Annotated in this window: 52 protein-coding genes, 2 tRNA genes and 1 other RNA gene (1 of these 55 only partly in view); 35 read left to right on the top strand and 20 right to left on the bottom strand. The window is 52.4% G+C overall.

The genetic code is table 11. The features are described from left to right. Positions 1-90 precede the first annotated feature (90 nt). The 4 genes from rlmE to glmM all read left to right on the top strand — a co-directional run bounded on the left by rlmE (position 91) and on the right by glmM (position 5,214). The gene (gene rlmE / locus IB214_RS02565) at positions 91-720 is read left to right on the top strand and encodes a 23S rRNA (uridine(2552)-2'-O)-methyltransferase RlmE (RefSeq protein WP_004106110.1); all 630 of its coding nucleotides are present in this window, start codon (positions 91-93) and stop codon (positions 718-720) included. A gap of 99 nt (positions 721-819) precedes the next feature. After that, a complete protein-coding gene (ftsH, locus tag IB214_RS02570; protein WP_115257388.1) occupies positions 820-2,751 on the top strand; it encodes an ATP-dependent zinc metalloprotease FtsH in 1,932 nt (643 codons plus the stop codon). 284 nt (positions 2,752-3,035) lie between these two features. Beyond that, positions 3,036-3,884 (top strand): dihydropteroate synthase, encoded by an 849-nt coding sequence (gene folP, locus IB214_RS02575; RefSeq protein WP_096755524.1) that lies wholly within the window; start codon positions 3,036-3,038, stop codon positions 3,882-3,884. Continuing rightward, positions 3,877-5,214, top strand: a complete 1,338-nt coding sequence (gene glmM, locus IB214_RS02580) for a phosphoglucosamine mutase (RefSeq protein ID WP_115257390.1) — start codon at positions 3,877-3,879, stop codon at positions 5,212-5,214. Before folP ends, glmM begins: the two co-directional genes overlap by 8 nt. A gap of 43 nt (positions 5,215-5,257) precedes the next feature. Here the strand turns inward: glmM and dcuC are convergent, their stop codons facing one another. Both dcuC and iadA read right to left on the bottom strand, forming a co-directional pair. Next, positions 5,258-6,724: a C4-dicarboxylate transporter DcuC gene (gene dcuC, locus IB214_RS02585; RefSeq protein ID WP_115257391.1), complete on the bottom strand. Its 1,467-nt coding sequence runs from the start codon at positions 6,722-6,724 to the stop codon at positions 5,258-5,260. Positions 6,725-6,734: 10 nt separating this feature from the next. Beyond that, the gene (gene iadA, locus IB214_RS02590; RefSeq protein ID WP_117342733.1) at positions 6,735-7,868 is read right to left on the bottom strand and encodes a beta-aspartyl-peptidase; all 1,134 of its coding nucleotides are present in this window, start codon (positions 7,866-7,868) and stop codon (positions 6,735-6,737) included. 151 nt (positions 7,869-8,019) lie between these two features. Between iadA and IB214_RS02595 the strand changes: the two genes are divergently transcribed. The 3 genes from IB214_RS02595 (at position 8,020) to IB214_RS02605 (ending at position 9,515) form a co-directional block, all read left to right on the top strand. Further along, positions 8,020-8,913 carry a LysR family transcriptional regulator gene (locus IB214_RS02595; protein ID WP_117342732.1) on the top strand — a complete coding sequence of 298 codons (894 nt, stop codon included), beginning with the start codon at positions 8,020-8,022 and terminating at the stop codon, positions 8,911-8,913. A gap of 169 nt (positions 8,914-9,082) precedes the next feature. Further along, positions 9,083-9,415, top strand: a complete 333-nt coding sequence (secG, locus tag IB214_RS02600) for a preprotein translocase subunit SecG (protein ID WP_003025000.1) — start codon at positions 9,083-9,085, stop codon at positions 9,413-9,415. Between the two features lie 13 nt (positions 9,416-9,428). Continuing rightward, a tRNA-Leu gene (locus IB214_RS02605) sits at positions 9,429-9,515 on the top strand. Positions 9,516-9,715: 200 nt separating this feature from the next. Here IB214_RS02605 and argG read toward each other — a convergent pair. Beyond that, positions 9,716-11,059, bottom strand: a complete 1,344-nt coding sequence (gene argG / locus IB214_RS02610) for an argininosuccinate synthase (protein ID WP_115257395.1) — start codon at positions 11,057-11,059, stop codon at positions 9,716-9,718. Positions 11,060-11,404: 345 nt separating this feature from the next. Here argG and IB214_RS02615 point away from each other — a divergent pair. The 12 genes from IB214_RS02615 (at position 11,405) to mtr (ending at position 25,439) form a co-directional block, all read left to right on the top strand. Next, positions 11,405-11,481, top strand: a tRNA-Met gene (locus IB214_RS02615). Between the two features lie 208 nt (positions 11,482-11,689). After that, complete coding sequence (rimP, locus tag IB214_RS02620) at positions 11,690-12,142, top strand: ribosome maturation factor RimP (RefSeq protein ID WP_135911333.1); 453 nt, start codon at positions 11,690-11,692, stop codon at positions 12,140-12,142. A 28-nt stretch (positions 12,143-12,170) separates the two neighbouring features. Further along, on the top strand, positions 12,171-13,658 hold the full coding sequence (gene nusA / locus IB214_RS02625; protein ID WP_096755531.1) for a transcription termination factor NusA: 1,488 nt from the start codon (positions 12,171-12,173) through the stop codon (positions 13,656-13,658). 24 nt (positions 13,659-13,682) lie between these two features. Beyond that, complete coding sequence (gene infB, locus IB214_RS02630; protein WP_096755532.1) at positions 13,683-16,379, top strand: translation initiation factor IF-2; 2,697 nt, start codon at positions 13,683-13,685, stop codon at positions 16,377-16,379. Positions 16,380-16,529: 150 nt separating this feature from the next. Next, on the top strand, positions 16,530-16,934 hold the full coding sequence (gene rbfA, locus IB214_RS02635; RefSeq protein ID WP_115257397.1) for a 30S ribosome-binding factor RbfA: 405 nt from the start codon (positions 16,530-16,532) through the stop codon (positions 16,932-16,934). Further along, positions 16,934-17,878 carry a tRNA pseudouridine(55) synthase TruB gene (truB, locus tag IB214_RS02640; protein ID WP_096755534.1) on the top strand — a complete coding sequence of 315 codons (945 nt, stop codon included), beginning with the start codon at positions 16,934-16,936 and terminating at the stop codon, positions 17,876-17,878. Before rbfA ends, truB begins: the two co-directional genes overlap by 1 nt. Before the next feature lie 273 nt (positions 17,879-18,151). After that, the gene (rpsO, locus tag IB214_RS02645) at positions 18,152-18,421 is read left to right on the top strand and encodes a 30S ribosomal protein S15 (RefSeq protein ID WP_096755535.1); all 270 of its coding nucleotides are present in this window, start codon (positions 18,152-18,154) and stop codon (positions 18,419-18,421) included. Positions 18,422-18,669: 248 nt separating this feature from the next. Beyond that, positions 18,670-20,802, top strand: coding sequence for a polyribonucleotide nucleotidyltransferase (gene pnp, locus IB214_RS02650; protein ID WP_117342731.1), 2,133 nt, complete (start codon positions 18,670-18,672; stop codon positions 20,800-20,802). A 108-nt stretch (positions 20,803-20,910) separates the two neighbouring features. Further along, positions 20,911-21,795 (top strand): lipoprotein NlpI, encoded by an 885-nt coding sequence (gene nlpI / locus IB214_RS02655; RefSeq protein WP_096755537.1) that lies wholly within the window; start codon positions 20,911-20,913, stop codon positions 21,793-21,795. Between the two features lie 106 nt (positions 21,796-21,901). Continuing rightward, positions 21,902-21,982: a protein YrbN gene (yrbN, locus tag IB214_RS02660; protein ID WP_010723222.1), complete on the top strand. Its 81-nt coding sequence runs from the start codon at positions 21,902-21,904 to the stop codon at positions 21,980-21,982. Beyond that, a complete protein-coding gene (locus IB214_RS02665; RefSeq protein ID WP_135953048.1) occupies positions 21,975-23,924 on the top strand; it encodes a DEAD/DEAH family ATP-dependent RNA helicase in 1,950 nt (649 codons plus the stop codon). Before yrbN ends, IB214_RS02665 begins: the two co-directional genes overlap by 8 nt. A gap of 270 nt (positions 23,925-24,194) precedes the next feature. After that, positions 24,195-25,439: a tryptophan permease gene (mtr, locus tag IB214_RS02670; RefSeq protein WP_096755539.1), complete on the top strand. Its 1,245-nt coding sequence runs from the start codon at positions 24,195-24,197 to the stop codon at positions 25,437-25,439. A gap of 86 nt (positions 25,440-25,525) precedes the next feature. Here mtr and IB214_RS02675 read toward each other — a convergent pair whose 3' ends face one another. The 3 genes from IB214_RS02675 to IB214_RS02685 all read right to left on the bottom strand — a co-directional run bounded on the left by IB214_RS02675 (position 25,526) and on the right by IB214_RS02685 (position 28,496). Continuing rightward, positions 25,526-26,533 carry a luciferase-like monooxygenase gene (locus IB214_RS02675; RefSeq protein WP_117342729.1) on the bottom strand — a complete coding sequence of 336 codons (1,008 nt, stop codon included), beginning with the start codon at positions 26,531-26,533 and terminating at the stop codon, positions 25,526-25,528. Between the two features lie 80 nt (positions 26,534-26,613). Then, positions 26,614-27,492 carry a U32 family peptidase gene (locus tag IB214_RS02680; RefSeq protein WP_117342728.1) on the bottom strand — a complete coding sequence of 293 codons (879 nt, stop codon included), beginning with the start codon at positions 27,490-27,492 and terminating at the stop codon, positions 26,614-26,616. Positions 27,493-27,500: 8 nt separating this feature from the next. After that, a complete protein-coding gene (locus tag IB214_RS02685; RefSeq protein ID WP_096755542.1) occupies positions 27,501-28,496 on the bottom strand; it encodes a peptidase U32 family protein in 996 nt (331 codons plus the stop codon). A gap of 219 nt (positions 28,497-28,715) precedes the next feature. Here IB214_RS02685 and IB214_RS02690 point away from each other — a divergent pair, with 219 nt between their 5' ends. Both IB214_RS02690 and IB214_RS02695 read left to right on the top strand, forming a co-directional pair. Next, positions 28,716-29,240, top strand: a complete 525-nt coding sequence (locus IB214_RS02690) for an SCP2 domain-containing protein (RefSeq protein WP_115257401.1) — start codon at positions 28,716-28,718, stop codon at positions 29,238-29,240. Continuing rightward, a complete protein-coding gene (locus tag IB214_RS02695) occupies positions 29,234-29,737 on the top strand; it encodes an N-acetyltransferase (RefSeq protein ID WP_115257402.1) in 504 nt (167 codons plus the stop codon). The genes IB214_RS02690 and IB214_RS02695 overlap by 7 nt, the downstream gene beginning before the upstream one ends. On the opposite strand, the gene IB214_RS02700 is transcribed toward IB214_RS02695, so the two are convergent. Beyond that, positions 29,724-30,023 carry a GIY-YIG nuclease family protein gene (locus IB214_RS02700; RefSeq protein ID WP_115257403.1) on the bottom strand — a complete coding sequence of 100 codons (300 nt, stop codon included), beginning with the start codon at positions 30,021-30,023 and terminating at the stop codon, positions 29,724-29,726. The two genes, IB214_RS02695 and IB214_RS02700, sit on opposite strands and share 14 nt — an antisense overlap. A gap of 52 nt (positions 30,024-30,075) precedes the next feature. On the opposite strand from IB214_RS02700, the gene IB214_RS02705 reads away from it, so the two are divergent. Together IB214_RS02705 and IB214_RS02710 are read left to right on the top strand one after the other, a co-directional pair. Then, positions 30,076-30,504: a YhbP family protein gene (locus IB214_RS02705; RefSeq protein ID WP_115257404.1), complete on the top strand. Its 429-nt coding sequence runs from the start codon at positions 30,076-30,078 to the stop codon at positions 30,502-30,504. Positions 30,505-30,536: 32 nt separating this feature from the next. After that, positions 30,537-31,172 carry an NAD(P)H-binding protein gene (locus IB214_RS02710; RefSeq protein WP_117342727.1) on the top strand — a complete coding sequence of 212 codons (636 nt, stop codon included), beginning with the start codon at positions 30,537-30,539 and terminating at the stop codon, positions 31,170-31,172. A 99-nt stretch (positions 31,173-31,271) separates the two neighbouring features. On the opposite strand, the gene dolP is transcribed toward IB214_RS02710, so the two are convergent. The 4 genes from dolP to IB214_RS02730 are packed head-to-tail and all read right to left on the bottom strand — an operon-like array spanning position 31,272 to position 34,875. After that, complete coding sequence (gene dolP, locus IB214_RS02715) at positions 31,272-31,847, bottom strand: division/outer membrane stress-associated lipid-binding lipoprotein (RefSeq protein ID WP_115257406.1); 576 nt, start codon at positions 31,845-31,847, stop codon at positions 31,272-31,274. Between the two features lie 9 nt (positions 31,848-31,856). Beyond that, positions 31,857-32,447, bottom strand: coding sequence for a DnaA initiator-associating protein DiaA (diaA, locus tag IB214_RS02720; protein ID WP_048213380.1), 591 nt, complete (start codon positions 32,445-32,447; stop codon positions 31,857-31,859). A gap of 20 nt (positions 32,448-32,467) precedes the next feature. Continuing rightward, positions 32,468-32,863, bottom strand: a complete 396-nt coding sequence (locus IB214_RS02725; protein WP_096755549.1) for a YraN family protein — start codon at positions 32,861-32,863, stop codon at positions 32,468-32,470. After that, positions 32,821-34,875, bottom strand: a complete 2,055-nt coding sequence (locus IB214_RS02730; protein WP_117342726.1) for a penicillin-binding protein activator — start codon at positions 34,873-34,875, stop codon at positions 32,821-32,823. Before IB214_RS02730 ends, IB214_RS02725 begins: the two co-directional genes overlap by 43 nt. A gap of 62 nt (positions 34,876-34,937) precedes the next feature. Between IB214_RS02730 and rsmI the strand changes: the two genes are divergently transcribed. Both rsmI and IB214_RS02740 read left to right on the top strand, forming a co-directional pair. After that, positions 34,938-35,801, top strand: a complete 864-nt coding sequence (gene rsmI, locus IB214_RS02735; protein WP_115257408.1) for a 16S rRNA (cytidine(1402)-2'-O)-methyltransferase — start codon at positions 34,938-34,940, stop codon at positions 35,799-35,801. A 2-nt stretch (positions 35,802-35,803) separates the two neighbouring features. After that, positions 35,804-36,811, top strand: coding sequence for a Fic family protein (locus IB214_RS02740; RefSeq protein ID WP_117342725.1), 1,008 nt, complete (start codon positions 35,804-35,806; stop codon positions 36,809-36,811). Positions 36,812-36,884: 73 nt separating this feature from the next. Here IB214_RS02740 and kbaY read toward each other — a convergent pair whose 3' ends face one another. From kbaY to kbaZ, 8 genes are all read right to left on the bottom strand, one after another. After that, on the bottom strand, positions 36,885-37,760 hold the full coding sequence (gene kbaY, locus IB214_RS02745; RefSeq protein WP_117342724.1) for a tagatose-bisphosphate aldolase subunit KbaY: 876 nt from the start codon (positions 37,758-37,760) through the stop codon (positions 36,885-36,887). Positions 37,761-37,772: 12 nt separating this feature from the next. Next, positions 37,773-38,927, bottom strand: a complete 1,155-nt coding sequence (locus IB214_RS02750; RefSeq protein WP_117342723.1) for an AgaS family sugar isomerase — start codon at positions 38,925-38,927, stop codon at positions 37,773-37,775. A gap of 301 nt (positions 38,928-39,228) precedes the next feature. Beyond that, positions 39,229-40,362, bottom strand: coding sequence for an N-acetylglucosamine-6-phosphate deacetylase (nagA, locus tag IB214_RS02755; RefSeq protein WP_115257412.1), 1,134 nt, complete (start codon positions 40,360-40,362; stop codon positions 39,229-39,231). Further along, positions 40,359-40,793 carry a PTS galactosamine/N-acetylgalactosamine transporter subunit IIA gene (gene agaF, locus IB214_RS02760; protein ID WP_117342722.1) on the bottom strand — a complete coding sequence of 145 codons (435 nt, stop codon included), beginning with the start codon at positions 40,791-40,793 and terminating at the stop codon, positions 40,359-40,361. Before agaF ends, nagA begins: the two co-directional genes overlap by 4 nt. 16 nt (positions 40,794-40,809) lie before the next feature. Next, positions 40,810-41,688: a PTS N-acetylgalactosamine transporter subunit IID gene (gene agaE, locus IB214_RS02765; protein ID WP_115257414.1), complete on the bottom strand. Its 879-nt coding sequence runs from the start codon at positions 41,686-41,688 to the stop codon at positions 40,810-40,812. Continuing rightward, complete coding sequence (gene agaW / locus IB214_RS02770) at positions 41,678-42,457, bottom strand: PTS N-acetylgalactosamine transporter subunit IIC (protein WP_115257415.1); 780 nt, start codon at positions 42,455-42,457, stop codon at positions 41,678-41,680. The genes agaE and agaW overlap by 11 nt, the downstream gene beginning before the upstream one ends. Positions 42,458-42,467: 10 nt before the next feature. Continuing rightward, a complete protein-coding gene (gene agaV, locus IB214_RS02775) occupies positions 42,468-42,941 on the bottom strand; it encodes a PTS N-acetylgalactosamine transporter subunit IIB (protein ID WP_117342721.1) in 474 nt (157 codons plus the stop codon). Between the two features lie 19 nt (positions 42,942-42,960). After that, positions 42,961-44,238 carry a tagatose-bisphosphate aldolase subunit KbaZ gene (gene kbaZ, locus IB214_RS02780; RefSeq protein WP_244207861.1) on the bottom strand — a complete coding sequence of 426 codons (1,278 nt, stop codon included), beginning with the start codon at positions 44,236-44,238 and terminating at the stop codon, positions 42,961-42,963. A gap of 268 nt (positions 44,239-44,506) precedes the next feature. Between kbaZ and IB214_RS02785 the strand changes: the two genes are divergently transcribed. Next, positions 44,507-45,310, top strand: a complete 804-nt coding sequence (locus IB214_RS02785; protein ID WP_115257418.1) for a DeoR family transcriptional regulator — start codon at positions 44,507-44,509, stop codon at positions 45,308-45,310. Positions 45,311-45,461: 151 nt separating this feature from the next. Here the strand turns inward: IB214_RS02785 and garD are convergent, their stop codons facing one another. Continuing rightward, positions 45,462-47,033, bottom strand: a complete 1,572-nt coding sequence (garD, locus tag IB214_RS02790) for a galactarate dehydratase (RefSeq protein WP_096755557.1) — start codon at positions 47,031-47,033, stop codon at positions 45,462-45,464. A 396-nt stretch (positions 47,034-47,429) separates the two neighbouring features. Here garD and garP point away from each other — a divergent pair, with 396 nt between their 5' ends. The 9 genes from garP to tdcD all read left to right on the top strand — a co-directional run. Further along, on the top strand, positions 47,430-48,764 hold the full coding sequence (gene garP, locus IB214_RS02795) for a galactarate/glucarate/glycerate transporter GarP (protein ID WP_096755558.1): 1,335 nt from the start codon (positions 47,430-47,432) through the stop codon (positions 48,762-48,764). Between the two features lie 15 nt (positions 48,765-48,779). Further along, positions 48,780-49,550 carry a 2-dehydro-3-deoxyglucarate aldolase gene (gene garL / locus IB214_RS02800; protein WP_117342718.1) on the top strand — a complete coding sequence of 257 codons (771 nt, stop codon included), beginning with the start codon at positions 48,780-48,782 and terminating at the stop codon, positions 49,548-49,550. Between the two features lie 30 nt (positions 49,551-49,580). Continuing rightward, positions 49,581-50,471 (top strand): 2-hydroxy-3-oxopropionate reductase, encoded by an 891-nt coding sequence (gene garR, locus IB214_RS02805; protein WP_096755560.1) that lies wholly within the window; start codon positions 49,581-49,583, stop codon positions 50,469-50,471. A gap of 65 nt (positions 50,472-50,536) precedes the next feature. Next, positions 50,537-51,682, top strand: coding sequence for a glycerate 2-kinase (gene garK / locus IB214_RS02810; protein ID WP_117342717.1), 1,146 nt, complete (start codon positions 50,537-50,539; stop codon positions 51,680-51,682). A gap of 32 nt (positions 51,683-51,714) precedes the next feature. Continuing rightward, positions 51,715-52,091: RNase P RNA component class A (gene rnpB / locus IB214_RS02815), an RNA gene on the top strand. A 1,009-nt stretch (positions 52,092-53,100) separates the two neighbouring features. Next, a complete protein-coding gene (gene tdcA / locus IB214_RS02820; protein WP_096755562.1) occupies positions 53,101-54,039 on the top strand; it encodes a transcriptional regulator TdcA in 939 nt (312 codons plus the stop codon). Positions 54,040-54,137: 98 nt separating this feature from the next. Beyond that, a complete protein-coding gene (tdcB, locus tag IB214_RS02825) occupies positions 54,138-55,127 on the top strand; it encodes a bifunctional threonine ammonia-lyase/L-serine ammonia-lyase TdcB (RefSeq protein WP_096755563.1) in 990 nt (329 codons plus the stop codon). Between the two features lie 22 nt (positions 55,128-55,149). Beyond that, on the top strand, positions 55,150-56,481 hold the full coding sequence (gene tdcC, locus IB214_RS02830; protein WP_117342716.1) for a threonine/serine transporter TdcC: 1,332 nt from the start codon (positions 55,150-55,152) through the stop codon (positions 56,479-56,481). A gap of 31 nt (positions 56,482-56,512) precedes the next feature. Next, a protein-coding gene (gene tdcD / locus IB214_RS02835; protein WP_096755565.1) for a propionate kinase crosses the window boundary here: on the top strand, positions 56,513-57,671 show its 5' portion. The gene runs 50 nt beyond the window's last position; only the first 1,159 of its 1,209 coding nucleotides appear in the window; its start codon is at positions 56,513-56,515; the stop codon falls past the right edge of the window.

Genomic DNA, 57,671 nt, shown 5'->3' on the forward strand with positions numbered 1-57,671 from the left:
TCATTCTACCGCCATCTCCCATATATCACCAAATAGCAGTGTAGAAATTTACACCATTGGTTACGATGAACTGCCCGATGGGAAAGTAAAATGACAGGTAAAAAGCGTTCTGCCAGCTCAAGCCGCTGGCTTCAGGAACACTTTAGCGATAAATATGTTCAGCAGGCACAGAAAAAGGGGTTACGTTCCCGTGCCTGGTTTAAACTTGATGAAATACAGCAAAGTGACAAAATTTTTAAACCGGGGATGACGATAGTTGACCTCGGCGCTGCACCCGGTGGCTGGTCGCAATACGCGGTTACGCAGATCGGAAACAGCGGCCGCATTATCGCTTGCGATCTTTTACCTATGGATCCAATCGTTGGTGTGGACTTCCTTCAGGGCGACTTTCGTGATGAATTAGTCCTGAAAGCGTTACTTGAGCGCGTAGGTGACAGTAAAGTACAAGTTGTCATGTCCGATATGGCACCAAATATGTGTGGAACACCGGCGGTGGACATTCCCCGGGCCATGTATTTGGTAGAGCTGGCGCTTGGAATGGCTCGTGATGTATTAGCGCCAGGTGGTAGTTTTGTAGTTAAGGTGTTCCAGGGCGAAGGCTTCGATGAGTATCTAAGAGAGATTCGCTCCCTGTTTACGAAGGTCAAAGTTCGTAAGCCGGACTCTTCCCGCGCTCGTTCGCGTGAAGTGTACATTGTAGCGACCGGGCGTAAACCATAACCGGCAGATTTTAAACGAAAGTTTGAAAGACGCTGGATATAGAGTATCCTGACGCTGTTTTTAACACAGTTGTAATAAGAGGTTAATCCCTTGAGTGACATGGCGAAAAACCTAATACTCTGGCTGGTCATTGCCGTTGTGCTGATGTCAGTATTCCAGAGCTTTGGGCCCAGCGAGTCTAATGGCCGTAAGGTGGATTACTCTACCTTCCTGCAAGAGGTCAATCAGGACCAGGTTCGTGAAGCGCGTATCAACGGACGTGAGATTAACGTTACCAAGAAAGACAGTAACCGTTACACGACCTACATCCCGGTTAACGATCCGAAGCTGCTTGATAACCTGCTGACCAAAAACGTCAAGGTTGTTGGCGAGCCGCCTGAAGAGCCGAGCCTGCTGGCTTCTATCTTCATTTCCTGGTTCCCAATGCTGCTGCTGATTGGTGTCTGGATCTTCTTCATGCGTCAAATGCAGGGCGGGGGTGGCAAAGGCGCCATGTCGTTCGGTAAGAGTAAAGCGCGCATGCTGACGGAAGATCAGATCAAAACCACTTTTGCCGACGTTGCAGGTTGTGACGAAGCGAAAGAAGAGGTGGCTGAGCTGGTTGAGTACCTGCGCGAACCGAGCCGTTTCCAGAAGCTGGGCGGTAAGATCCCGAAAGGCGTCCTGATGGTCGGCCCTCCGGGTACCGGTAAAACCCTGTTGGCAAAAGCCATCGCGGGTGAAGCGAAGGTTCCATTCTTCACAATTTCTGGTTCTGACTTCGTGGAAATGTTTGTGGGTGTCGGCGCATCTCGTGTGCGTGACATGTTCGAACAGGCCAAGAAAGCAGCACCGTGCATCATCTTTATCGATGAAATCGACGCCGTCGGCCGCCAACGTGGCGCGGGTCTGGGCGGTGGTCACGATGAACGTGAGCAGACGCTGAACCAGATGCTGGTTGAGATGGATGGCTTCGAAGGTAACGAAGGTATCATCGTTATCGCGGCAACTAACCGTCCGGACGTTCTTGACCCTGCGCTGTTGCGTCCAGGTCGCTTTGACCGTCAGGTGGTTGTAGGTCTGCCGGATGTTCGTGGTCGTGAGCAGATTCTGAAAGTGCATATGCGTCGCGTACCGCTGTCTCCGGACATCGATGCGGCAATTATTGCCCGCGGTACGCCTGGTTTCTCCGGTGCAGACCTGGCGAACCTGGTGAACGAAGCAGCGTTGTTCGCTGCCCGTGGTAACAAGCGCGTTGTATCGATGGTTGAGTTCGAGAAAGCGAAAGACAAAATCATGATGGGTGCGGAACGTCGCTCCATGGTGATGACGGAAGCGCAGAAAGAATCTACCGCGTACCACGAAGCAGGCCACGCGATTATCGGTCGCCTGGTACCGGAACACGATCCGGTGCACAAAGTAACGATTATTCCACGCGGTCGTGCGTTGGGTGTGACCTTCTTCCTGCCGGAAGGCGATGCAATCAGCGCTAGCCGTCAGAAACTGGAAAGTCAGATCTCTACGCTGTACGGCGGTCGTTTGGCTGAAGAGATTATCTACGGTGCTGAACATGTTTCTACCGGCGCGTCGAACGACATTAAAGTCGCGACTAACCTGGCACGTAATATGGTGACGCAGTGGGGCTTCTCTGAAAAGCTGGGTCCGTTGCTGTACGCGGAAGAAGAAGGCGAAGTGTTCCTCGGTCGTTCTGTTGCTAAAGCAAAACATATGTCCGATGAAACCGCGCGCATTATCGATCAGGAAGTTAAATTGCTGATTGAACGTAACTACGAGCGTGCTCGTCGTCTTCTGAACGATAACCTGGACATTCTGCACTCGATGAAAGATGCGCTCATGAAATATGAGACCATCGATGCACCGCAGATTGACGATCTGATGGCTCGCCGCGATGTGCGTCCGCCAGCAGGTTGGGAAGAGTCAGGTACGTCTAACAACTCTGGCAATAATGGCACCCCAAGTGCGCCGCGTCCGGTTGATGAACCGACCTCGCCGAATCCGGGTAACATGTCAGAGCAGTTAGGTGACAAATAAGTTATCGTTGCTGATGACCGTGCTTTAATTGAAAACCCTGGGGCTTGCTCCGGGGTTTTTTTATTTATCAACTTATACCCAATGAATTTCGAGTTGCATCAAGGCGGCGACGCAGGGAATCCCCAGGAGCGTACATCAGTACGTGACTGGGGTGAGCGAGGACAAACCGGCTATGCCGGTTTGAACAGCGCTTGCGCTGGCCCCGAAGGGGTGAGGCCGAAGGCCGAATAAAGCTAACGCAGATGCAGCTTGAAAGACGATGGGTATATACCAGGGATAACACTATGAAACTCTTTGCTCAGGGTTCTTCGCTGGATCTCAGCCATCCCCACGTCATGGGGATTTTAAACGTCACGCCGGACTCTTTTTCCGATGGCGGCGCGCACAACACCTTGGTTGAGGCGGTGAAACACGCCAATCTGATGATTAACGCCGGGGCGACTATCATTGATGTGGGTGGCGAATCCACGCGGCCGGGGGCGGCAGACGTCAGCGTAGAAGAAGAACTGGAACGGGTGATCCCGGTCGTTGAGGCCATTGCCCAACGCTTTGAGGTGTGGATCTCGGTGGATACCTCAAAACCGGAGGTGATTCGTGAATGTGCCCGAGTCGGTGCGCATATCATTAATGATATTCGCTCCCTGACAGAACCAGGTGCACTGGAAGCTGCGGCGGAAACTGGATTACCCGTGTGTCTGATGCATATGCAGGGGCAGCCGAAGACCATGCAGGAAGCGCCAAAGTACGAAGATGTTTTTGCTGAGGTAAATCGCTACTTTGTTGAGCAAATAGCACGTTGTGAAAGGGCTGGGATCGCAAAAGATAAATTGTTGCTCGACCCGGGATTCGGTTTCGGTAAAAATCTTACCCACAACTACACATTACTGGCACGCCTGGCAGAGTTTCATCATTTTAATCTGCCGCTGCTGGTCGGGATGTCACGAAAATCAATGATTGGTCAGTTACTGAACGTGGGGCCATCTGAACGTTTGAGCGGAAGCCTGGCATGTGCGGTGATTGCTGCCATGCAGGGCGCGCAGATTATTCGTGTCCATGACGTCAAAGAAACCGTAGAAGCGATGCGTGTGGTGGAAGCCACATTGTCTGCAAAGGAAAAAAAACGCTATGAGTAATCGTAAATATTTTGGCACTGACGGTATCCGCGGTCGCGTTGGCGATACCCCAATTACGCCTGATTTTGTGCTTAAACTGGGCTGGGCGGCAGGAAAAGTGCTGGCACGTCATGGTTCACGTAAAATTATTATCGGTAAAGATACGCGTATTTCTGGCTATATGCTGGAGTCAGCGCTGGAGGCTGGTTTGGCCGCAGCGGGCCTGTCTGCTTCATTCACCGGGCCAATGCCAACCCCCGCGGTTGCGTATCTGACGCGCGCTTTCCGCGCCGAAGCAGGGATTGTCATCTCTGCCTCGCACAACCCGTTTTATGATAACGGAATTAAGTTCTTCTCCATCGACGGGACCAAATTGCCTGACTCCGTTGAAGAAGCTATCGAAGCCGAGATGGAAAAGCCGCTCACCTGTGTGGACTCTGCTGAACTGGGGAAAGCCAGCCGTATTGTCGATGCTGCGGGCCGCTATATCGAATTTTGCAAAGGTACGTTCCCGAACGAGCTGAGCCTGAACGAGCTAAAAATCGTGGTGGATTGTGCGAACGGCGCGACGTATCACATTGCGCCAAATGTACTCCGTGAACTGGGCGCAAATGTCATTGCGATTGGCTGTGAGCCGGATGGCGTCAACATCAATGAAGAAGTGGGTGCGACCGACGTTCGTGCGCTGCAGGCGCGCGTGATTGCAGAAAAAGCCGATCTGGGTATTGCGCTGGATGGTGATGGCGACCGCGTGATCATGGTGGACCACGAAGGTAATAAGGTCGATGGCGATCAGATCATGTATATCATTGCCCGTGAAGCGTTACGTCAGGGGCAACTGCGTGGTGGTGCTGTCGGTACGCTGATGAGCAACATGGGTCTCGAGCTGGCGCTGAAGCAGCTGGGTATTCCCTTTGCTCGGGCGAAAGTGGGTGACCGCTACGTGCTGGAAAAAATGCAGGAAAAAGGCTGGCGCATCGGGGCTGAAAACTCAGGGCATGTGATCCTGCTGGATAAAACCACCACCGGTGACGGTATTGTGGCGGGTCTGCAGGTGCTGGCAGCAATGGTACGTAACCATATGAGTTTGCACGACCTGTGCAGCGGTATGAAAATGTTCCCACAACTGCTGGTTAACGTTCGCTTTACCGCCGGTAGCGGCGATCCGCTGGAACATGAAACCGTGAAAGCGGTGATGGCGGACGTTGAAGCGGCGTTGGGTAACCGAGGTCGTGTTCTGCTGCGTAAATCAGGCACTGAGCCGTTAATCCGTGTGATGGTTGAAGGCGAAGATGAAGCGCAGGTTACTGAGTTCGCGCACCGTATTGCAGATGCGGTGAAAGCCGTATAAGTCCTGAAGTTTGAGAGCCGGAGTCCGAGACTCCGGCTTTTTTTTATCCTACTGAAAGTGCTTGTTTGCGTCGATGCTGCCAGAAGTAGCCCCCGGCCATCATCAGCACAAGAGCAGCCAGCCACGGCAGGACCGCCAGCAAATGCCCTGAACGGGCAAATGTCAGGGCAATCATCAACAACCACCCTCCCAGCATTGGAATTGCGGTACGTTTAACAATATCCACTGGCGATACGCCTGCGATCCCGGCAATGGCAATGATCACGCCAGCGATCGGCGATAACGTCCGGCCAATACCCGCCGAAATCTGAATAGGTAGCATCATCACGGCGATGTCGCTGCCGATATGGCGGCTGATATCCGGCACCATGGGGGCGAAGGAGAAGAACGCGGCATTCCCCGACCCCATCAACGCAGAAATCGCAAAGGTGATCAGCGTCATCAGCAGGATTATCGAGGCGGCACTGAGACCAAATTCGCCGGAGAGTGAAAGCAGCGCGTCGACTGCACCAATGGCTTTTAGCCCGGCTGAAAAAACTTCACCCGCGATAATCAACGTTACGACGGTGGCAAACACGCTGCCCATGCTGTCGAAAACTTTTTGCACGCCAGCCATCACTTCACGTGCCTTGCGATGACGCCAATACTCGCAAATCAGCGTAATGGCCAGGCTAATCAGAACGGCGGTATCCAGCGTGATTTTGAGCGAGCTAAACAGTAAATCACTGCACAGCAGCATCAATACCAACGGTAGCATCGGCAGAAACAGCCAGGCGATCGGGGCGTGGGTTTCTTCTGTGGCGGTCAACGTTTGCATCTGCTGGGTTACATCGCCGCCGCTTTCTCGGCGATCGAAAAAGCGTTGGACGACAATATGGAGCAGGGCGATGAAAAGAATGACCGGCACGACGATGGGAAGCTGATCGTGAACAAAATAGTTCACCACCTCGATACCCGCTGTTTTGGCGGCAAGAACCGAGTTACCGGAACCGGGGCCGAATTCAACCGCACAGGTACTGGCGATAACGGCGGCGACGGCGGCACGGCTGCAGCCAAGGCGGGTGAGCAGCGGATAAAGCGTTGCCATCAACAACAAACCCAACCCCGTAGCGCTACTGATAAACAGCGACAAAAATTGCCCCAGCAGCAACGCCAGCCCCAGTAGGAGATATGGCGAGTTCAGACGCTGTAATGGACGCGAAGTCACCCGAACTAGCACCTGACTGGCACCAATGGCTGACATATAGGTGGCAAAGCCGCCAATCAGCATAATTTGCAGACCAAGGCCACCCAGGCGCACGCTCAGGGTATCGCGGATAAACTCAAACGCATCAAAGGGGCCAAACCCGGTGCTTTTCTTCACCAGGCTACTGAGCGTGGTCATTCCGCTAAAATGGGCGATGAGTAGTAATACAATCCCGGTGAGCAGCAGCACGGACTGGGGATGGTACTTTTTCAGGATCAGCCGTCCGGCAAAGACAATGGCGACTAGCGCCAGCAATAAAGACATTCTTTCATCCTCACTCAAAGTTGCCGTTGACCAAACACTCTCCATCGCGCAGTAACAGCCTACCCGCGGCGAACAGATGCGCCAGCGACAGGTCATCATTGAGGACGCAAATATCGGCGCGTTCTCCGGCACAAAGCTTGCCGCCGGAAATTCCCAGCGAGCATGCAACGTTTGCCGTCATCATGGCCACGGCCTGTGCGATCGGAATGCCCGCATCAATCAGGCGAGGGAGCAGTGCAAGGTTACCGCCTACCGGCGCGGCCGTGAGTCCTTCAACCATACCCTGAGCATTAAAGCGCGGCACGCTGCCATTGCCATCTGAGCTGATGGTGATGCGATCGGCTGGAACCTGAGCCTCCAGCGCGTGGAGAATGGCCTGTTCCTGGGGCATAAAACGGCTACCGCCAGACGTCACGTCAATATGGCCGCCGCGATGGGCGAAAGCGATCGCCTGGTTGAACAGGGCTTCGGTTCTGGCCACGTGAGTCGGTGAAATATGGTGGATCGGAATACCAGCATCGCAAAGCGCGATAAGTTGCGACATGCCTTCCGGCAGGTTGCCCAGGTGCACATGCAGCAGCCCTTTTTTCCCCGCCAGCAGTGAGGCCACGCGGATATCGCTGACGATTCTCAACAGCTCCTGGAAAGAGGGATATGAACCCCGATGATCGGCGAGGGCGATTTTAACGCCGAGAATGGCCGGGATAAAGGTTATGTCATCGCGAATGGATTGCGTAATTGTCGGGCTGGGTACCGCGTAAGCCCCAGTGTGCATAAACGCGCGCACGCCCTCCAGATTCAGTGACTGCATTTTGGCGTACAGATCTTTGGGCGAGCGAGAAATGGCATCGGTGCCCAGCACGCCGACGACCGTCGTAATGCCAGCTTGAAGCAGATCGCGCAGTTTTACGGCAGGCGTTCGGCTGGCAAATCCTGCTTCACCACCGCCGCCGGTCAGATGGACATGCTGGTCGATAATCCCCGGAATTACCCATTTACCCCGGCAATCGATGACCTCGTTGACGCCATCGAAACGTGAAATATCGTTGCCTACCGCCACAATACGATCGGCATATATGAGCAGAGAGCAGAGGCCTAAATCCTCCGGGGAAAAGACACGGGCATTAGTCAGTAAAGTAAACATATTAGTCCTGTCAAACGTCAAGGGGAGGGAGACTCGGCAGGTGAAACAGAATATTGTTGTTATGCGGTCCACACTAAAGCCATTACTATAACTGTGACTATTTCCGATTTGTTATCGGAGGATACGGATATGGAATGGTGGAGAATGCGACGTGGATAGTAAGTGGTTAGATGATTTCCTGGCTTTAAGTCAGCATGGGAATTACTCCCAGGCCGCCATACAGCGGCATATTACTCAGCCTGCACTAAGTCGGCGTATTAAAGCGCTGGAAGAGACGTTAGGCGTCCCGCTATTTGATCGTACCACGACACCCGTTACGTTAACCCGTTATGGTGAACGGTTTGAACCCTATGCCCGGCATGTCCTCAGTACGCTGACGGAGGCGCGTCATGAACTGGCCGCCATGATGCCGGCAACGGAAAATACGCTGGTGATGGTCAGTCTTCACACGCTGTCGGTGAATATCCTGCCTGACATGATCAATTACCTGCGCCAAAGTGAACCGCAATTAAGTTTTACGGTAAACGCCAGCATCCAGGGAATTGATAATCACTTTAACGCGCTGATAAACCGGAAAATTGATTTTCTGGTAACCTACGATTTGCCGTCTTCGCAGCCGGGGCTGGAGATTGTCGGGGGGCTAAAACGCTCATTGTGGCGATATGAGCGGTTCATCCCGGTGATTTCAGCCCAACTGGCGGACAAGCTTGATTCTCCAGATGCTCCGATTCCCTGGCTTTGCTACAGCGACTATACCTTTGTCAGACGCATTATCGATCCGCTAGAGCAACAGGTTCACCCACGACTGAAAAAGGTCTTTGAGAGTGGGTTAAGCGAAACAATCCGGGAAATGGTGCTTCGCCATATGGGAATGGCATGGTTGCCCGAGTCGATGGTGGCTGAAGAATTAGTGAATAATGAAATTATCCACTGTTGGCCAGATAATTCAGATCTGATAGGTGAAATCCCGGTCGTTGTTTGGGCAAACCTTGACGATCAGAGACCCGTGATGCAGCGATGCTGGGATAAATTGCTGCGTTTTTGATTGATGTGGCGATTTTTTCTTCAGTTGATACAATACACTTAAATTGCCCTTGCGAAGGTTATTCGCATTGGTTAGTATTCACACCCGCTTCAGTGGGAAACAGTTAAACATTCCCGCTTTAATGGTCGAAGCATTGGTACGCGGCAACTCCGCAAGGAACAGGTTGATTATGCACGAAGCTCTTTTAGTAGTTTTCCTTATTGTAGCAATTGGCCTGGTAGGCTTGATCATGCTGCAGCAAGGCAAAGGCGCTGATATGGGAGCCTCTTTTGGCGCAGGCGCTTCTGGTACACTGTTTGGTTCAAGTGGTTCTGGTAACTTCATGACCCGAATGACAGCTGTATTGGGAACCTTGTTCTTCATTATCAGTCTGGTGCTGGGTAACATGAACAGCAATAAGACCAATAAAGGAAGTGAGTGGGAAAATCTGAGTGCACCGGCGAAAACCGAGCAAACTCAGCCAGCTGCTCCGGCTCAGCCGACCAGCGATATCCCGCGCTAATAGTAGTATCTGTGCTGAGGTGGTGGAATTGGTAGACACGCTACCTTGAGGTGGTAGTGCCCTAACGGGCTTGTGGGTTCGAGTCCCATCCTCAGTACCAATATTCCGAAAGAAAGACGCTGAAAAGCGTCTTTTTTTTCGTCTGTATGTTGTGATCCGTAGGTGTGCGTAGTAGCACGTAGGCCTGATAAGCGATAGCGCCATCAGGCATGTCCTGCAAATTGTCGGATGGCGGCTACACGCCTTAAATTCCGCGCATAAAAAAGCCGCTTGCGCGGCTTTTGTCATTTCTGTTGGCGATTACTTCGCTTTGTTTTCCAGATTCTCTACCTGCGGCAGACCGGTGGCGGAAGAGGCGGTCAGCAGGCCTGACTGGGCGTAGCCGAACAGCTTCTCACGGGTATCGGTAATATCCAGGTTACGCATAGTCAACTGACCGATACGATCGTCCGGTGAGAAGACGGAATCCCCTTTCTCCATGGTCAGACGTTCTGGCTTGTAGGTCAGGTTGTCGGAGACGGTATTCATAATGGAATAGTCGTTACCGCGACGCAGCTCCAGCGTAACTTCGCCGGTGATTTGGCTCGCAACCCAACGTTGCAGACCGTCACGCAGCATTAGCGCCTGGGAGTCAAACCAGCGACCCTGGTACAGCAGACGACCCAGTTGGCGGCCGTGAGCGTGATACTGCTCAATGGTATCTTCATTGTGAATACCGGTCAGCAGACGCTCGTAAGCGATATGCAGCAGCGCCATCCCCGGGGCTTCGTAAATACCACGGCTTTTGGCCTCGATAATACGGTTTTCAATTTGATCGCTCATGCCCAGACCATGACGGCCGCCAATGCGGTTGGCTTCCATCATCATCTCAACATCGTCGCTAAAGGTTTTGCCGTTCAGCGCAACTGGATGTCCCTGCTCAAAACGTACGGTTACTTCTTCCGCCGGGATCTTCACGCTTTCATCCCAGAACTTGACGCCCATAATCGGGTTAACGATCTTCAGGCTGGAGTTAAGGAATTCCAGATCTTTCGCTTCGTGCGTAGCGCCGAGCATGTTGGAGTCAGTGGAATACGCTTTTTCGACAGACATTTTGTAGTCGAAACCGCAGGCGATCATAAATTCAGACATCTCATGGCGACCGCCGAGTTCGTCAATGAAGTCAGTGTCCAGCCATGGTTTGTAAATCTGCAGTTCGGCATTGGTCAGCAGACCGTAACGATAGAAACGCTCAATATCGTTGCCTTTATAGGTACTGCCGTCACCCCAGATATTCACACCGTCATCTTTCATGGCGGCCACCAACATGGTGCCGGTCACCGCGCGGCCTAGTGGCGTGGTGTTGAAATAGGTCAGTCCGCCGGTGGTATTATGGAATGCACCACATTGAATCGCTGCGATCCCTTCGGCAACCAGTTGCTTGCGGCAATCAACCAGGCGAGCGTTCTCAGCACCATATTCCATTGCACGGCGAGGGATGGCGTCATAGTCATCCTCATCCGGTTGTCCCAAATTCGCAGTATATGCATATGGGACAGCCCCTTTTTGTCGCATCCACAGCAGTGCAGCACTGGTGTCCAGGCCGCCAGAAAAAGCGATACCAATACGTTGACCTACCGGGAGATGCTTGAGAATCGTCGTCATAAAATAAAACCCTGCTTGATAGACTGGTGAAGAGGTCGGTTTTTTATGTTAAGTGCATTTTTATGCAAAATAAATGAGTTTTCATTTAATCACCTTTTAACGGTTACAGGAAGAGTTTAGTGATAATTTCGTTAAATAACGGCGTTGAAGGCAGATTTATCTTTGTTGCACTTTGCTAAATTTGCGCAGGCTGGCATTCATTCATTTGCATAGTAGTAACAAGGTTGACATAAGGGATAGAAAATCAATATACTGTGCGCAGATTTTACGTCCCGTCCTCGGTACCAAATCCCAGCAGTATTTGCATTTTTTACCCAAAGCGAGTAAAATTTGCCACGTTTCAGGCGCGGGGTGGAGCAGCCTGGTAGCTCGTCGGGCTCATAACCCGAAGGTCGTCGGTTCAAATCCGGCCCCCGCAACCACTTTCCCTTAGAGTTCTTTTTCAAATATACTGTGAAGACTTAGGCCTTCGTAGCTGGATTTGAAAAAAAATTCTTTCGGAAGGTTCTCCGAACCGCAGGTGCGGTTATAGGGTTCAGTTATCTAAAGCCCCGATTTATCGGGGTTTTTTGTTATCTGATTACAGAATAACTGGGCTTTAGGCCCTTTTTTTATGTCTTGGGGGTGGGCTTGTCCACATTAGAGCAAAAATTAACAGAGATGATTAAAGCACCAGTTGAAGCCTTGGGCTACGAGCTGGTCGGCATCGAATTTATTCGTGGTCGCACATCCACACTGCGCATCTATATTGATAGTGAAGATGGCATCAATGTTGATGATTGTGCTGATGTGAGCCACCAGGTTAGCGCCGTGATGGACGTTGAAGATCCGATCACCGTTGCTTATAACCTGGAAGTCTCCTCACCGGGTCTCGACCGTCCTATGTTCACGGCTGAACACTACGTGCGTTTCCTGGGTGAAGAAGTCACGCTGGTTCTTCGTATGGCGGTACAAAATCGCCGTAAATGGCAGGGCGTTATCAAAGCGGTGGATGGTGAGATGATCACTGTCACAGTCGACGGTAAAGATGAAGTGTTCGCGCTGAGTAATATCCAGAAGGCGAACCTGGTTCCCCACTTTTAACAGTCTGGATTGAGGTGAAAAGCCCGCGATGAACAAAGAAATTTTGGCTGTTGTTGAAGCCGTATCCAATGAAAAATCGCTGCCACGCGAGAAAATTTTTGAAGCGCTAGAAAGTGCGCTGGCTACAGCAACAAAGAAAAAATACGAACAAGAGATCGACGTTCGCGTAGAAATCGATCGTAAAAGCGGTGATTTCGATACCTTCCGCCGTTGGGTAATTGTGGAAGAAGTCACTCAGCCAACCAAAGAAATTACTCTGGAAGCCGCACGTTACGAAGACGAGAGTCTGAACGTGGGTGAATACGTTGAAGACCAGATTGAATCAGTCACCTTTGACCGTATCACCACCCAGACGGCGAAACAGGTTATCGTACAGAAAGTACGTGAAGCTGAACGTGCGATGGTTGTTGATCAATTCCGCGAGCACGAAGGTGAGATCGTCACCGGTGTGGTGAAGAAAGTTAACCGTGACAACATTGCGCTGGACCTCGGCAGCAATGCTGAAGCCGTGATCCTGCGTGAAGACATGCTGCCGCGTGAAAACTTCCGCCCGGGTGACCGTATCCGTGGTGTTCTGTACTCCGTTCGCCCGGAAGCACGCGGCGCGCAACTGTTTGTGACGCGTTCCAAACCGGAAATGCTGATTGAACTGTTCCGCATTGAAGTGCCAGAAATTGGCGAAGAAGTGATTGAAATTAAAGCGGCGGCTCGCGATCCGGGTTCTCGTGCGAAAATCGCGGTGAAAACCAACGATAAGCGTATCGATCCGGTGGGTGCTTGCGTAGGTATGCGCGGTGCACGCGTTCAGGCGGTTTCTACCGAACTGGGCGGCGAACGTATCGATATCGTCCTGTGGGATGATAACCCGGCACAGTTCGTGATCAACGCAATGGCGCCTGCAGACGTCGCGTCTATCGTGGTGGATGAAGATAAACACACCATGGATATCGCGGTTGAAGCCGGTAACCTGGCTCAGGCGATTGGACGTAATGGTCAGAACGTCCGCCTGGCTTCACAATTGAGCGGTTGGGAACTCAACGTAATGACCGTTGATGACCTGCAGGCTAAGCATCAGGCTGAAGCGCATGCTGCTATTGATACCTTCACCAAATATCTCGATATCGATGAAGATTTCGCGACGGTTCTGGTAGAAGAAGGTTTTGCTACGCTGGAAGAGTTGGCCTACGTGCCAATGAAAGAGCTTCTGGCAATCGACGGCCTGGATGAAGCAACCGTTGAAGCGCTGCGCGAGCGTGCTAAAAACGCACTGACCACTCTGGCACTGGCCCAGGAAGAAAGCCTCGGTGATAACAAACCGGCTGACGATCTGCTGAATCTGGAAGGATTAGATCGTGATATGGCCTTCAAACTGGCTGCCCGTGGTGTTTGTACGCTGGAAGATCTCGCTGAACAGGGCATTGATGATCTGGCTGATATCGAAGGGTTGACCGACGAAAAAGCCGGTGAGCTGATTATGGCTGCCCGTAATATTTGCTGGTTCGGCGACGAAGCGTAATAAACTGTAGCAGGAAGGAACAGTATGACAGATGTAACCGTAAAAACGCTGGCTGCAGAGATACAGACCTCCGTGGATCGCCTGGTACAGCAATTTGCTGATGCAGGTATCCCGAAGTCTGCTGACGACTCTGTGTCCGCACAAGAGAAACAAACCTTACTGGCGCACCTGAACCGTGAGAACGGCTCTGCACCAGATAAGTTGACATTGCAGCGTAAAACGCGCAGTACTCTCAATATTCCTGGTACCGGTGGAAAAAGTAAATCGGTACAAATCGAAGTCCGCAAGACACGCACCTTTGTGAAACGCGATCCGCAAGAGGCAGAACGCCTTGCCGCGGAAGAGCAGGCGCAGCGTGAAGCGGAAGAGCAAGCCCGTCGTGAGGCAGAAGAAACTGCTAAACGCGAGGCGCAACAAAAAGCCGAACGTGAGGCCGCAGAACAAGCTAAACGTGAAGCCGCTGATAAAGCGAAACGTGAAGCTGCGGAAAAAGACAAAGTGAGCAATCAACAGACCGACGATATGACTAAAACCGCCCAGGCCGAAAAAGCCCGCCGTGAAAATGAAGCCGCAGAACTGAAGCGTAAAGCGGAAGAAGAAGCGCGTCGCAAGCTTGAAGAAGAAGCTCGCCGTGTGGCTGAAGAAGCCCGTCGTATGGCGGAAGAAAATGCCGGTGTTTGGGCAGAGCAAGAGAAAGCAAAAGGTGAAGAGGATAAGACCGATTATCACGTCACCACTTCTCAGCATGCTCGCCAGGCAGAAGACGAAAACGATCGCGAAGTAGAAGGCGGCCGTGGCCGTACGCGTACTGCGACGAAAGCTGCTCGTCCTCAGAAGAAAGGCAATAAGCACGCTGAATCTAAAGCCGATCGCGAAGAAGCACGTGCTGCTGGTCGCGGTGGTAAAGGTGGCAAGCGTAAAGGTTCTTCCCTGCAGCAAGGCTTCCAGAAGCCAGCTCAGGCCGTTAACCGTGACGTTGTGATTGGCGAAACCATCACCGTTGGCGACTTAGCGAACAAGATGGCGGTTAAAGGTTCTCAGGTCATCAAAGCGATGATGAAGCTGGGTGCGATGGCCACCATCAACCAGGTCATCGATCAGGAAACCGCACAGTTGGTTGCTGAAGAGATGGGCCACAAAGTTATCCTGCGTCGTGAAAACGAGCTGGAAGAAGCGGTAATGAGCGACCGTGACACTGGCGCAGCGGCTGAACCGCGTGCACCGGTTGTGACTATCATGGGTCACGTTGACCACGGTAAAACCTCTCTGCTGGACTACATTCGTTCAACGAAAGTCGCCTCTGGCGAAGCGGGCGGCATTACCCAGCACATTGGTGCATACCACGTTGAAACTGACAACGGTATGATCACCTTCCTGGATACCCCGGGGCACGCCGCGTTTACCTCTATGCGTGCTCGTGGTGCACAGGCAACAGATATCGTTGTTCTGGTTGTTGCAGCAGATGATGGCGTGATGCCTCAGACCATTGAAGCTATCCAGCATGCGAAAGCAGCGCAGGTGCCGATGGTTGTTGCAGTCAACAAAATCGATAAGCCAGAAGCCGATATGGATCGCGTTAAGAACGAACTGTCTCAGTACGGCGTTATGCCGGAAGAGTGGGGCGGCGAATCTCAGTTCATCCCTGTTTCTGCGAAAGCAGGCACCGGTATTGACGACCTGTTGAACGCTATCCTGCTGCAGGCTGAAGTTCTGGAGCTGAAAGCGATTCGTAAAGGTATGGCAAGCGGTGCGGTAATCGAATCCTTCCTGGACAAAGGTCGTGGCCCAGTTGCTACCGTCCTGGTTCGTGAAGGTACCCTGAATAAGGGCGATATCGTACTGTGTGGCTTCGAATATGGCCGCGTTCGTGCAATGCGTAACGAACTGGGTCAGGAAGTCCTGGAAGCAGGTCCGTCTATTCCAGTTGAAATCCTGGGTCTGTCCGGCGTTCCGGCTGCGGGTGACGAAGTTACCGTCGTACGTGACGAGAAAAAAGCGCGTGAAGTTGCACTGTATCGTCAGGGCAAATTCCGTGAAGTTAAACTGGCTCGCCAGCAGAAATCTAAACTCGAGAACATGTTCGCCAACATGACCGAAGGCGAAGTTCACGAAGTGAACGTTGTCCTGAAAGCTGACGTTCAGGGTTCTGTCGAAGCGATCTCCGACTCCTTGCTGAAACTGTCTACCGACGAAGTGAAAGTGAAGATCATCGGTTCCGGCGTAGGTGGTATCACCGAAACCGACGCCACGCTGGCTGCGGCATCCAACGCGATTCTGGTTGGCTTCAACGTTCGTGCTGATGCCTCTGCACGTAAAGTGATTGAATCTGAAAGCCTGGATCTGCGTTACTACTCCGTCATCTATCACCTGATCGACGAAGTGAAAGCTGCGATGAGCGGCATGCTGTCTCCGGAACTGAAACAGCAGATCATCGGTCTGGCTGAAGTACGTGACGTGTTCAAATCACCGAAATTTGGCGCCATCGCAGGTTGTATGGTTACCGAAGGTACGATTAAACGTCACAACCCAATCCGCGTTCTGCGTGACAACGTGGTTATCTATGAAGGCGAGCTGGAATCCCTGCGCCGCTTCAAAGATGACGTTAACGAAGTCCGTAACGGCATGGAATGTGGTATCGGCGTTAAGAACTACAACGACGTTCGCGTTGGCGATATGATCGAAGTGTTCGAAATCATCGAGATCAAACGTACCATCGCATAATTTTCGTCGTCTTTTGGGCTGCCGCTGTGTTGGCAGCTCAAGGCATAGAAGCTTATTTGAGGTAGGCCGGGTAAGCGAAGCGCCACCCGGCAATGAAATTTAAAAAGGGGCTTATGGCCCCTTTTTTGTCTTTATTCTGGAGAATTTATTATGGCGAAAGAATTTGGTCGCCCGCAGCGCGTGGCCCAGGAGATGCAAAAAGAGATCGCACTCATCCTGCAACGCGAAATCAAAGATCCGCGCGTCGGCGTGATGACTACCGTGTCCGGCGTTGAGATGTCTCGTGACTTGGCGTATGCCAAAGTGTTCGTGACGTTCCTGAATGACAAGGACGAAGCTGCCGTGAAGAACGGTATTAAAGCCTTGCAGGAAGCCTCAGGTTTCATCCGCTCTCTGCTGGGTAAAGCCATGCGCCTGCGTATCGTGCCGGAACTGACTTTCTTCTACGACAACTCGTTGGTCGAAGGGATGCGCATGTCTAACCTGGTGACCAGCGTGGTGAAGCATGACGATGAACGTCGTGTGAATCCTGCGGACGACAGCAAGGAGGACTAATGAGTCGTCCTCGTCGTCGTGGTCGCGACATTCATGGCGTCCTGTTGCTGGATAAGCCGCAAGGCATGTCCAGCAATGACGTGCTGCAAAAAGTAAAACGCCTCTACAATGCCAACCGTGCCGGTCATACCGGTGCGCTGGATCCGCTGGCGACAGGCATGCTGCCTATCTGCCTGGGAGAGGCGACCAAGTTTTCGCAGTACCTGCTGGACTCTGACAAACGCTATCGCGTGGTGGCTCGCCTGGGACAGCGTACTGATACCTCTGATGCCGATGGGCAAATTGTGCAGGAGCGTCCGGTGACGTTTACCCCGGAACAGCTTGCCAGCGCGCTGGAGACGTTTCGCGGTGACATCCAACAGATCCCGTCGATGTACTCAGCGCTGAAGTATCAGGGTAAAAAGCTGTACGAGTACGCGCGTCAGGGTATTGAGGTCCCGCGTGAATCCAGACCGATTACCGTGTACGAACTGCTGTTTATTCGCCACGAAGGTAATGAACTGGAGCTGGAAGTCCATTGCTCCAAAGGCACGTACATTCGCACGATTGTTGACGATCTGGGCGAGAAGCTCGGATGCGGTGCGCACGTGACGTATCTGCGTCGTCTGACGGTCAGCAAGTATCCGGTAGACCGCATGGTCACGCTGGAACATCTGCACAGCCTGGTTGAACAGGCTGAACAGCAGAATATTCCGGCGGCAGAATTACTTGATCCGCTGCTGATGCCAATGGACAGTCCGGCATCGGACTATCCCATTGTTAATCTGCCTTTAACATCATCGGTTTACTTTAAAAATGGTAATCCGGTACGTACGTCGGGCGTGCCGCTGGAAGGGCTGGTCCGCGTGACAGAAGGCGATGATGGCAAATTTATCGGCATGGGGGAGATCGACGATGAAGGTCGTGTCGCCCCTCGTCGACTGGTGGTTGAGTATCCTGCATAGCGCTCTCTGTCTTGCGATAAGAAGGCGCTGCGAGTAGAATACCGCCGCTTAACGTCGCGTAAATTATTTAACAGTTCGCGCGGCGTGTACACAAAATCATTCGAGCTGCATCAAGGCGGCAAGTCTGAGGATCCTCAGGAGCTTACTGAAGTAAGTGACTGAGGTGAGCGGACGCAGCCAACGCAGAGGCAGTTTGAAGGATGAAGTGTATACACTGGGATCGCTGAATTAGAGATCGGCGTCCTTACATTCTTAACACTTTGGAGTTTTAAAATGTCTCTAAGTACTGAAGCTACAGCTAAAATTGTTTCTGAGTTTGGTCGTGATGCAAACGACACCGGTTCTACCGATGTTCAGGTTGCTCTGTTAACTGCACAGATTAACCACCTGCAGGGTCACTTCTCTGAACACAAAAAAGATCACCACAGCCGTCGTGGTCTGCTGCGTATGGTTTCTCAGCGTCGTAAACTGCTCGACTACCTGAAGCGTAAAGATGTTGCACGTTACACTGCGCTGATCGAGCGTCTGGGTCTGCGTCGCTAAGTCTTTCGAGTTTCAGAAAGAGGGGGCCTTCATGGCCCCTTTTTTCCAGCAGATGGCAGCAATTCGCTGGAAACTAATGTATTGTTGCTATGAATGATCTTCCGTCGCAGAGGTTCGCGCGGCTAATGAGAGGCTTTACCCAATACGCGTGGGTTAGGGTTGTCATTAGTCGCGAGGATGCGCAGAAGGTCGGGTATTAACGATGGCGTGTATAAATACGCCGTTAAAAAAAGAGAAAGGATATTATTTTGCTTAATCCGATCGTTCGTAAATTCCAGTACGGCCAACATACCGTAACGCTGGAAACCGGCATGATGGCTCGTCAGGCTACTGCTGCTGTTATGGTTAGCATGGATGACACCGCGGTATTTGTGACCGTTGTTGGTCAGAAAAAGACCAAGCCAGGCCAGGATTTCTTCCCGCTGACCGTTAACTATCAGGAGCGTACCTACGCTGCTGGCCGTATCCCGGGTAGCTTCTTCCGTCGTGAAGGCCGTCCGAGTGAAGGCGAAACCCTGATCGCGCGTCTGATTGACCGCCCGGTTCGTCCGCTGTTCCCGGAAGGTTTCATCAACGAAGTTCAGGTTATTGCGACCGTTGTCTCCGTTAACCCGCAGGTTAACCCAGATATCGTGGCAATGATCGGCGCATCCGCTGCGCTGTCCCTGTCTGGTCTGCCGTTCAACGGCCCGATCGGTTCTGCTCGTGTTGGTTATATCAATGACCAGTATGTACTGAACCCGACTCAAGACGAACTGAAAGAAAGCAAGCTGGACCTGGTTGTTGCCGGTACTGAAGCTGCCGTACTGATGGTTGAATCCGAAGCTGAACTGCTGAGCGAAGACCAGATGCTGGGCGCTGTCGTATTCGGTCACGAACAGCAGCAGATTGTTATCAAAGAAATCAACGAGCTGGTTAAAGTCGCTGGCAAACCGCGTTGGGACTGGCAGCCAGAAGCTGTCAACGAAGCGCTGAATGCACGCGTTGCCGCGCTGGCAGAAACGCGTTTGAGCGATGCTTACCGTATCACCGACAAACAAGAGCGTTATGCTCAGGTTGACGTGATCAAATCTGAAACCATCTCTCAACTGGTTGCAGAAGACGAAACCCTGGACGCTAACGAACTGGGTGAAATCCTGCACGCTATCGAGAAAAACGTCGTTCGTAGCCGCGTACTGGCAGGCGAGCCGCGCATCGATGGCCGCGAAAAAGACATGATCCGTGGTCTGGACGTGCGTACTGGCGTACTGCCGCGTACTCACGGTTCCGCACTGTTCACCCGTGGCGAAACTCAGGCGCTGGTTACTGCGACCCTGGGCACCACCCGTGATGCGCAGAACCTCGACGAACTGATGGGCGAGCGTACTGACAACTTCCTGTTCCACTACAACTTCCCTCCGTACTGCGTAGGCGAAACCGGTATGGTCGGTTCTCCGAAGCGTCGTGAGATTGGTCACGGCCGTCTGGCGAAACGCGGCGTGCTGGCAGTGATGCCGGAACTGGACAAATTCCCGTACACCGTACGTGTTGTGTCTGAAATCACCGAATCCAACGGTTCTTCTTCCATGGCTTCCGTGTGCGGTGCTTCTCTGGCACTGATGGACGCAGGCGTGCCGATCAAAGCCGCTGTTGCGGGTATCGCGATGGGTCTGGTGAAAGAAGGCGATAACTTTGTGGTTCTGTCTGACATTCTGGGTGACGAAGATCACCTGGGCGACATGGACTTTAAAGTGGCGGGTTCCCGCGATGGTATCTCTGCACTGCAGATGGATATCAAAATCGAAGGTATCACCAAAGAGATCATGCAGGTTGCTCTGAACCAGGCTAAAGGTGCGCGTCTGCACATCCTGGGCGTGATGGAACAGGCGATCAATGCGCCGCGCGGCGACATCTCTCAGTTCGCTCCGCGTATCCACACCATTAAGATCAGCCCGGACAAAATCAAAGACGTTATCGGTAAAGGCGGTTCTGTTATCCGTGCTCTGACCGAAGAAACCGGCACCACCATCGAAATCGAAGATGATGGTACTGTGAAGATCGCGGCGACCGACGGTGAAAAAGCGAAATATGCTATCCGTCGTATCGAAGAGATTACTGCAGAAATCGAAGTTGGCCGTATCTACAATGGTAAAGTGACCCGTATCGTTGACTTTGGCGCATTCGTTGCCATCGGTGGCGGTAAAGAAGGTCTGGTACACATCTCTCAGATCGCTGACAAGCGCGTAGAGAAAGTGACCGATTACCTGCAGATGGGTCAGGAAGTACCGGTTAAAGTTCTGGAAGTTGATCGCCAGGGCCGCGTACGTCTGAGCATTAAAGAAGCAACTGAGCAGTCTCAGCCAGCAGCTGCGCCGGAAGCACCGGCAAGCCTCGGCGAGTAAGGTTGCCATTGCCCTCCGCGTGAGCGGGGGGCCTTTAACCCGGCAGGAAGCCTTGTTAGCAACCGGGGAACAGGACGTTCATTCAATCGTTGTCTTCGGGAGTGGGAAATGAAGCCTTTTTTGCGCTGGTGTTTCGTTGCGACAGCACTCACGCTGGCTGGATGCAGTAATTCCGCCTGGCGTAAGAGTGAAGTCCTCGCAGTACCACTGCAACCGACTTTACAGCAGGAAGTGATTCTGGCACGTATGGAACAAATTCTTGCCAGTCGGGCTTTAACCGATGACGAACGCGCACAGCTTTTATATGAGCGCGGAGTGTTGTATGATAGTCTCGGTCTGAGGGCACTAGCGCGAAATGATTTTTCACAAGCGTTGGCAATCCGACCAGATATGCCTGAAGTATTCAATTACTTAGGTATATATTTAACGCAGGCAGGCAATTTTGATGCTGCCTATGAAGCGTTTGATTCTGTACTTGAGCTTGATCCAACTTACAACTACGCGCACTTAAATCGCGGTATCGCATTGTATTACGGCGGTCGCGACAAGTTAGCGCAAGATGATCTGCTAGCGTTTTATCAAGACGATCCCAATGATCCATTCCGCAGTCTGTGGCTGTATCTCGCCGAGCAGAAGCTCGATGAGAAGCAGGCTAAAGAAGCGTTAATACAGCGCTTCGAGAAATCGGATAAAGAGCAATGGGGATGGAACATTGTCGAGTTCTACCTGGGCAACATTAGCGAAGCAACGCTGATGGAGCGCCTGAAGGCGGACGCAACGGATAACACCTCGCTCGCTGAGCATCTCAGTGAAACCAACTTCTATTTAGGTAAGTACTACCTAAGTCTGGGGGATTTGGACAACGCTACGGCATTGTTCAAACTGGCGGTGGCTAACAACGTTCATAACTTTGTTGAGCACCGATACGCATTGTTGGAATTATCGCTCCTGGGCCAGGACCAAGATGACCTGGCAGAATCGGACCAGCAATAGCTGACGTACACATCAGCCCGTAATCTTTTTTGATTGCCATCACCTTCACCGGTGAGGGCGTTGTTGTTCGTTAATACACCTACTTTGAGCCGGTTCACACTTTTCAATGAAAATTGCAGATCAATTTCATGATGAGTTATGTAGACTGGCCGCCATTAATTTTGAGGCACACGTACTACATGGCTGAATTCGAAACCACTTTTGCAGATCTGGGCCTGAAGGCTCCTATCCTTGAAGCCCTTACCGATCTGGGTTACGAAAAACCATCTCCAATCCAGGCAGAGTGCATTCCGCATCTGCTGGGCGGTCGCGATGTTCTGGGTATGGCCCAGACCGGTAGCGGCAAAACTGCAGCGTTCTCCTTACCGCTGCTCAACAATCTTGATCCTGAGCTGAAGGCACCTCAGATTCTGGTGCTGGCACCGACCCGCGAACTGGCGGTTCAGGTTGCAGAAGCCATGACGGATTTCTCTAAACATATGCACGGCGTGAACGTGGTAGCCCTTTACGGCGGCCAGCGTTATGACGTGCAGTTACGTGCCCTGCGTCAGGGCCCGCAGATCGTCGTCGGTACGCCGGGTCGTCTGCTGGATCACCTGAAGCGCGGTACCCTGAACCTCTCTAAACTGAGCGGTTTAGTGCTGGACGAAGCCGATGAAATGCTGCGTATGGGCTTCATCGAAGACGTTGAAACGATTATGGCGCAGATCCCGGAAGGTCATCAGACCGCTCTGTTCTCTGCAACCATGCCGGAAGCGATTCGCCGTATTACCCGCCGCTTTATGAAAGAGCCGCAGGAAGTACGCATTCAGTCCAGCGTCACCACGCGTCCTGACATCAGCCAGAGCTACTGGACTGTCTGGGGCATGCGTAAAAATGAAGCGCTGGTGCGTTTCCTGGAAGCAGAAGATTTTGATGCGGCGATTATCTTCGTTCGTACCAAAAATGCGACCCTGGAAGTGGCAGAAGCGCTGGAGCGTAGCGGCTATAGCAGCGCTGCACTGAACGGCGACATGAACCAGTCCCTGCGTGAGCAGACTTTGGAACGTCTGAAAGACGGCCGTCTGGATATTCTGATTGCAACCGACGTTGCGGCCCGTGGCCTGGACGTTGAGCGTATCAGCCTGGTTGTTAACTATGACATCCCGATGGACTCCGAGTCTTACGTTCACCGTATCGGCCGTACCGGTCGTGCGGGTCGTGCTGGCCGTGCGCTGCTGTTCGTTGAGAACCGTGAGCGTCGTCTGCTGCGTAATATCGAACGCACCATGAAGCTGACCATTCCGGAAGTTGAACTGCCGAACGCAGATCTGCTGGGCAAACGCCGTCTGGAAAAATTCGCCGCGAAAGTACAGCAGCAGCTGGAAAGCAGCGATCTGGATCAGTACCGTGCTCTGCTGGCGAAAATGCAGCCGGAAGAAGAGCTGGATATCGAAACGCTGGCCGCAGCACTGCTGAAAATGGCACAGGGTGAACGTCCGCTGATCGTGCCACCAGATGCACCGATGCGTCCTAAGCGCGAATTCCGCGACCGTGATGAACGTGCTCCACGTGGCGATCGTAATGATCGTAACGATCGTGGCCCGCGTGGTGACCGTCCGGAACGCGGTGGTGAAGACCGTCCGCGTCGTGAACGTCGTGACGTTGGCGATATGCAGCTGTACCGCATTGAAGTGGGCCGTGATGACGGTGTTGAAGTTCGTCATATCGTTGGCGCGATCGCTAACGAAGGTGACATCAGCAGCCGTTACATCGGTAACATCAAGTTGTTCGGTACGCACTCCACCATCGAACTGCCGAAAGGTATGCCGGGCGACGTGCTGCAGCACTTTACCCGTACTCGCATCCTGAACAAGCCGATGAACATGCAGCTGGTTGGCGATGCAGTACCGCACACCGGTGGTGAGCGTCGTGGCGGCGGCGGTGGTCGTTTCAGCGGCGAACGTCGTGAAGGTGGTCGTAGCGAAAACCGTGGTAACAGCACTGAGCGCCGTGAAGGTGGCCGTGGTGATGGTCGTCGTTTCAGTGGCGAACGTCGTGAAGGCAGCCGTGCTCCACGTCGTGACGATGCTTCCGCTCCGCGTCGTGATGACTCCGCAGGTCGTCGTCGTTTCGGCGGTGACGCATAAGCCTCTTGGCTTCATAGCTGTAAAGTAAAATATACAGCCCCGATCTTAACGGTCGGGGCTTTTTTTATTCCTTTTGTACTCGTGTACTGGTACAGTGCAGCGCATTGAACTGTATTAGCTAATTTTAACCCTAAATAATTCGAGTTGTAGGAAGGCGGAAAACGAGGACATTCCAGGAGCTTACTCAAGTAAGTGACTGGGATGGCGGAGTGCAGCCAACGCATCTACAGCTTGAAGTATGACGGGTAAATACACTGGAGATCAGGCTAAATGGCAACACTAACCACCACCCAAACATCACCATCGCTGCTTGGCGGCGTGGTGATTATCGGCGGCACCATTATTGGCGCGGGGATGTTTTCTCTGCCCGTGGTCATGTCCGGGGCGTGGTTCTTCTGGTCAATGGCGGCACTGATCTTTACCTGGTTCTGCATGCTGCATTCCGGGCTGATGATCCTCGAGGCTAACCTCAATTATCGTATTGGTTCGAGCTTCGACACCATCACCAAAGATCTGCTAGGCAAAGGCTGGAACGTTGTCAACGGCATCTCGATTGCGTTCGTACTGTATATCCTGACCTATGCGTATATCTCGGCGAGCGGCTCGATTCTGCACCATACCTTTGCCGAGATGTCGCTGAACGTCCCGGCGCGAGCGGCAGGGTTTGGCTTCGCGCTACTGGTGGCGTTTGTGGTGTGGTTGAGTACCAAAGCGGTGAGCCGCATGACGGCTATCGTGCTGGGTGCGAAGGTGATCACCTTCTTCCTGACCTTCGGCAGCCTGATGGGACATGTATCCCCAACCACGCTGTTTAACGTCGCAGAAAGCAATGCGTCGTACACACCGTATCTGCTGATGACGCTGCCGTTCTGTCTGGCATCCTTTGGTTATCACGGTAACGTACCGAGTCTGATGAAGTATTACGGTAAAGATCCGAAGACCATCGTGAAGTGCCTGGTGTACGGCACGTTGCTGGCGCTGGTGCTATACACCGTATGGTTGCTGGGGACGATGGGCAATATTCCACGCCCGGAATTCATTGGCATTGCTAAGCAGGGCGGTAACATTGATGTACTGGTACAGGCGCTGAGTGGGGTGCTGAACAGCCGCAGTCTGGACCTGCTGCTGGTGGTGTTCTCCAACTTTGCCGTGGCGAGTTCGTTCCTTGGCGTGACGCTGGGCCTGTTCGACTATCTGGCGGATCTGTTTGGTTTTGATGACTCAGCAATGGGGCGTTTGAAAACCGCTTTACTGACCTTTGTCCCACCGATTGTCGGTGGCCTGCTGTGGCCGAACGGCTTCCTGTACGCCATTGGCTATGCAGGGCTCGCAGCCACTATTTGGGCGGCCATTGTGCCGGCGCTGCTGGCACGTAAATCCCGCAAGCGGTTTGGTAGCCCGAAATTCCGCGTCTGGGGCGGCAAGCCGATGATTGCGCTGATTCTGGTGTTCGGTGTCGGCAACGCGGTTATCCATATCCTGTCGAGCGTTAATTTGTTGCCGGTGTATCAGTAAGTAGCGTGCCGGATGGCGGCTACGCCTTATCCGGCCTACTCGAACCCGTAGGCCCGGTAAGCGTAGCGCTACCGGGCAACCTAGACCTACCCAACCAACTCCTCTTTCACCTGCATCGCCAACTCAAACGAATGCAGGCGTGCCTGATGGTCAAAAATCTGCCCGTTAACCATAATCTCATCGGCCTGGGTTTCACGCAGGATTGACTCCAGCCCGTGACGCACTTTCGCTTTGTCCCCCACCAGCGACATGCTTAATGCCTGCTGTACACCATATTGCTCGGATGCGGACCACAGCTGATGCATATTCTCCACCGGCGGTGGGAGTTGTCCGGTTTCACCCCGACGCAGTTTCATAAACGCCTGCTGCATAGAGGTGAAGAGAAACTCAGCGTCGCGATTGCTGTCGGCAGCGATGATGTTGATGCACACCATCGCATACGGTGTTGCCAGACGCGTGGAGGGTTTGAACTGAGTGCGATAAAGATGCAGCGCCTGGTGCAGCATATCCGGGGCGAAGTGGGAGGCGAAGGCAAACGGCAGGCCAAGCTGAGCGGCCAGCTGTGCGCTATACAGACTGGAGCCTAACAGCCAGACCGGGATTTGCTCTCCGTAGCCGGGAACCGGACGCACGTGGGGATTCGGGTCACGTGCGTCAAACCAGTCCACCAGTTCTGTTACGTCGCGGGGAAAGTTATCGATATCACCACTCATATGGCGGCGCAGCGCGCGCATGGTTGGTTGATCGCTGCCCGGCGCTCGACCCAGACCGAGGTCAATACGTCCCGGATACAGCGTATTCAGCGTGCCAAACTGTTCGGCAATCACTAGCGGGGAATGGTTGGGTAACATCACGCCGCCAGAACCCAGATGCAGGGTTGTGGTATTGGCCGCCAGATAACCGATGAGCACCGAGGTTGCCGCACTGGCGATGCCGGTCATATTGTGATGCTCAGCCAGCCAGTAGCGATGGTAGCCGCGCTTTTCCGCCAGTTGGGCGAGATCACGAGAGTGCGAGAAGGCCTGCTTTGCGCTGGATCCTTCAGGGATCGGCGCTAGATCGAGCACCGAGAACGGAATGGTTTTGTCAGTCATAACGGCTCACTTTGTTACCGGTTAATCTTTTAATATTGCATTAAAGACTAGCGATTGTTGTTAACAAAGTGAGCTATTAATCACATCTGCAGTTCCAGGCCTGCCAGTCGTTTCCAGTAGCCGTTGCAGTCACTGTGGGGGGCAAGCGGTAACGGGGCACCACCATTCTCGTTGGCACGGAAGGCATCCAGCATGGCGAATGTCTCGGTTCCCAACGGGGACAGGCGCACAATATCAACCAGCCCCTGCATGGACGCCAGCTCATTACCGAGGTTGTAGACGTAGCCGCTCATGGTCTGAATACCGTTGAGGACAAACACTTGCTGATTCTCCTGCGACAGGACATCACGCCCGTTGGGATACTTGATGCAGCAGGTTTCGCACTCGTCTTTAGGCTTATCTTCGGAGCGTGCGGTGAAGCAGCGGGCAGAGTAGGCCAGCGGCAAATGCCCGTAGCTCAGTACTTCGGTTTCAAACTGGTCGCGAATACCCAGTTCGTCACACTGGTTAAGCAGGTTCACCAGCCAATCACGTGACAGCTCAACCGGCATACACCAGCGCACCATGCCCTGCTTGAGCAGAATACGCAGCGTTACGGCGTTGTAGCAGTTGAGTGCGTGCCCGGCCACGAACGGCAGCTTACGTTCGGCGCACATATTGACCACGCCGAGATCGCTGGCTTCCAGCAGAAAGTCACCGTTTTCAACATAGCGTTTCAACTCACCCAACTCAGATGACGCCTGCACCAGTGCCAGCGTGGACAGGACCACCTGCTTACCGCTCCCGGCGAGGGACTTCGCCATGTCGATCCAGTCACCCACTTTGGTCGCCCGGCGCTTGCTGCACACGGCTTCGCCAAGATAGATAACGTCGGCATGGCTGGTGGCTGCCTGCTGATAAAAGTCTTCCAGCGTCTCTTTCGACCAGTAGTAGAGCACCGGTCCTAAGGAATATTTCATTGCTTTTCTCACTGCCATTTACGGTGATACGCGCCAAGTGTGGTCTGCGTGCCTTCGGACATAGAGCCGAGCGTTTCCATCCAGGCGCTTTGCGGAACGAAGTTCTGCGGATCTGCTTTGCAACGGTCGATCGCCTGACGCCACACTTTCGCCACCTGGCTGACATAGGCCGGGCTACGCTGACGCCCCTCGATTTTCACCGAGGCAATATTGGCGGCCAGCAGGTCAGGTAGCAGTTCTAAGGTGTTGAGGCTGGTGGGCTCCTCCAGCGCATGATAGCGCTCGCCATCCACCAAATAACGCCCTTTACACAGCGTGGGATATCCGGCGTTTTCACCATCCTGGTAACGGTCAATCAGCACTTCGTTCAGGCGAGATTCCAGCCCCTGCGCGGTCTGCTGCCAGCGTACAAAGCGGGCAGGGGAACACGCGCCGACGGTATTGGGGGATTCGCCCGTCAGATAAGACGAAAGATAGCAGCGGCCTTCCGCCATAATGCACAGGCTGCCGAAGGCAAACACTTCCAAAGGAACCGGTGTTACGCGCGCGAGTTGTTTCACCTGATGAATCGACAGCACGCGCGGCAGCACCACACGCGCGACGTCAAAGTTACGGTGATAGAAATTTACCGCTTCTTCATTGGTTGCCGATGCCTGAACAGAGACATGGCGCTCAATATGCGGGTAGCGTTCTGCGGCATACTCAAGCATGGCGAGATCGGCGAGGATCAGTGCATCCGCGCCCAGTTGTGCCGCCATATCCACGGCACGCTGCCAGCGAGCGTACCCATCCGGGTGGGCAAAGGTGTTAATCGCGATGTGCAGCTTACGGCGATGTTGATGGACGAAACTCACCGCTTCCTGCAATTTTTTCTCGGTAAAATTAAGGCCGGCGAAATGACGGGCGTTGGTATCATCTTTTAGCCCGATGTACACAGCATCAGCGCCGTTCTCGATGGCCGCCTTAAGCGCCGGGAGATTTCCGGCAGGGCACAGCAGCTCCATAATTTATCCTGAAAGTTACGCCGCCTGGGCGCAAAAATGTTAACGAAGAGGGATTTTAGTTAACCTTGCTGAGACAATTTTTGATTTGAGGCAGTTAAAGTCGTATTGGTATCACCAATAAAGAGGTAACAATTTCGTATCGAATTGTTGATTTATGCCGCTATGTCGTTTATTTGATATGGCAAAATAGCCGGACTATAGAAACAGGGAGTAAAGCTCGTGTTGGATAAACTGCGTTCACGCTTAGTACATTTTGGTCCTTCTCTGATGAGTGTACCGGTTAAACTGACGCCCTTTACGCTCAAGCGCCAGGTACTGGAACAGGTTCTGAGCTGGCAATTTCGCCAGGCGCTGGCCGACGGGGAACTGGAGTTTCTCGACGGTCGCTGGTTGAGCATAAATGTTCGTGATATTGGCCTCAGATGGTATACCTCTGTTGAGAACGACAAACTTATCGTCAGTCAGAACGCAGACGCTGATGTGAGTTTTAGCGCAGACGCCAGCGATTTATTGATGATTGCGGCGCGTAAGCAGGATCCGGATACGCTTTTCTTCCAGCGTCGCCTGGTGATTGAAGGCGATACAGAATTAGGGCTACATGTGAAAAATCTGATGGACGCCATTGAACTGGAGCAGATGCCGAAAGCATTGCGCGTTATGCTGCTGCAACTGGCGGACTTTGTTGAGGCGGGTATGAAACATTCGCCAGAAACCAAACAGACCTCGGTAGGTGAACCATGCTGATTCGAGTTGAAATTCCCATTGATGCCCCAGGTATTGATGCGCTGCTGCGTCGTTCCTTTGAAAGCGATGCGGAAGCGAAGTTAGTGCACGACCTGCGTGAAGACGGTTTTCTGACGCTGGGTCTGGTTGCCACCGACGACGAAGGTCAGGTGGTCGGCTACGTCGCGTTCAGTCCTGTTGATGTGCAAGGTGAAGATCTGCAATGGGTCGGTATGGCTCCGTTAGCGGTAGATGAAAACTACCGTGGGCAGGGCCTGGCGCGTCAGCTGGTCTATGAGGGACTGGATTCACTGAACGAGTTTGGGTACGCCGCGGTGGTCACGCTGGGCGATCCGGCACTGTACAGTCGCTTTGGCTTTGAGCTGGCAGCCCACCACGATCTACACTGCCGCTGGCCGGGCACCGAAAGCGCGTTCCAGGTGCATCGCCTGGCAGAAGATGCGCTGGAGGGCGTGTCTGGTCTGGTGGAATACCACGAGCACTTCAATCGCTTTTAAGCACCGGGGCTTGTAGGCTACTCAGCAATGCCTCAAGCCCTTCACCTTCTACAAGGCGTTCTTTCTGACGCTTTGTGAGCTGCTTGACTCGATATTCCAGACGCAGGGCCAGCGAACGATCGCCGACCTGCGCGGCAAATGCCAGAGTTAACTCTCCCTTCCCACGCAAGGCTTTCGCGCCTTTTCCGCTTTGATGTTGCTTATAGCGGCGCTGCACATCGGTGGTTATACCGGTGTACAGGGCGTTGTCTGCGGTACGGATCAGGTACAGATACCAGGGTGTCATTGTCACCATCGACGTGATAATTTTCAGGCCTACAGTATAAAAGAGAACAGAAATGGAAACACTGACTGCGGTGACGCGCTGGCTGGCAAAACAGCACGTCGTGACCTGGTGTGTGCATCATGACGGTGAACTGTGGTGCGCCAATGCGTTTTATCTGTTTGATGCGCAGAAGGTTGCCTTCTATGTGCTCACCGAAGATAAAACTCGCCATGCCCAGATGTCCGGCCCATGCGCGTCCGTTGCCGGGACGGTAAACGGTCAACCTAAAACGGTCGCGCTGATCCGTGGCGTCCAGTTTAAAGGCGAAATCAGGCGTCTGGAGGGGCAGGAGAGCGACGACGCGCGTAAAGCGTATAATCGTCGCTTCCCCGTCGCCAGAATGCTGTCTGCACCCGTGTGGGAGATTCGTCTTGATGAAATCAAGTTCACTGACAACACGCTGGGCTTTGGTAAAAAGCTGCTCTGGCTACGTGATCTATAGTTAGAGGAATGATTGAAGGGAAAGGATAAGCGATGAGCCAGGTGTTAATAACCGGAGCCACGGGTCTGGTGGGCGGACATTTATTGCGGATGCTACTGAACGAGCCCCGGGTCCATGCGATTACGGCTCCAACGCGCCGCCCGCTCGCCGATACGGTTGGCGTCTTTAACCCTCACGATCCGCAGTTGACCGATGCGCTGGCACAGGTCACCGATCCGGTCGACATTGTTTTTTGCTGTCTGGGAACCACCCGACGTGAAGCGGGCAGTAAAGAGGCCTTTATCCACGCTGATTATACGCTGGTGGTAGATACCGCCCTGACGGGGCGTCGTCTGGGGGCTCAGCATATGCTGGTAGTGAGTTCGATGGGGGCCAATGCGCACTCGCCATTTTTCTACAATCGGGTTAAAGGTGAAATGGAGGAGGCGCTGATTGCGCAGAAATGGCCCCGGCTGACGATTGTACGGCCTTCGATGTTGCTGGGTGACAGGGAACAACAGCGAGCGAATGAAAAGTTCTTTGCGCCATTATTCAAGTTGTTACCGGGGAACTGGAAATCTATTGAGGCACGTGATGTCGCACGGGCAATGCTGGTGGAGGCACTTGCGCCAGGACATGAAGGGGTTTCGATCCTGACCTCGTCCGAGCTGCGCGAAAGGGCTAAATAAAATGCCGGATGGCGCTGACGCTTATTCGGCCTACAAACGATGAAGTCCTGTAGGCCGGATAAGACGCCCAGGCGTCGCCATCCGGCATCTGTAGCAGTATTACTTAATAAATGTAAACGCGGTCGTGACGCGTTTCACGCCGCTGACCCGGCTGGCGATATCCGCCGCAGCCTTCGCTTCACGGTCGGTAACCAGACCCAACAGGAAGACTTCCCCGTTCTCGGTGGTCACTTTAACGTTGGATGATTTTACCTGATCGCTGGTGAGCAGCTGGGAGCGCACTTTGGTGGTGATCCAGGTATCGTTGGAGGCTTCACCCAGGCCGATTGGCTGACCCTGACGGACTTCGTTAAACACTTCCGTCGTGCCTTCTACACCCATTGCAATCTGTTTCGCCCGCGCAGACAACTCGCTGTTAGGAGACTGCCCCACCAGTAGCACTTTACCCTGATAGGCGCTGACGTTGATGCGCGCTTCTTTCTTGATCTGGGCATCTTTTGATAACGCGGTACTGACGCGTAATTCCAGGGTTCCATCATCTACCTGGGTGCCGACGCTGCGAGGGTCAGTTGCGGCTTTCGTTCCGACAGCTGCCGTTCCGACAACGGCGGCAGCGACACAGCCTTGCAACAGCAGCGCAGAAAGAACCACTGCGAGCGGCGAAAATGCCTTCATGTGTACTCCTTAATCATCCTGGTGAGGGAAAAGCGTGTTATCGATAAGATCGCAAAGGCAGTTCACCGTCAGCATATGCATTTCCTGAATGCGTGCGCTGTGGTGTGAGGGGATGCGGATTTCGACATCCTGCGGCCCTAATAATCCGGCCAGCTCTCCCCCGTCATAACCGGTCAGAGCGACGATCGTCATGTCGCGGGTGACGGCAGCTTCAACGGCTTTAACGATATCGCGACTGTTGCCACGCGTAGAAATTGCCAACAGAACATCACCTGCATGTCCCAGCGCACGGACTTGTTTTGCATAAACTTCGTCGTGCAGGCGATCGTTGGCAATCGCAGTTAAGACCACATTATCAGTATTTAGTGCAATAGCCGGTAAACTGGGCCGTTCTGTTTCAAAACGGTTGATCATACTGGCAGCAAAATGCTGTGCGTTGGCAGCGGATGTCCCATTACCACAACAGAGAATTTTGTTGCCATTGAGCAGGGATTGAACCAGCGTCATGGCTGCACGGGAAATCGCATCCGGGAGCGCTTCAGCCGCAGCAATCTGAGTTTGAATGCTTTCTGTAAAGCAGACTTTAATTCTGTCTAACACGCTAATCCTTAAATCTTCAATTATGAGTGGTCATTAAAGGCATCCTTTAACCACTCAACATCATTTCCGGTGAAGGCTAACACATCGAACCGACAATCCACAGTATCAAAACTCCCATTGTGGCGCGCAAGCCACAAGCGGGCGGTGTGTAATAATTTCTGTTGTTTGCTGCGGGTCACACTCGCCGCCGCCCCGCCAAAAAGAGCGGAACGACGAAAACGGACTTCAACAAAGACGGTGGTCTTGCCTTCACGCATTATCAGGTCGATTTCGCCGCCGCGTTCGCGCACGTTGGCGGCGATAAAACGCAGTCCTTTGCCCTCCAGCCAGCAACGCGCGGTGGCTTCCCACGCGTCACCGGTCTGTTTACTCGTTAACTGGCGGGGACGACCTGTCCTTGCTGGTATTTGAGCCATGATAACTTCCTGTTAATCACACAATCCGGCGTGGCGGTTAATGCGCCAGTGTTGCCGTTAATTTCAAAGCCCTGCACCTGACGCATTTGCGTGAAGTGGTTAGCCAGCGACCACGCATCGACGCCCATAGCGTACATGCGTGCCAGCGAGTAATCGTTGCGCACGGCACTAAGCGCCTGCTGCATGAGCGGTTCGTTGCCGCCGGCCAGCATCGGAATTTCACTGTACTGCAAGCCTTCCATTTCCAGGCGGAAGTCAGGACCGGCAGTACCCTGCGCGCTACGGGAGCTGGCATACAGCGTGGCACCGCTCTGGCTGCCGTTACGCATGGCGATCATCGGCTTAATAAAGGCGATCTCTTCCGGCGTGGCCAGAATATACACGGCGTCAACACGACCGCTACCACCGGTGATTTGCGCATCGGTCGGCGGAGCCGGGATGGTGAGTCCACCAATCGTGACGCCAGGCTGTGCTGGTGTAGAGGAGACGACCGGGCTGCCCGTCAGAGCAATCCCTGCACCACCGTTGACGCCCATTCTCAGTTCTGCTGTAGAGCCGAATTTCTGTTGCAACACCACGCCGCCGCCAAGTTTTTGCCATTCCTGTGCAAAGGCGTTGGCCACGCGATCGCCTAACGCGCTACGCGGCGTTAACAGCAGCGGGGTTTGTTTTCCCTGATCGCGGATGTGACGTGCGGCATCGCGCGCTTCATCTTCCGGTGACAGCGCGAAGTAGCACACATTCGCCAGGTTCTGCACGGCTTCAGGCTGATTAAGCGCCAGTACGTTCAGCGGCGTGCTGCTCTTCATCAGTTCTTCAACATTGTTCTTCAACAGAGGGCCGACAACAATGCTGGCACCATCCTGCTGCACCTGGGCCAGGATCTGATTCAGCGGCTGTGACGAGGTGTCATAAATTTTCAGCTCTGCGGAAGGATTCGCCGGGGCGCTGGCCGTCGTTGGCTGAGTTGGTGCTGTTTGCGGCGCGCTAACCGGTGTGGCTGGCTGTGCTGGCGCATCGTTGGTCAGATCGCTCACCGAGGCCTGGGAAGGGCTAGCCACGCCGTCGACTGACTGCGGCTGTGCAACGGGCGTGGTGGCGTCCGTGACGGCTGCAGGGGCTGCGGCGACAGGGGTTGATACTGGTTGCGTGCCATTGTTTTTCGCTGCTTCAAAACCTTGCTGAATAGTGCGACCAAAAACAGCGGCCTGACCGTTCAGCGGCAGTAGCAGGGCTATCTTGCTGGTGGACGCTGGCTTATAGCTCTGGACGTTAACCAACTGCGTGGGCAGTAATTTTGCCCCCGGGTTTTGCGGATAGCGTTTTTGCCAGTCGGCAATGCCGGCCTTCATCATGTCGGCATCGCTACGGTTATCAAACCAGACGCGCTGGAGATCCAGCCAGCCTTGCAGAACATTTTCATCAGCGTTGATGACCAGCGCCTGCGCCTGCTCTGGTGTCATTGACGAGAGTGTTTGCCAGGTCGCATCGATGTTTTTCTGCTTATCGTTGGCGGCCAACAGCGGCTCTTGAGCGATTAGCGCACGCAGCAGCGTTAACGATGGACGCCCCTGATTGGCATCAATTTGTGCCTGCCAGTAACGCGCCTGTTGGTTCTGATCGAAATCGGCTGGTTTTAGCTTCTCCAGCAGGGCCTGCGCGCCCGCGACATCTTTCTGCGCAAGTTTGATCTCAACGGCCAGCAGGGATTGTTCACGACGCTGGGCATCGTTCAGGTTCTGCGGCAATTGGTTGAACAGATCGACAGCCTGCTGGCTCTTACCTTCTTTCAGCAGTGCACGAATGGCGAGTAATTGCCAGTTGGTCTTGCTATCATCTGAGCTTTGCTGCATCTGTTGCAGATAAAAGCCGGAATCAGCTTGTGCTGTGCCCTGCATATGGGCTGCACTCTGGTCTGGCGCCTGGGTGCCACAACCGGCGAAAATCAATGCTGCCAGAATGACTGGCAGAGCGCGCGCGGCTTTCATACGAGAAAATGTTGAGGGTACCATACTGTATCCAGTGATATTTTTTACGCAATGCTCAATATTAAATCGGCAATACGGACGACACAATGAAACAACACGAATCGGCGGATAATTCTCAAGGCCAACTCTTTATTGTACCTACTCCTATCGGAAATTTGGCTGATATTACCCAACGAGCGCTCGAAGTTTTACAAGCCGTTGATTTAATTGCCGCTGAAGACACCCGTCATACCGGATTATTATTACAACACTTCGCGATTAGCGCCCGTATGTTTGCGTTACACGATCACAATGAGCAACAAAAAGCCCAAATGCTGGTGGCGAAGCTCAAGGAGGGCCAGAACATCGCGCTGGTTTCCGATGCCGGAACGCCGCTAATTAACGATCCTGGCTATCACCTGGTGCGTACCTGTCGTGAGGCGGGTATTCGAGTTGTGCCGCTACCGGGTCCTTGCGCGGCCATCGCCGCATTAAGTGCTGCAGGCCTGCCATCAGACCGTTTTTGCTACGAAGGCTTTTTGCCCGCCAAATCCAAAGGCCGTCGCGATGCAATGAAGGCCATTGAAGCGGAACCTCGTACACTGATTTTTTATGAGTCCACCCACCGTCTGCTCGACAGCCTGGAAGACATGGTCGCCGTATGGGGAGAGTCGCGTTATGTGGTGCTGGCGCGCGAGCTGACTAAAACCTGGGAAACCATTCACGGCGCCCCGGTCGGCGAATTGCTGGCGTGGGTAAAAGAAGATGAAAACCGCCGTAAAGGCGAAATGGTGCTGATTGTTGAGGGCCATAAAGCGCAGGACGACGATCTCCCGGCCGATGCCTTGCGGACGCTGGCGCTGTTACAGGCAGAACTGCCGCTGAAAAAGGCCGCCGCACTGGCTGCCGAAATCCACGGCGTGAAAAAGAATGCGCTGTATAAGTACGCCCTGGAACAGCAGGGGGAGTAAGCGTGAGTGGCTACCAACCTCCCTTTGCCATCACCCCATTGATACTCAATCAGGTCATTGAGATTGGTGAGCTTATGGGATATTGGGCGGTTGTGGCTGGCAGGGCATCTCCTCTTTTGCGCAAAGAGAACCGCATCCGTACTATTCAGGCCTCTTTAGCGATTGAGCATAATTCGTTGAGTGCAGATCAGGTCACTGCCCTGATGGATGGCAAGCGAATACTGGCTCCGGCAAAAGATATACAGGAAGTCAGGAATGCGATTCTGGCATATGAAAAAATGTCAGAATGGAAGAGTCATCAGTTATCCGATCTTCTCCGGGCCCATGAGATTCTTATGATGGGACTAGTCGATAACCCCGGGCGGTTGCGCTCCGGGAATGTCGGTGTTTACAGAGAAAAAAAGCTCATCCATATGGCCCCCCCGGCATCACAAATTTCGCGTTTGATAGATGAGCTACTGGGCTGGTTAAAAACAACCGAGCTCCATCCCCTGATAGCCGGGGCTATTTTCCATTATGAGTTTGAGTTTATTCATCCTTTTGCCGATGGTAATGGTCGGATGGGACGGCTGTGGCAGACATTGATTCTGAGTGAATGGCGAGCAGAACTGGCGTGGCTACCGGTGGAAACGCTGATCCACTTCCAGCAGGAGCGTTATTACCAAGTGTTAGGGCTGTGCGATCGGCAAAGTAGTTGCACGCCATTTATAGAATTTATTCTGGAAAATATTATCTCTGCTTTGCAAGACGGGTTGGGAAAATCATCAGCCCTGTCGGAAGACATGTCGGAAGACATGTCGGAAGAAATGTCGCCTGATTTACTGGATATAGAAAAACGCATACTGCATATTTTGTCGCGTCAGCCTGCACGAACTGCCAAAAGCCTTGCCGATGAGTGTGAAATCTCATCCCGAACCATTGAACGCTATCTGAAAGCGTTGCAGCAGAAAGGCAAACTGCAACGCGTTGGTGCGAAGAAGGGAGGTTTCTGGCGGGTTTGTACGCTGTGATTTATTTGATGCAAGCGCTATCTGAAGTTAATCAGACCGCGCTTTTGAATCATTCACTAAAAAGAGATGAATGTTATGATAATTCGCGGGCAGGCATTAATCTGTTTGCCGATCCGCAGACATTAATTTTACTGCGTACCACTTCTTTCATGGCATCCATACCGACACGCATGTAGTAACGGGGATCGTTACCCTGTGGATTTTCTGCAAACCAGGCTTTGACCGCATCGGCAAAGGCGATTTTCAGTTCGGTGGCGACGTTGACCTTACACACCCCCAGCTCAATGGTGCGGCGGACATATTCATCAGGTACATCGCTTGCGCCATGCAATACCAGTGGGATATCGACCACTTCACGAATTTCTGCCAGACGCTGGAAATCAATTTTCGGGGTTTTGGTATAGAGACCGTGCGCGGTGCCGATAGCGACGGCGAGACTGTCTACACCAGTACGTTCGACAAAACGTTTTGCTTCCTGAGGATCTGTCAGGAAAGCGCTTTCTGCATCCACGCTCATGTCATCTTCAACGCCACCCAGACGACCCAATTCAGCTTCAACGCTGCAATCTTTGGCGTGGCAAAAATCCACAACGGATTTCACCAGCTTCACGTTTTCTTCGAACGGGAAGTGGCTGCCGTCAATCATCGCGCTACGCACTCCAGCGTTCACCTTACGACGGATATCGTCCAGCGATTCGTGATGGTCAAGATGCAGTGCCAGAGGCATGTCATAGGTTGCGGAGTAGGCGTTGCATAGCGCGTAGATCTCTTCTAACGCAATATGCTTAAAGGTGCCTGGTGTTCCGGCGAGGATCACCGGCGATCGCATTTCATTACAGACTTCGAGGATAGCCTGGATCGTTTCGGCATTGTGGATGTTAAACGCAGGTACGGCATAGCCCTTTGCCTGGGCATCCTGCAGGAGGTATTTCGTAGAAATAATGCTCATGATGCGATCCTTTTAGCCGTTCCAGGAATGAATAACAACGCCCTGAACGACGCGGTTGACTGTACCGCTGGCAGAAGGCGTATCCGGTGTATTGCCGATACTGATGGATTGCGTCAGTGCGAACACCTGGGCATACATCAGGAAGCAGAAAGCGAGCTCCATATCGATAAAAGTGCGTGAAGGTGGCAATAGAATATGTGGACCGGCTTCAATAATGGCATCGGTCTCTGCGGCAATGGCCACAACGCGCAGTGCCTGTTGATCACGACGTAACTCTGCCAGCAAATCGAGATCGTACTGACGTGTATAGGGATGGCTGGAGACAAACACCACGACCAGCGTTTCGTTATCGACCAGTGATTTAGGACCATGGCGAAAACCGGTTGGCGAGTCATAGAATGCGGCCAGTTTACCCGCCGTGAGTTCCAAAACTTTCAACGCTGATTCACGTGCGGCACCTTGTAATCCACCGCTGCCGAGGTAAACGATCCGTTTCCACGGTTCGTTACCAAACACGCCGTGGCTAAAATCGCCCAGTGACGTCAGGATCGCCTGACAGCGATCGGCCACGTTGCGGAATGTCTGGCTGTTGATTTTCTCTGGAACAAATACCGCCAGACAACTGGCCATCATAGTGGTGATACTGCTGGTCATCGCGAAACCGCGATCGTGCGTTTCTGCAGGCATGAGCAGTGCAAACGCGTTATCGCTATCGGCCGCGTTTTGGTACAGGCTGCCCGCTTCGTTACAGGTGATTGAGAGGTGATAGCATTCAGGGACAAACTGATTCGCCAACTCAACTGCTGCAACACTTTCCGGGCTGTTACCCGACCGGGCAAAAGAGACCAACAGCAGCGGATGCGCTGGTGCCAAATAATCCATTGGATTGGTGACCAGATCGGTTGTCGGGATGGCGCTGATGTTCTTTCCGGTGTGGCTGGCGAGCCATGGAGCAATAATGTCACCGATAAACGCGGAGGTTCCCGCTCCCGTCAGTACGATCCGCAGATCGCTTTTACGCAACAAGGGTGCGAGAAAACTGTCGATGGAGGATCGGATTTTTTCGATATTGCTGAGTGAGCGGATCCAACTGGCGGGCTGCTGGCGAATTTCTTCTTCTGTCCAGGTGCCCGTTATCGCGCGAACAGGGGTGTAGGTTTCTGGCATAACTCAGTCCTTAGTCGTGTGAATTCCACATCAGACGCTGGCAAACTTGTCGCTATCTTTCGTTTCGTTTCACTTGTACATGTAATCAGTTGAATTAAATGTATAGAAAAGAAATTGAAAGTTCAAATGAATAAAAGGAAATAAAACGAAAATTGTGATCGTGCAAGAGTATGGTTTTATTATCTTGTTGATATATAAGATTTAAATTTGGAATCGTAGCGTATGGCGTTTGTTACTTCGAAAGGAAAAGAAAGGCCTTGCGGTGTTTAAGCGAAGGCCAATAGCATACACAGTGAAAGGTCTAGAGTGGGAACGTGCGGCCCTGGATCCAGATTTGTTGTAAATGCAGAGCGCTATCAAGGGCAATAATGCTGGCACGCTTGCCCGTTTTTAAAGATCCTAGCTGGTGATCAATACCTAACAAGCGAGCAGGATGCAGTGAAGCCATATGGATAGCATCTTCTGGCGTACTTCCGGTGAATTCGACCATATTGCGAACGGCCGCATCAACGGACAGCGTACTGCCGGCCAGACCGCCAGAAGCGGTCCGTACGATACCGCCGCGCATATCTACCGTTTCGCCACACAGCGTATAGCGCCCATCGGGCATACCGGCGGCCTGCATTGCATCGGTGATTAGCACTATCCGATCTTTTGCACAGTTGCAGCACAGCGTCATGGCTGCCGGGTGGACGTGGTGTCCGTCGGCAATAAGCTCCAGCCATGCGCGCGGATCGGTTAACCCCGCGCCGACCATACCGGGTTCCCGATGATGCAGCCCTGTCATGCCGTTGTAGCAGTGCACTAACCCATTTGCACCGGCGTCAAAGGCGGCTCGGGTTTGTTCCCAGGTTGCAGCACTATGACCCAGCATCACCCTGACATCCTGTTGCCTGAGGTGCCGAATAGCCTGCAATGAGCCTGGTTTCTCTGGTGCCAGCGCCACCACGCGCAAAGTTTGCCGGGAAATTGCAATCAGCTCATCCAGCTCGTTAAGTTCCAGCTCCCGAAATAACTCAGGCGGGTGCGCGCCTTTATTCTGTGGCGTGAAATACGGTCCCTCCAGATAGCTGCCCAGCACTTGCGCACCGGGGCCACCTGAATGATAGCGATGGGCAATTCGTTGCAGTGCCCCGTGAATATCCTGCAATGGGGCGGTGACGGTAGTGGGCAGCCAGCTGGCTACCCCTTCACGTGCTTTGTGCATCGCCAGCTTGTCGAGTGAGTCTGCCGCTTCATCCATAACATCGACGCCACCCCCTCCGTGGACATGGGTGTCGATGTAAGCAGGGCACAGCAGGTCGGCATCACGCCCCATCACGCCAGAGGGGATAGGCTCAATCGTCGTGATAGTGCCTTCTTCTATACGTAATTGATGATCGTCCAACCAGCCCTGTTCAGTCAGCAGACGTCTGGCGCGCAGCAGTTGTGTCATATCCCTTCCTCAACGGGGTGTTCCTCGCGACACCGTCCCAGCTCATCGACCAGGCTGGTCAGGCCGCGATGCCCGCACTCCAGTGCTTGTAGACGAAATTCTTCGCTGCTCAAGCCTTCACGCTCCAGCACCATCTCCAGCAGAAGCTGCAGATTGGTACCGGTGATCACTTCACTTCCTTGTTTTTGCATCGCCAGGGTAGACGCGACACGAAACGGAGTGCCACCCAGCAGGTCAGTCAGAAAAATGATATTTTCCTTAGCGTCCAGTTCACTCACCGCTTGTTCAAGTTGCAAAGTGAGCAAGGCGGTGGTTGAGGTTTCTGGAAAGTCGATGGCGATAAACTGAGACTGTTCCCCCAGAATCTGTTTCATCGCCTTTTCCATTCCGCTGGCAAACCCGCCATGACCCGTCAAAATAATACCTAACATCTACAGCCCCTTGTATTTACAGGAAATGACAGAATTTTCCGACTACGCCGAGCACCACAGTAATGGCGATAAGACGCAGAGGACTCCAGCCACGACGAACCAACCAGAACATGGTTAATGTGTAGACCAGTGGCAGGAAAGCCGGCATCAGTTTGTCAATAACATCCGTCTGCAGTTTTACCACCGCATCACCTGCGGTAATTTCCAACGTGGTGTTAAGGCGAACGTAAGTTGCAACCAGGGCGCCAATCACCGTCATCCCAACGATGGATGCCGCATGCCCAACCTTCTTGGTATTGGCCTTAATCAGTGGGATGGCCGCGACGCCCATCCGATACGCGTAGTGTGCCAGGCCAAAACGCAAACCAAGATGGACAACGTTGAACATAACAATAAACACGACTGCGCCAAGAATAGACCCCTGTAGCGCCAGGCTGGCTCCGATCCCTCCGCAAATGGGCAGCAGCGTTAACCAGAACATCGCATCCCCGATGCCCCCGAGCGGTGCGCCTACGGCAATCTTGGTACTTTGAATACTGTTCACGTCCTGCTTGGAGCGTTCCATCGCGAGGATGATGCCAATAACAAACGTCACCAGAAACGGATGGGTATTAAAGAACCCCATATGGCCTTTCATTGAACGCGCAAGATCGCGTTTATTGGTGTGAATCTTTTTCAGTGCGGGCAACAGACCGTACAGCCATCCTGATGCCTGCATACGTTCGTAGTTAAAAGATGCCTGTAGCAGCATGGAACGCCAGGCTACGCGGTTGATGTCTTTTTTTGTCAGCTCCGCCCCAATGTTCTGATCTTCATAGATGTTTTCATTGGTGCCGGTAAGCAGCGTATCTTCGGTATCGGAAACGTTCGGCAGAGCCGTTTGGTTAGATTCCATCTTCGAATTCCTCTTTTTGTGCTACCGGGGCTGTAGGTTCAGGTGATTTACGCAGAAAATCGATCAGCGCCATTGCCAGTGCGGCGGCGGCGATAGCCAGTACCGGGAGCTTGAGCCAGGCAGCGGCAACAAAACCCAGAATAAAATAGGGGATGTAGACGTTCTTCATCATGATTTTCAGCAGTACGGCAAAACCGATTGCTGGCATGATGCCGCCGGCGACGCCGAGGCCGTCAATCAGGCGTGTGGGTAGCACATCAATGGCGGTTTTGGCATGTTCCGCGCCAAAGTAAATCGGCAGGAAGGCGCATAAGAAGTAGAACGTCCCCAATGCCAGTAATGCCAGATAGTTCACCCGCTCAATTCCGGCTGTATCGGCATTCGCTGCCATCCGATCGCAGCGAGCCATAACACCCGACATCACGGAGAACAGGAAGGTAATCCCCATCTGAACCGCTACGGCGAATGGCACAGCCACACCAACGGCAACCTCTGGTTTTACGCCGGTCGTAATAGCAAATGTTGTTCCGACAATGGTCCCGATGATGACGTTTGGTGGCTGAGCACCCGCCAGTGGGGCCAGGCCCATCCACACCAGTTCCAGCGTACCACCGGTTAAAATACCGGTATGCAGATCGCCCAGTATCAGCCCGACCAGCGGTCCAAGAACCACCGGGCGGTGCATATGCGTTAACCCGTTGAACATATCCAGGCCTGCGATAAAGGCGAGAATACCCAACGCAAAAGCCTGCAACAGACTAATTTCCATTGTGAATTCCTCAGAGAAGTTTAAAGAGGTCCTGGGCGGGTTCGGTTGGTACGCCCTGAACGAAGCATTCCACGTCGGCGGCTTTCAGCCCGTTAAATGCCGTAATATCGTTCGCGTCTACAGAAACGGTTTTAGCGATTTGCTGCTTGCCGTTGGCGTAGTGCATATTGCCAACGTTGATGCGGTTAACCGGAACGCCGCCTTCAACCAGCCGTAAGAAGTCTGCGGGGGTTCTGCAGACCAGCAGAATTTTCTGACGATCGGCAGCACGGTGGATATTGTCGATCACTTTTTGCAGTGACCAGAAGCGCACGGCAATCCCTTCCGCGAGCACCATTTCCATCAGGTTTTGCTGAACCTGATCTTCAGCGACCTCATCATTGGCAACCAGAACCAGATTTGCCCCCGCAAATCCGACCCACTGCACACCGACCTGACCGTGAATTAAACGTTCGTCAATGCGACTTAATACAATGTTTGGCATAGTGTTTTTCTCTTTCTTTTTATGCGTTATGGGATGATGCGCCCTGGCAGGCACGGTGGTATTGCTGCAGTATGTCCTGAATATGGTTAATGATGAGTTCTCGTGGTGTGGCGTTGAGATCTCCCTCGCGCACTTTTACGTACTGCAACGGTAAATATTGGCTGATGAGCGGCAGCGGAATTGGCTCGTCTGCCAGGTTGCGTACCAGTCGGTCGAAGGCGTCATCAATCTGGCTGTCTGGCCAATAGTAACGAACCCGATCGGAGTAACTGTAACCTCGTGCCAGTCGACGTGCGTTGCCATCTCCGTGGTAATGGCTCTGCCAATATTCCGGGCGATCGAGCATCACGCTTTCCAGAACATGGCGTAGACCTGAGCAGGCCTTTGCTGGCAGTAATTCTTCTTCAATAGCGGCCAGTGAGAACAACGCTTCACGCAGGGCGAAGGTCAGGGCTGGGCCAACTTTCAGGATCGCAAAGTGATCTTTGACCAACTGGCGCAGTGACTGTGGTGTTTGATAATCGGTGGAATGCGCTTCAAAGACCAATGTGTCGTAGGCTTCTACCATCTTGCTTAAAGCAACGGCTTTTTGCGGCTGATAATCAATAATATGTGTGTGGTCAAATTCAACGCCGGGTTGCACCACCAGCGCGATAATGCGTGGCCAGATGGCGTCCAGACCCTGTTTTTCAAACGCATGATGATGAGCTTCCAGCGTGGCACGTGCCGCGTCATGTGTAGTAACTTCCAGCTCCGTTAACGTTTCGTGGGCACCGCCGGGAACCGGAACCTCCGTGCCGATCACGTAAACCAGATCGGACTCGCCAAAATGTGCCTTACAGGTTTCTTCGGCAACCTTCGCCAGGCGTGCCGCGCGTTCAGCGACGATGGCATCCGTTAATGGAACAGGATCGCCCTGGCAGGACATGCTGCAATCCAGGTGGATTTTTTTAAATCCTGCAGCCACGTAGCTTTTAATGAGGTCGTCAGCATTGGCCATTGCCTGCTCTGCGGGTAGGTTTTGCCAACGGTTTGGTCCGAGATGGTCCCCACCCAGAATTAGCATTTCCTGAGGAAAGTCAAAAGATTCTGCCAGGCGACAGACAAAACTGCGAAAATCGGCTGGCGTCATACCGGTATAGCCGCCAAACTGGTCAACCTGATTGGACGTTGCTTCTATCAGCAACGGTGTATGGTTTGCATGGGCGTAGCGTATTGCTGATTCCAGTACCAATGGATGCGCGGAACAAACGGCATAAATCCCGTTTGCTTTCCCCCGTTTATGCTGCTCCACCATTTTAGTTAGATGTTTCACTTTCCTCTCCAGGTCAGATTGCTGCGACATCAATCTTTCGTTTTGTTTCATTTGATACTGATCCAAGTTGCCATAAAAATAAAACGAAAGATTCTTGTTTTCCGATCTGTTTCACAAAAGAAACATAATGAAAGGTTTCAGCGGCGATTCTATCGCTATCTGAGCCGGTTGTAGTGCTTGCAATCCGGTAAAAGAAAGGCGTTAATAGGCAAAACGAAATGAAACGAAAGAATTAACTAAAGGATCTCTTATGAGCAATACCGATTCTGCAAGTAAGCGGGTAACAGGTACCAGCGAGCGGCGCGAGCAGATTATCCAGCGGTTGCGACAGCAAGGAAGCGTGCAGGTGAACGATCTTTCTGTTTTATTTGGCGTCTCTACGGTGACGATCCGCAACGATCTGGCGTTTCTGGAAAAGCAGGGTATTGCCGTTCGTGCCTATGGTGGGGCGCTGATCTGTGACAGCAATACGCCGGGCGTGGAGCCTTCTGTTGAAGATAAGAGCTCGCTGAATACGGCGGTTAAACGCAGTATCGCCAAGGCTGCCGCTGAAATGATCAAACCAGGGCATCGCGTGATCCTGGATTCCGGCACTACGACCTATGAAATTGCCCGTCTGATGCGCCAGCATACCGATGTGATTGCGATGACCAATGGGATGAATGTCGCCAGTGCCTTGTTGGAAGCTGAAGGTGTCGAGCTGCTGATGACCGGTGGACATCTGCGTCGTCAGTCGCTGTCTTTCTATGGTGATCAGGCCGAGCAGTCTCTGCAGAATTACCACTTCGACATGCTGTTTCTTGGTGTTGATGCTATTGATTTAGAACGCGGTGTGAGTACGCACAATGAAGACGAAGCCCGGCTTAACCGTCGGATGTGCGAAGTGGCTGAGCGGATTATCGTGGTGACTGATTCCAGCAAATTCAATCGCTCCAGCCTGCATAAAATCATTGATACACAACGTATTCATACCATCATTGTGGATGAAGGTATTCCAGCGGAATGTCTACAAGAATTACACCGTAGCGGCGTCGAAGTGATCATTGTTCAGTGATGGCAGGGACAAATTCAGCAGTAGTGATGCCTATTCAGTTACAGACACAGGGCTGCTAATCGTTGAAATGCCGGATAGCAGCGCTAAAGCGCCTTATCCGGCCTACGGGACAGGGCGCTTATAGGCCGGAAAAATGCTCAGCCAGAGAAAATCAGGTCACCGGTGCCGGGTTAAACACCGCCAGCTGGTTGTGCAGTCCCCACTGATCCGAGAAGGTTTTCTTACGTCCGCTCGCCACGTCGAGAATGAACTCGAACAGCTTCAGACCGACATCTTCAATGGTTTCCTCACCGGTAGCGATGGTTCCGGCATTGATATCCATCAGATCAAACCAACGGTTGGCCAGTTCGGTGCGTGTTGCCATTTTAATCACCGGGACCGCCATCAGACCGTACGGTGTACCGCGACCGGTGGTGAACACCTGCACGGTGATCCCGGACGCGACCTGCTGCGTGCCGCATACAAAGTCGCTGGCAGGCGTTGCCGCGTAAATCAGGCCGCGTTTGGTCGGACGCTGGCCCGGCGATAACACTTCCACAATGGCGCTCTTACCCGATTTGGCAATGGAGCCCAGCGCTTTTTCGACCACGTTAGCCAGACCGCCTTTCTTGTTGCCCGGAGAGGGGTTAGCGCTGCGGTCGGTTTGTCCCAAATCCAGGTAGTTATCGTACCAGGCCATCTCTTCGAGCAGGCGCTTGCCCACTTCTTCATTGATGGCGCGCGGCGTTAACAGGTGGATGGCGTCACGCACTTCAGTCACTTCCGAAAACATCACGGTGGCACCGCAGCGCACCAACAGATCGGACGCGTAGCCCACTGCCGGGTTAGCGGTGACGCCAGAAAACGCATCGCTGCCGCCGCACTGCATGCCGACCACCAGTTCAGAGGCCGGGCAGGTTTCTCGCTGACGCTGGTTGAGTTTTACCAGATGGCGCTCGGCAACCTGCAAAATGTCTTCAACCATCGATTTGAAGCCTACGTGTTTTTCATCCTGTAGGCTGACAATGCTGGCGCTGTCTACCGGGATGCTTTTCACATCGTGCGTGCCTTCTAACAGGCGTTCCGGCTGGAGTTTTTCGCAGCCGAGTCCGATAACCATCACTTCGCCACCGAAGTTGGGGTTCAGGGCAATGTTATGGATGGTACGAATCGGCACGATAGCGGCCGGTGCATTGATGGCTACACCGCAACCATACAGATGGTTCAGCCCCACCACGCCGTCAACGTTCGGGTATTTGGGCAGCAGATCGCGCTCAATGATTTTCACCACATAATCCACCACGCCCGCTACGCAGTGTACGCTGGTGGAGATGCCGAGCAGGTTCTTGGTGCCCACGCTTCCGTCGGCATTACGGTAGCCTTCGAAGGTGTAGCCTTCAAGAGGAGGAAGCGGCTCCGGCACTTTGGTTGCCAGCGGCAGCGTCTCCAGCGGCGGGGCTTTGGGCAGCTCAACCATTGACTCATCAATCCAACTACCGCGTGCGATGTCGCGAACGGCGTAACCGATCACTTCACCATAGCGCACGATTTCGCCGTGAACAGCAATATCCGTTAGCGCCACTTTATGACCCTGGGGAATATGTTCAATCAGCGCCAGTCCGTCCGGGAAACGTGTCCCGGCTTTCAGACCATTGTCATTGACAATAATCGCCACATTATCAGTGTCGTGAACTTTAATATAAAACGCCGTGGGCGATTCTTGTCTAATTTCGATGTCGGCCATTGTCCAGTATTCTCCAGCCAGGTGGTGATAATAGATATATATCGAATCTAATTATAAGTAATAAAGACTCAGTGTCGTGGAATAAGAATGTCAGGAGTTTTAATTTAAGAATGTGAGCGAGATCACTTAAACTTAGAAACGCCGCGCCACCAAGGGTATCAATACGTAAATGTGTGCATCAGCGCCCATGGTTATGTGCATATGCATAAAATAATATTTTAATATTATGCTTTTAATGAGCGTTTGCACAATGATTAACAACGCTGCGCTGATTATACTGAATCACGGTTTAATAGCGACTGATAAATATAAGCGTATTTTATCTTACGGTAATTTATCAGCGTAAACATCCTTCAAAATAATAATAAAAATCTTTTTGTACCTGAGGTAAATAGAATGATACTGGATACGGTTGTAGAGAAAAAGAAAGGTACGCACACCCGATATTTAATACTGCTGATAATATTTATTGTCACTGCCGTAAACTATGCAGACCGCGCGACGTTGTCTATTGCCGGTACTGAAGTGGCCAAAGAGTTGCAGCTCAGCGCCATATCAATGGGTTACATTTTCTCCGCCTTCGGCTGGGCCTATTTGCTGATGCAAATTCCCGGCGGCTGGCTGCTCGACAAGTTTGGTTCGAAGAAAGTCTATACCTACAGTCTTTTCTTCTGGTCGCTGTTTACCTTCCTGCAGGGTTTTGTCGATATGTTCCCGCTGGCCTGGGCGGGGATCTCCATGTTTATCATGCGGTTTATGCTGGGCTTCTCGGAAGCGCCTTCCTTCCCGGCTAACGCCCGTATTGTTGCGGCCTGGTTCCCGACCAAAGAGCGTGGCACGGCCTCTGCGATTTTTAACTCCGCGCAGTATTTCTCACTGGCGCTGTTTTCACCGTTGCTGGGCTGGCTGACCTTCGCCTGGGGCTGGGAACACGTCTTTACCGTGATGGGCGTGATTGGCTTTGTGCTGACCGGACTGTGGGTAAAACTGATCCATAACCCTACCGATCACCCACGGATGTCGCAGGAAGAGCTGAAGTTTATCTCGGATAACGGCGCGGTAGTGGATATGGACCACAAGAAGCCGGGTGGTGCTGCGGCGAGCGGTCCGAAACTGCATTACATCAAGCAACTGCTGACAAACCGCATGATGCTGGGGGTGTTCTTTGGACAGTATTTTATCAACACCATCACCTGGTTCTTCCTGACCTGGTTCCCTATCTACCTGGTGCAGGAAAAAGGTATGTCGATCCTGAAAGTCGGCCTGGTCGCGTCTATTCCGGCACTGTGTGGATTTGCCGGTGGTGTACTGGGCGGCGTGTTCTCAGATTATCTGATTAAACGCGGCGCCAGCATCACCCTGGCGCGTAAGCTGCCGATCGTGCTCGGAATGCTGCTCGCCTCAACCATTATCCTGTGCAATTACACGGATAATACCACCTTCGTAGTGGCGCTGATGGCGCTGGCGTTCTTCGGTAAAGGTTTTGGCGCGCTGGGTTGGCCGGTGATTTCCGATACCGCCCCGAAAGAGATTGTGGGTCTGTGCGGTGGCGTGTTTAACGTATTTGGTAACGTGGCTTCTATCGTAACCCCGCTGGTGATTGGTTACCTGGTGAGCGAGCTGCACTCATTTAATGCTGCGCTGGTGTTTGTAGGGTGCTCGGCGCTGATGGCGATGGTTTGCTACCTGTTTATTGTCGGTGACATTAAACGTATGGAATTGCAGAAATAAACAAAGGTATAGGCGATGAATAACACGATTTTCCCAAACAAATTTAAAGCGGCACTTGCGGCGCATCAGGTTCAGATTGGCTGCTGGTCCGCGCTGGCAAGCCCGATCAGTACCGAAGTATTAGGCCTGGCCGGTTTTGACTGGCTGGTGCTGGACGGTGAACATGCGCCAAACGATATCTCGACGTTTATCCCACAGCTGATGGCGCTGAAAGGCAGTTCCAGCGCGCCGGTTGTACGTGTGCCGACCAACGAGCCGGTGATCATCAAGCGTCTGCTGGATATTGGTTTCTATAACTTCCTGATTCCGTTTGTTGAGACCGAAGAAGATGCGGTGAACGCCGTGGCGTCTACCCGCTATCCGCCGGAAGGTATTCGCGGCGTATCGGTTTCTCACCGCGCCAATATGTTTGGCACCGTGCCGGACTACTTCGCACAGTCAAATAAAAACATCACCATCATCGTGCAGATCGAAAGTCAGCAGGGTGTTGATAACGTGGATGCGATTGCCGCAACCGAAGGCGTGGACGGTATTTTCGTCGGCCCAAGCGACCTGGCCGCCGCGTTAGGCCACCTGGGCAATGCCTCCCATCCGGAAGTGCAAAAGGCGATTCAGCACATCTTTGCGGTCGCGAAAAAGCACGGTAAGCCAAGCGGCATTCTGGCACCGGTTGATGCAGATGCCCGTCGCTATCTGGACTGGGGCGCGACGTTTGTTGCCGTCGGTAGCGATCTCGGCGTGTTCCGTTCAGCGACGCAAAAACTGGCTGATTCTTTTAAGAAATAACCACCATCGACAGTATAGAGAGATAAAGACATGACAATGAAAGTAGGTTTTATTGGCCTCGGTATTATGGGTAAACCAATGAGTAAAAACCTCCTCAAGGCAGGTTACTCGCTGGTGGTTGCTGACCGTAACCCAGAAGCGATTGCGGAAGTCATCGCCGCAGGCGCAGAAACCGCTACCACGGCGAAAGCCATTGCTGAACAGTGCGATGTGATTATCACCATGCTGCCGAATTCTCCACACGTAAAAGAAGTGGCGTTGGGCGAAGGCGGTATCATCGAAGGCGCGAAGCCGGGCACCGTTCTGATCGACATGAGTTCAATCGCCCCGTTAGCCAGTCGTGAAATCAGCGATGCGCTGAAAGCGAAAGGCGTGGATATGCTGGATGCACCGGTGAGTGGCGGCGAACCGAAGGCGATTGATGGCACGTTGTCGGTGATGGTCGGTGGTGATAAAGCGATTTTCGACAAGTACTACGATCTGCTGAAAGCGATGGCGGGTTCTGTGGTGCATACCGGCGACATTGGCGCGGGTAACGTCACTAAGCTGGCAAACCAGGTGATCGTGGCGCTGAATATTGCGGCGATGTCTGAAGCGCTGACCCTGGCGACCAAAGCGGGCGTGAACCCGGATCTGGTGTATCAGGCTATTCGCGGCGGACTGGCGGGCAGCACCGTGCTGGATGCCAAAGCGCCGATGGTGATGGACCGTAACTTTAAACCGGGTTTCCGTATTGACCTGCACATCAAAGATCTGGCGAATGCGCTGGATACCTCACACGGCGTGGGTGCACAGCTGCCGCTGACTGCAGCGGTAATGGAAATGATGCAGGCGCTGCGCGCTGACGGGCTGGGAACGGCTGACCACAGTGCGTTGGCATGCTACTACGAAAAACTGGCGAAAGTGGAAGTCACTCGCTAACAAGAAGGGCGCGACTATGCGCCCTGTAATTCTTGCCTCGCGCGGCACTGTCAGGCTACATAACTATGAAAATCGTAATTGCCCCAGACTCTTATAAAGAAAGCCTTTCTGCCACCGAGGTAGCGCAGGCGATAGAAAAAGGATTTCGGGAAATTTTTCCCGATGCGCACTATGTTTCTGTTCCGGTCGCCGATGGCGGCGAAGGGACCGTTGAAGCGATGATTGCCGCCACGCAGGGAACGGAACATTTCGCGTGGGTAACGGGACCGTTGGGCGAAAAAGTGAATGCCAGCTGGGGCATGTCCGGAGACGGTAACACCGCGTTTATCGAAATGGCGGCAGCCAGTGGGCTGGCGCTGGTCCCTCCAGAAAAACGCAACCCCTTAGTCACCACGTCGCGTGGTACCGGGGAGTTGATTCTCAAGGCGCTGGAAAGCGGCGCGCAAAATATCATTATTGGTATTGGCGGCAGTGCGACCAACGACGGTGGTGCGGGTATGGTACAGGCGCTGGGGGCAAAACTCTGTGACGCCAACGGTACTGACATTGGCTTTGGCGGCGGTTGCCTGAATAGCCTGAATACCATTGATATCTCGGGTCTGGATCCACGCTTAAAAACCTGTTCGATTCGTGTTGCCTGTGATGTGACGAATCCATTGACCGGCGAAAACGGTGCATCCCGCATTTTTGGTCCGCAGAAGGGCGCGACTGAAGAACGCATTATCGAGCTGGATCGTAATTTGTCTCACTTTGCCGACATCATAAAAAAATCGTTGCGCGTTGATGTGAAAAATGTGCCCGGAGCCGGAGCCGCTGGTGGTATGGGGGCGGCATTAATGGCATTTTTAGGTGCAGAACTGCGTAGCGGGATAGAGATTGTGACCCAGGCGCTGAATCTGGAAGAGCATATTCACGACTGTACGCTGGTGGTTACCGGTGAAGGACGCCTCGACAGCCAGAGTATTCACGGCAAAGTGCCTGTCGGCGTGGCAAGTGTGGCGAAGAAATACCACAAGCCGGTGATCGGTATTGCGGGCAGCCTGACACGCGATGTGGGCGTCGTGCATCAATATGGTATCGATGCCGTGTTTAGCGTATTGACCAGCATAGGTACGCTGGAAGAGGCCTTCCGTGGAGCATTTGATAATATTTATCGGTCATCCAGAAACATCGCCGCTACGTTGGCGATAGGAATGCGCAGTGCGGGGTGACATTGGCCCGCAAACCCTCTATACTTCGCGCCGAAGCTGACCAGACAGTCGCCGCTTCGTCGTCGTCCTCTTCGGGGGAGACGGGCGGAGGGGAGGAAAGTCCGGGCTCCATAGGGCAGGGTGCCAGGTAACGCCTGGGGGGGAAACCCACGACCAGTGCAACAGAGAGCAAACCGCCGATGGCCCACGCAAGTGGGATCAGGTAAGGGTGAAAGGGTGCGGTAAGAGCGCACCGCGCGGCTGGTAACAGTCCGTGGCACGGTAAACTCCACCCGGAGCAAGGCCAAATAGGGGTTCACAAGGTACGGCCCGTACTGAACCCGGGTAGGCTGCTTGAGCCAGTGAGCGATTGCTGGCCTAGATGAATGACTGTCCACGACAGAACCCGGCTTATCGGTCAGCTTCACTCTTTATAGAACCCCGCTTCGGCGGGGTTTTTGCTTTACGGCTGGCAACAAGATGAATGACTGTCCACGACGCTATGCTCAAAAGAACGCGGTTTATCGGTCAGCTTCACTCTTTATAGAACCCCGCTTCGGCGGGGTTTTTGCTTTACGGCAGGCAACAAGATGAATGGCTGTCCACGACGCTATGCTCAAAAGAACGCGGCTTATCGGTCAGCGTCAACTATTAAGGAAATCCTCGTCAGAAATGGTGGGGGTTTTTGTTTTTATGGCGTGTTTTTTTATGCCTGCTGGCCCCGATTTTTTGTAGGCCGGATAAGGTGCTTGCACCGCCATCCGGCAAATTTGCGGTAAATCTCATTTTTATTTTCCCGTTATTTATTCGAAAACGTCTTTTTCAGCGGCAAAGGGGTTGCTGAAAATTTCCAGTTTTGTGACAGCTAACACAAAACGCTTATCGATACGTTTCGCTATAGAAAAAACACACGTAATCGATCAAAATCACAAAATTACTTGCTGTGAAAACATCAAAAACCAGCGTTAATTTATTGTTGCATTTGATAATTTATTGTTTGTTTTGTTTTGAGTAATGATAAACGCAATGTTTCTTTACAAACAAATAAGGCAAAATAGTGTGATGCATGGCGTTATTTAACCACGATAATAATTAAATTATAATTTTATTTGATAAATTGCTCATTAAATTTAAACCTTATCCCGACCGATAATTACTCTGTAATTGCTTGAATTATCATCTTTCAACCGTCGGTTAAATAACCGTTAACGTGCATGTGTTATCGCCATAAATTTTCGTTATCCCCCCATCTTTTTTTGATTAAAGTCAGGTTAAAGTGAGATCGTTTTTCTTCATTACATTGATAAATAACGATTTTATTGGTTTATAATAATCTTACAAAATGTAAGTGAAGGGGATTTGTGAGTGGTCGCACATATCCGTGAACGTTTAATTTGGTACACTTCCTGCCGTCAACAAAGTAATTAGAGCAGGCCGATATGAATACTATTTCTCTCCCTAAAACACAGCACTTAGTGGTCTTTCAGGAAGTCATTAGAAGTGGTTCTATCGGCTCAGCTGCAAAAGAATTAGGTTTAACTCAACCCGCAGTAAGCAAAATCATTAATGATGTTGAGGCTTATTTTGGTATTGAGTTGGTGGTGCGTAAAAATACAGGCGTCACATTGACCCAAGCCGGTCAGGTGATGCTCTCATGGTCTGAATCTATTACCCGTGAAATGAAAAACATGGTTGATGAGATGAATAGCATGACGAGCAATGCGGTTGTTGATGTGTCGTTCGGTTTCCCTTCACTGATCGCCTTTACCATCATGTCCGGCATGATTAAGAAGTTTAAAGAGGTGTTCCCGAACGCGCAGGTTTCCATGTATGAAGCCCAGCTTTCCTCTTTCTTACCAGCGGTTCGTGATGGGCGTCTGGACTTTGCAATCGGCACGTTAAGCGATGAGATGAAATTGCACGACCTGCATGTGGAGCCGCTGTTCGAGTCAGAGTTTGTTCTGGTTGCCAGTAAGTCCCGAACACGCACCGGCATCACTACGCTGAGCGCATTGCAAAATGAACAGTGGGTGTTGCCGCAAACGAATATGGGTTACTACAGCGAGCTTCTTACTACGTTACAAAAAAATGGCATCAGCAGTGAAAACATCGTTAAAACAGACTCGGTCGTCACAATTTATAATCTTGTTCTCAATGCTGATTTCTTAACAGTAATTCCCTGCGATATGACCACTCCATTTGGTTCAAACCAGTTTATTACTATTCCGGTAGAAGAGGCCTTACCGGTCGCGCGTTACGCCGCCGTCTGGTCTAAAAATTATCGAATTAAAAAAGCAGCATCAATTTTGGTGGAATTAGCCAAAGAATATTCATCATATAATTGCCAGCGACGAAAGCAATTAATTGAAGTTGATTAAAGATTAAACTCGATTTAATACGGAATTAATGCCATCGGTCTATATCAGACGTTGGTCACGGCTATCTATTTACTTTAATACCCAGGTAAGAGGTTCTAATGCACATTACATACGATCTCCCAGTTGCAATTGAAGATATCCTCGAAGCGAAAAAAAGACTGGCGGGGAAAATTTATAAAACGGGAATGCCTCGCTCTAACTATTTTAGTGAACGTTGCAAAGGGGAAATTTTCCTTAAGTTTGAGAACATGCAGCGTACTGGTTCATTTAAAATTCGCGGTGCCTTTAACAAGCTCAGTTCTTTAACTGAAGCGGAAAGATGTAAAGGCGTGGTGGCCTGCTCTGCAGGTAACCATGCGCAAGGGGTTTCCCTCTCTTGTGCGATGCTCGGTATTGACGGCAAAGTGGTGATGCCAAAAGGCGCACCGAAGTCTAAAGTGGCTGCTACCTGCGACTACTCCGCAGAAGTTGTGCTGCACGGTGACAACTTCAACGACACGATCGCTAAAGTGAGCGAGATTGTTGAAACTGAAGGCCGCATCTTTATTCCGCCTTATGATGATCCGAAAGTGATTGCCGGCCAGGGGACTATCGGTCTGGAAATTCTGGAAGATCTGTATGATGTCGATAACGTGATTGTGCCAATTGGTGGCGGCGGACTGATTGCTGGTATTGCGATAGCCATTAAATCCATCAACCCGACCATTAAAATTATTGGCGTACAGTCTGAAAACGTTCACGGCATGGCGGCTTCTTTCCACGCTGGAGAAATAACCACGCACCGAACGACCGGCACCCTGGCGGATGGTTGTGACGTCTCCCGCCCGGGTACTTTGACCTATGAAATCGTTCGTGAGTTAGTGGATGACATTGTCCTGGTCAGTGAAGATGAAATTCGCAACAGTATGGTGGCATTAATTCAGCGAAATAAAGTTGTGACAGAAGGCGCTGGCGCGCTGGCCTGTGCTGCATTATTAAGCGGGAAATTAGATAGCTACATCCAGAATAGAAAAACAGTCAGCATTATTTCTGGCGGTAATATCGACCTTTCTCGTGTATCCCAAATTACTGGTTTAGTTGACGCTTAATATATTTCGTTGAGGATAGGATATGAGTACTACTGATAGCATTGTATCCAGCCAGACAAAACAATCGTCCTGGCGCAAATCGGACACCACCTGGACACTGGGTTTATTTGGTACAGCCATCGGCGCCGGGGTGTTGTTCTTCCCTATCCGCGCAGGCTTTGGCGGGCTGATCCCCATTCTGTTAATGCTGGTGTTAGCATACCCCATCGCGTTCTATTGCCACCGCGCACTGGCGCGCCTGTGTCTTTCCGGTTCTAACCCTTCCGGCAACATCACAGAAACGGTTGAAGAGCATTTTGGTAAAACGGGCGGCGTGGTCATCACGTTCCTCTACTTCTTTGCGATTTGCCCACTGCTGTGGATTTATGGCGTCACCATTACCAACACCTTTATGACCTTCTGGGAAAACCAGTTGCAGATGCCAGCGCTTAATCGTGGCTTCGTCGCGCTGTTCCTGCTGTTGTTGATGGCATTCGTCATCTACTTCGGTAAAGATCTGATGGTTAAAGTGATGAGCTTCCTGGTATGGCCGTTCATTGCCAGCCTGGTACTTATCTCTCTGTCCCTGATCCCTTACTGGAACTCAGCGGTTATCCAGCAGGTGGATCTCAGCAATATAGCGTTGACCGGGCATGACGGTATTCTGGTCACCGTATGGCTGGGTATTTCCATCATGGTGTTCTCCTTCAACTTCTCGCCAATTGTTTCCTCTTTCGTGGTGTCTAAACGCGAAGAGTATGAAAAAGATTATGGCCGCGAATTTACCGAGCAGAAATGTTCCAAGATCATCTCCCGCGCCAGTATGCTGATGGTTGCAGTGGTCATGTTCTTCGCCTTTAGCTGCCTGTTCACGCTGTCTCCGGCAAATATGGCCGAAGCTAAAGCGCAGAACATTCCGGTACTGTCATACCTGGCGAACCACTTTGCTTCACTGTCTGGCACCAAGTCGACCTTCGCGACCGTTCTGGAATACGGTGCTTCTATCATCGCACTGGTCGCTATCTTCAAATCTTTCTTCGGCCACTATCTGGGCACGCTGGAAGGTCTGAACGGTCTGGTCCTGAAGTTTGGTTATAAAGGTGATAAGAACAAAGTCTCTGTTGGCAAACTTAACACCATCAGCATGGTCTTCATCATGGGTTCCACCTGGGTTGTGGCTTACGCCAACCCGAATATCCTGGACCTGATTGAAGCGATGGGTGCGCCAATTATCGCCTCACTGCTCTGCTTGCTGCCGATGTATGCCATCCGTAAAGCGCCGTCTCTGGCGAAATACCGTGGCCGTCTGGATAACGTGTTTGTTACTGCGATTGGTCTGCTGACTATCCTGAACATCGTCTACAAACTGTTTTAATCCTTAAGCTCAGGATGAGCGGAGTAGTGAAATGAATGAGTTTCCGGTAGTACTGGTTATTAATTGCGGTTCATCTTCCATTAAATTCTCAGTGCTGGATGCAGCCAACTGTGATGTTTTAATGGCGGGAATTGCAGACGGTATTAACTCTGAAAATGCGTTCATAGCAATTAATGGTGGGGAGCCGGCTAAGCTGGCTCACCACAGCTACGAAGACGCATTAAAGGCTATTGCCGCTGAACTGGAACAACGTAATTTAATGGACAGCGTGGCCTTAATTGGCCACCGCATTGCCCACGGTGGAAGTATCTTTACGGAATCAGCGATAATTACAGATGACGTTATCGACAATATTCGTCGGGTATCTCCTTTAGCACCATTACATAATTATGCGAACCTGAGCGGGATTGAATCCGCACAGCATCTTTTCCCGGGTGTACAGCAGGTGGCGGTATTTGATACCAGCTTCCACCAGACGATGGCACCTGAAGCCTATCTGTACGGTTTACCGTGGAAATATTACGAGGAGCTGGGTGTTCGTCGTTATGGCTTCCACGGCACGTCGCACCGCTATGTTTCTCAGCGAGCGCACGAGCTTCTCGACCTCCAGGATGATGATTCTGGCCTGGTTGTCGCGCACCTGGGTAACGGCGCGTCCATCTGTGCGGTCCGTAACGGACAAAGCGTGGATACCTCAATGGGTATGACTCCGCTGGAAGGACTGATGATGGGCACGCGTAGCGGTGATGTGGACTTTGGCGCAATGGCGTGGATCGCCAGTGAAACCAATCAGACGCTGAGCGACCTTGAGCGTGTCGTTAATAAAGAGTCTGGCCTGCTGGGTATTTCCGGTTTGTCCTCTGACTTACGTACGCTGGAAAAAGCCTGGCACGAAGGACACGAGCGTGCGCAGCTGGCGATTAAAACCTTTGTGCATCGTATTGCACGCCATATCGCCGGACATGCTGCATCGTTACATCGTCTTGATGGGATTATTTTCACCGGCGGCATTGGTGAAAACTCAGTCTTAATTCGCCGTCTGGTGATTGAACATCTGGCCGTATTAGGTGTGAATATCGACAGCGAAATGAATAGTCTGCCAAATTCTCATGGCGAGAGAATTATCTCTGCTAATGATGCTCGAGTTATTTGTGCAGTTATTCCGACGAATGAAGAGAAAATGATTGCTC

The sequence above is a fragment of the Citrobacter sp. C1 genome (assembly GCF_014596895.2).
GTDB lineage: Bacteria > Pseudomonadota > Gammaproteobacteria > Enterobacterales > Enterobacteriaceae > Citrobacter > Citrobacter gillenii.

Coding starts and splice junctions, on each gene's coding strand:
- rlmE (WP_004106110.1), top strand. CDS start 91: ATGACAGGTAAAAAGCGTTCTGCCAGCTCAAGCCGCTGGCTTCAGGAA.
- ftsH (WP_115257388.1), top strand. CDS start 820: ATGGCGAAAAACCTAATACTCTGGCTGGTCATTGCCGTTGTGCTGATG.
- folP (WP_096755524.1), top strand. CDS start 3,036: ATGAAACTCTTTGCTCAGGGTTCTTCGCTGGATCTCAGCCATCCCCAC.
- glmM (WP_115257390.1), top strand. CDS start 3,877: ATGAGTAATCGTAAATATTTTGGCACTGACGGTATCCGCGGTCGCGTT.
- dcuC (WP_115257391.1), bottom strand. CDS start 6,724: ATGTCTTTATTGCTGGCGCTAGTCGCCATTGTCTTTGCCGGACGGCTG.
- iadA (WP_117342733.1), bottom strand. CDS start 7,868: ATGTTTACTTTACTGACTAATGCCCGTGTCTTTTCCCCGGAGGATTTA.
- secG (WP_003025000.1), top strand. CDS start 9,083: ATGCACGAAGCTCTTTTAGTAGTTTTCCTTATTGTAGCAATTGGCCTG.
- argG (WP_115257395.1), bottom strand. CDS start 11,059: ATGACGACGATTCTCAAGCATCTCCCGGTAGGTCAACGTATTGGTATC.
- nusA (WP_096755531.1), top strand. CDS start 12,171: ATGAACAAAGAAATTTTGGCTGTTGTTGAAGCCGTATCCAATGAAAAA.
- infB (WP_096755532.1), top strand. CDS start 13,683: ATGACAGATGTAACCGTAAAAACGCTGGCTGCAGAGATACAGACCTCC.
- rbfA (WP_115257397.1), top strand. CDS start 16,530: ATGGCGAAAGAATTTGGTCGCCCGCAGCGCGTGGCCCAGGAGATGCAA.
- truB (WP_096755534.1), top strand. CDS start 16,934: ATGAGTCGTCCTCGTCGTCGTGGTCGCGACATTCATGGCGTCCTGTTG.
- rpsO (WP_096755535.1), top strand. CDS start 18,152: ATGTCTCTAAGTACTGAAGCTACAGCTAAAATTGTTTCTGAGTTTGGT.
- nlpI (WP_096755537.1), top strand. CDS start 20,911: ATGAAGCCTTTTTTGCGCTGGTGTTTCGTTGCGACAGCACTCACGCTG.
- yrbN (WP_010723222.1), top strand. CDS start 21,902: ATGAAAATTGCAGATCAATTTCATGATGAGTTATGTAGACTGGCCGCC.
- IB214_RS02665 (WP_135953048.1), top strand. CDS start 21,975: ATGGCTGAATTCGAAACCACTTTTGCAGATCTGGGCCTGAAGGCTCCT.
- mtr (WP_096755539.1), top strand. CDS start 24,195: ATGGCAACACTAACCACCACCCAAACATCACCATCGCTGCTTGGCGGC.
- IB214_RS02675 (WP_117342729.1), bottom strand. CDS start 26,533: ATGACTGACAAAACCATTCCGTTCTCGGTGCTCGATCTAGCGCCGATC.
- IB214_RS02680 (WP_117342728.1), bottom strand. CDS start 27,492: ATGAAATATTCCTTAGGACCGGTGCTCTACTACTGGTCGAAAGAGACG.
- IB214_RS02685 (WP_096755542.1), bottom strand. CDS start 28,496: ATGGAGCTGCTGTGCCCTGCCGGAAATCTCCCGGCGCTTAAGGCGGCC.
- IB214_RS02695 (WP_115257402.1), top strand. CDS start 29,234: ATGCTGATTCGAGTTGAAATTCCCATTGATGCCCCAGGTATTGATGCG.
- IB214_RS02700 (WP_115257403.1), bottom strand. CDS start 30,023: ATGACACCCTGGTATCTGTACCTGATCCGTACCGCAGACAACGCCCTG.
- IB214_RS02705 (WP_115257404.1), top strand. CDS start 30,076: ATGGAAACACTGACTGCGGTGACGCGCTGGCTGGCAAAACAGCACGTC.
- IB214_RS02710 (WP_117342727.1), top strand. CDS start 30,537: ATGAGCCAGGTGTTAATAACCGGAGCCACGGGTCTGGTGGGCGGACAT.
- dolP (WP_115257406.1), bottom strand. CDS start 31,847: ATGAAGGCATTTTCGCCGCTCGCAGTGGTTCTTTCTGCGCTGCTGTTG.
- IB214_RS02725 (WP_096755549.1), bottom strand. CDS start 32,863: ATGGCTCAAATACCAGCAAGGACAGGTCGTCCCCGCCAGTTAACGAGT.
- IB214_RS02730 (WP_117342726.1), bottom strand. CDS start 34,875: ATGGTACCCTCAACATTTTCTCGTATGAAAGCCGCGCGCGCTCTGCCA.
- rsmI (WP_115257408.1), top strand. CDS start 34,938: ATGAAACAACACGAATCGGCGGATAATTCTCAAGGCCAACTCTTTATT.
- kbaY (WP_117342724.1), bottom strand. CDS start 37,760: ATGAGCATTATTTCTACGAAATACCTCCTGCAGGATGCCCAGGCAAAG.
- IB214_RS02750 (WP_117342723.1), bottom strand. CDS start 38,927: ATGCCAGAAACCTACACCCCTGTTCGCGCGATAACGGGCACCTGGACA.
- nagA (WP_115257412.1), bottom strand. CDS start 40,362: ATGACACAACTGCTGCGCGCCAGACGTCTGCTGACTGAACAGGGCTGG.
- agaF (WP_117342722.1), bottom strand. CDS start 40,793: ATGTTAGGTATTATTTTGACGGGTCATGGCGGGTTTGCCAGCGGAATG.
- agaE (WP_115257414.1), bottom strand. CDS start 41,688: ATGGAATCTAACCAAACGGCTCTGCCGAACGTTTCCGATACCGAAGAT.
- agaW (WP_115257415.1), bottom strand. CDS start 42,457: ATGGAAATTAGTCTGTTGCAGGCTTTTGCGTTGGGTATTCTCGCCTTT.
- agaV (WP_117342721.1), bottom strand. CDS start 42,941: ATGCCAAACATTGTATTAAGTCGCATTGACGAACGTTTAATTCACGGT.
- kbaZ (WP_244207861.1), bottom strand. CDS start 44,238: ATGGTGGAGCAGCATAAACGGGGGAAAGCAAACGGGATTTATGCCGTT.
- IB214_RS02785 (WP_115257418.1), top strand. CDS start 44,507: ATGAGCAATACCGATTCTGCAAGTAAGCGGGTAACAGGTACCAGCGAG.
- garD (WP_096755557.1), bottom strand. CDS start 47,033: ATGGCCGACATCGAAATTAGACAAGAATCGCCCACGGCGTTTTATATT.
- garP (WP_096755558.1), top strand. CDS start 47,430: ATGATACTGGATACGGTTGTAGAGAAAAAGAAAGGTACGCACACCCGA.
- garL (WP_117342718.1), top strand. CDS start 48,780: ATGAATAACACGATTTTCCCAAACAAATTTAAAGCGGCACTTGCGGCG.
- garR (WP_096755560.1), top strand. CDS start 49,581: ATGACAATGAAAGTAGGTTTTATTGGCCTCGGTATTATGGGTAAACCA.
- garK (WP_117342717.1), top strand. CDS start 50,537: ATGAAAATCGTAATTGCCCCAGACTCTTATAAAGAAAGCCTTTCTGCC.
- tdcA (WP_096755562.1), top strand. CDS start 53,101: ATGAATACTATTTCTCTCCCTAAAACACAGCACTTAGTGGTCTTTCAG.
- tdcB (WP_096755563.1), top strand. CDS start 54,138: ATGCACATTACATACGATCTCCCAGTTGCAATTGAAGATATCCTCGAA.
- tdcC (WP_117342716.1), top strand. CDS start 55,150: ATGAGTACTACTGATAGCATTGTATCCAGCCAGACAAAACAATCGTCC.